Origin of the sequence: Bacillus cereus group sp. MYBK14-1 (assembly GCF_051916885.1) — a bacterium.
GTDB classification, from domain to species: Bacteria; Bacillota; Bacilli; order Bacillales; family Bacillaceae_G; genus Bacillus_A; species Bacillus_A cereus.
In genome coordinates this window covers 400,462-458,132 of the sequence record NZ_JBQAHM010000003.1, presented here as the reverse complement: position 1 = coordinate 458,132, position 57,671 = coordinate 400,462, and the positions used below count along the sequence as shown (strand labels likewise).

The following is a 57,671-nucleotide window of genomic DNA, read 5'->3' as shown; positions in this document are numbered from 1 at the left end:
GGATGAAGAATTAAAGGCGATTCCAATCGGTACGTGGGAGACGTTAAAAGAGGGTACACAAGCAGCTATTTTAACGTTTGGTACGACAATACCAATGGCAATGGAAGCAGCTGAGCGTCTTGAAAAAGCTGGGGTTTCAGTGAAAGTAGTGAATGCTCGCTTTATTAAACCAATGGATGAAGCATATTTACATGATCTTCTAGGAAAGAATATACCGATTTTAACGATTGAAGAAGCTTGTTTAATCGGTGGTTTTGGAACAGGAGTAGTTGAATTTGCATCTGAAAATGGTTACCATAGTGCATTAGTTGAACGAATGGGTATTCCAGACCGCTTCATAGAGCACGGAAGTGTAACAAAATTATTAGAAGAAATTGGTTTAACGACAGATGCTGTTGTAGACCGTATTCATACAATGATTCCATCAAAACAAAAAAGGGCGTAACAAATGAGCGTAAAAAAAGAAAGAGTAGATGTACTATTAGTAGAGCGAGGACTTATAGAAACGCGTGAGAAAGCAAAGCGCGCCATTATGGCCGGACTCGTATATGCGAATGAGATGAGACTTGATAAGCCAGGAGAGAAAATCTCGCAAGATACTGAGATTACGGTGAAGGGACAAGTTATGCCGTATGTAAGTCGTGGTGGTTATAAACTTGAAAAGGCATTAGAGACATTTCATCTTGATTTACAAGATAAAGTTATGATAGATATTGGTTCATCAACTGGTGGCTTTACAGATTGCGCGCTTCAAAATGGAGCGAAATTATCTTATGCATTAGATGTAGGATATAATCAACTAGCGTGGAAATTACGTCAAGATGAGCGTGTTGTTGTAATGGAACGAACAAACTTCCGTTACGTGACACCAGCAGACTTAGAACGTGGTTTACCTCAATTTGCAAGTATTGATGTTTCATTTATATCATTAAAGCTTATACTGCCAGTTTTAAAAACAATGCTTATGCCTAACGGAGATGTAGCAGCGTTAATTAAACCGCAGTTTGAAGCTGGAAGAGAGCAAGTTGGGAAAAAAGGTATCGTTCGTGATAGAAAAGTACATGAAGCTGTTGTAGAAATGATTGTCGAGTTTGCTTTAAAAGAAGGCTATGATGTGGAAGGTTTAACATTCTCACCAATTACGGGTGGGGATGGTAATATTGAATTTTTAATTCATCTGAAATGGCATGGTGAACGTGAGAATGGCGAAAATCATTCTCCGATTTCTATAGAGCAAGTTGTTACAGAAGCGCATGAAGTTCTAAAACAAAAAGGGAAAGGGGAATAACATATGTTGTTCCTCTTTTTGCTGTAATTGTATAATGATTGTAAAAACAATTGTGTACAAGAAACGAATTATAAGTTAACATAAATAAGTGAAGTATACCAATGTTTAAACTATGGTAAGAGATAGTGTGAGGTGCAAATGTATGAATAAAGGTCAGCGCCATATTAAAATCAGGGAAATTATTGCAAACAAAGAAATTGAAACACAAGATGAATTAGTTGATATTTTACGTAATGAGGGATTTAATGTAACGCAAGCAACAGTATCGCGCGATATTAAAGAACTGCACTTAGTGAAGGTGCCATTACATGATGGGCGCTATAAATATAGCTTGCCAGCAGATCAACGATTTAACCCGTTACAAAAATTAAAACGAAATCTAGTGGATTCATTTGTAAAATTAGACACGGCAGGACATATGCTTGTGCTAAAAACATTGCCTGGTAACGCTCATTCACTTGGAGCACTTATTGATCATTTAGAGTGGGATGAGATCATCGGAACCATCTGTGGTGATGATACTTGCTTAATTATTTGCCGTACACCTGACGATACAGGTGTTGTCTCTGATCGTTTCTTAAATATGTTGTAACAAAAAATCTTGTTTGCTTTCCATCGTAAAGTGGAAAGTGAACAAGATATTTTTATTGGTTAAAAATATGAATTTTCAATTGTAATATAATATTTTGTTTGCATAAAGTTAGAAAATAGATGGATTGACCCGTAAAACAAATGTTTGGTACAATGAAGCGGGTTAGAAGAGTATATACATACAAATATATAGCATGATTATTTGAATGAAGAACTGAGAAAATCCTTTAGTAAGGGATTATTTTATAACGAGGTGAATGGGGCATTGTTATCGGAATTATCGATTAGAAACTTTGCTATTATTGAAGCATTAAATATTTCTTTTCAAAAAGGTTTAACGGTTTTAAGCGGTGAAACAGGGGCCGGAAAATCGATTATTATTGATGCAATTAGTTTACTTGTAGGTGGCCGTGGGTCAGCAGAATTTGTTCGATATGGAACAGAGAAGGCTGAGATTGAAGGGCTATTTTATGTTGAAGATGAGAAGCATCCATGTATTGAAAAGGCAGAAGAGTTAGATATAGAAATAGAAGATGGCATGATTATTTTAAAGCGTGATATTGCTGCGAACGGGAAGAGTGTATGTCGTGTAAATGGGAAGCTTGTTACACTTAGCATATTAAAAGAAATTGGGAAAACACTTGTTGATATTCATGGACAGCACGAAACGCAAGATTTAATGAATGAAGAACGACATCTGTTTATGCTTGATCACTTTGATGGGGATCGAATCGTTAAACAATTAGACATATATCAAAACGTATACGCTGACTATGAAAAATTAAAAAAACAATTGAAATCGTTAAGTGAAAATGAGCAACAAATGGCACATCGCTTAGATTTAATTCAATTTCAGCATGAAGAAATTCGCAAGGCGGATTTAAAGATGGATGAAGAAAATGAATTAACTGAGGAACGATTGCAAATTTCTAATTTTGAAAAGATTTATAAAGCGTTAGGTGATGCATATCGTTCGTTAAGTGCCGACGGACAAGGGTTAGATAATGTAAGAAGTGCAATGGGGCAAATGGAAAGTATTACACATTTAGATGAAGTGTATCAGGAGAATCATGATTCAATTGCAAATAGCTATTACTTATTAGAAGAGGTTGCCTATCAACTGAGAGAAAAGCTCGATATGATGGAATATGATCCAAATCGTTTAGATGAAATCGAAACACGTTTGAATGAAATTCGTATGCTGAAGAGAAAATATGGAAATACTGTAGAAGAGATTTTAGCGTATGCTGATAAAATTGAACAGGAAATTTTTACGATTGAAAATAAAGACGTTCATATTGAAACGACGAAGAAACAGTTGAAGGAATTAGAAAGTGTTATTCTGAAAGAAGCAACGTTGTTAAGTAATATGCGTCATGAGCTTGCAGAACACCTTACAAATGCAATTCATCAGGAATTAAAAGAATTATATATGGAAAAAACGAAATTTGAAGTGAGAATTATGAAGAGAGAAGGAAATGTAGAAGAGCCCCTTGTGGAAGGTGCGCCGGTAAGACTTACGGCGGATGGTTACGATCATGTGGAATTTTATATTTCAACGAACCCAGGAGAGCCGCTAAAACCACTTTCAAAGGTTGCATCTGGCGGAGAGTTATCTCGTATCATTTTAGCTTTAAAAAGCATTTTTTCTAAGCATCAAGGGGTTGCATCTGTTATTTTTGATGAAGTGGATACGGGTGTAAGTGGCCGGGTCGCACAGGCTATTGCGGAAAAAATTTATCGAGTATCAGTAAACTCGCAAGTACTTTGTATTACGCACTTACCTCAAGTAGCTTCAATGGCAGATTCACATTTATTTATTCGAAAACAAGTAGCGAATGATCGGACAATTACATCGGTTACTGTTTTAACTATGGAGGATAAAGTAACAGAAATAGCTCGAATGATTTCTGGTGTGGAAATCACAGATTTAACGACAGAGCATGCGAAAGAATTACTTACGCAAGCGCATCATTTTAAACAGACAGCAGAGGCTATCCAGTAATGGATAGCTTTTTTTCTCAAATGACGATTTCTTAATTCTTCCGGTTATAAATAAAGCACTGCAAGGAGAGATTAAAAAGTGAAGCCAATAGGCTGAATGTGGGGTAGGAGCGAGGAGAGTGAACAAGTTGAAATTAGAAAAATTTCGAAAAATAATAGGTCTTTGTCTCCTTGTTTCTTTAGTTTTTATTGGATGTTTTAAACCGCTTCGAACGTTTATTTCATCACCGAAACAACTTGTTGTTTTTGAAGGACAACAATCAGAAATATCATCATTACCAGTTTTCAAAGCTTCATCCACAAATCGTCATGTATTTACAGTGAGTTCGAATGAACAAAAACAAGGACTTATGGTAAATTCTCATCAAAATGGTGAAGCTGATATGGTATTTCAGCTTGCTGGTTTTCCAGTAAAAAAAGTAAATGTGAAAGTGTTAAAAGATTTTAAAGTGATTCCAGGTGGACAATCAATTGGTGTGAAATTAAATACAAAAGGTGTACTTGTTGTAGGCCATCATTTAATTCAAACTGAAAAAGGTAAAATATCTCCTGGTGAAACAGCAGGTGTACAAATTGGAGATATGATTACTGAAATTAATGGTAAAACAATTGAAAGAATGAGTGATGTAGCACCGTTTATTCATAATAGTGGAGAAACAGGTGAACCGCTTAATCTTGTATTGTTAAGAGATGGAAAATATATTCGTACGAAGCTAACTCCACAAAAAGACAACGGTGAATCGTCTTATCGAATTGGCTTGTATATCCGTGATTCGGCAGCTGGAATTGGAACGATGACATTTGTTCATCCAGATTCTATGAAATATGGGGCACTTGGTCATGTTATTTCTGATAATGATACGAAAAAGCCGATTCAAGTCGAAGATGGACAAATTATGCGCTCGACAGTTACATCAATTGAAAGAGGTAGTCATGGGAATCCAGGGGAGAAATTAGCAAGATTCTCACCAGACCGTGAAGTGATTGGCAATATTACAATTAATAGTCCATATGGTATTTTTGGAAAATTAAATACGAATATGAAAAACGGTATAATGGATAAAGCAATGCCTATCGCATTATCTCATCAAGTAAAAGAAGGACCGGCAAAAATATTAACAGTTATTGATCAAGATAAAGTAGAAGCGTTTGATATTGAAGTCGTTAGTACAGTGCAGCAAAAATTCCCAGCCACAAAGGGTATGGTAATAAAAGTAACAGATAAACGTCTATTAGCGAAAACGGGCGGTATCGTACAAGGAATGAGCGGAAGTCCAATTGTACAAAATGGAAAAGTAATTGGTGCTGTTACACATGTATTTGTAAATGATCCAACATCAGGATATGGTGTTCATATTGAATGGATGTTACATCAAGCTGGAATTAATATTTATGATCAAGAGAAAAAAGCGAGCTAATATATATTATTAGCTCGCTTTTTCTGTTGAAAAATTCGTTGAAATTTTGTAAAAGCTCCGCAAGAGGTGTTTTTTGTTGTAAAATAAAAGGAAAGGGTTGAACGTTTCGTTGTATTTCTATGATGGAATGTGTTGCGAAAGGGAATAAATGAACGATAAACATATTTTTTTGTGATTTTATCGGAAAGTAAGAAACTTTAAAAGGGAATTTTCACACAATTGTCGAACAATTCATGTAGCCTAGAAGGATACACATGTCGGAGAATCGATTCGGTAAGGGAGGAAAAGCTGTGGAGAAAATTAAAGTATGTCTTGTGGATGATAATAAAGAACTAGTATCAATGTTAGAGAGCTATGTAGCCGCTCAAGATGATATGGAAGTAATCGGTACTGCTTATAATGGTCAAGAGTGTTTAAACTTATTAACAGATAAGCAACCTGATGTACTCGTTTTAGACATTATTATGCCACACTTAGATGGTTTAGCTGTATTGGAGAAAATGCGACATATTGAAAGGTTAAAACAGCCTAGCGTAATTATGTTGACAGCATTTGGCCAAGAAGATGTGACGAAAAAAGCAGTTGACTTAGGTGCCTCATATTTCATATTAAAACCATTTGATATGGAGAATTTAACGAGTCATATTCGTCAAGTGAGTGGTAAAGCAAACGCTATGATTAAACGTCCACTACCATCATTCCGATCAGCAACAACAGTAGATGGAAAACCGAAAAACTTAGATGCGAGTATTACGAGTATCATTCATGAAATTGGTGTACCCGCTCATATTAAAGGATATATGTATTTACGAGAAGCAATCTCCATGGTATACAACGATATCGAATTATTAGGATCGATTACGAAAGTATTGTATCCAGATATCGCAAAGAAATATAATACAACAGCAAGCCGTGTGGAGCGCGCAATTCGCCACGCGATTGAAGTAGCTTGGAGCCGTGGGAATATTGATTCTATTTCGTCCTTATTCGGTTATACAGTATCCATGTCAAAAGCAAAACCTACGAACTCTGAGTTTATCGCAATGGTTGCGGATAAGCTGAGACTTGAACATAAAGCTAGCTGAGAGTAGAAGTAGCAATGGGTTTTCGTTTTAGTAAAACCGATGTATGCTGGAACGCTATGCTCGATGTTAATTTTAAAGCCAATAAACTTTTTAATGAAAGACCAATGAATGTTATAATTCGTTGGTCTTTTTATTTTGTTGAGAAAAAGAGATTATTTGATATCATGGGAAATAAAACCTATTTTTAGTAATATTACATGTAAGTGAGTTTTTTATAAGGCAATAAAATAGATATAGATAGGGAGAAGGGGAATGGAAAATAAAATTTCAACTTGGCTAGGAATAGTAGCAGCTATGGGAGTTCTTGCTATTGCAGTTACATTTGGAATGTTAGAACTTGCAGATAATCCAGTAGATAAAGAAGTGAGCGCTCAAATAGATAAAAAAGAAGACCAAACAATAGTAGGTAGAGAGGTGGATGGGGTCTTTGTTGATGTGTATGTTACTGAAAATTCTACTGAAAGCGAAGTCATTACAGCGATGCATCGCATGACTCATCAAAAAGTGGTGGCAGAACGAAAATCGGGCTCTATCCCAATGATTCAAAGTAATGCTAAAAAATTAAAAGAAATTATAAATAAGAGTAGCTTTACGAAGAAAAATGAACTTTTAGCAATTGCTGATAGATGGGCGAAAAAAGATTTTAGTAAAATTTTAGAAGATCACAATTATTTCTCGGATGCTCAAGAAGATAGCGTTTGTAAAGTAACTAGAGCAATGGATGCGTTAGAAGAGCAACATTATATTTTAACTACATTCGGGGAGGAAAAAGCGAAAGAACTATACGAATCAGGGGATGCTCCGCACGTTCAATAAAAAATAATATAAAGGACTTCTCTAGTTTTTTTATTATCGTGTTTTAAGGACGTAATGGGACTTATAAATAAATGGTCTGCTTTCTTTATGACGTGTAACAAAAAAAGAAAAGATGTGATTCATTATTAAATGATGAAGGAACGGCTAAATCACATCGTAGTACATCTGTTAAAGGATTTTAGTAGGAAAGGCATCCGTGATATAATAGAAAATAATAAAAAGTCCTGCAAAACAGGACTGTATTATTCTTCGTCTTTATTTTGTTTTTCTAATTCAACTAGCTTTTGAATTAAAATGTGCTGCGGCATATGCATGAGTTGTTCAAGTGGAACACCTAGTGCTTTTGATAAGCGGACTGCAGTATCTGGAGAGATTTGTAATGGTCTCATAGAAGTACCTCCTTTTTCGTATAGTATAGCATAAGATTGGGGGAGTGAGGATGACTCTTATATTTGCACATCGTGGTGCGGCTGGAACGTACCCAGAAAATACAATGATTTCATTTGAAGCGGCTGAGTCTTTTAGAGCGGATGGAATTGAACTTGATGTTCAATTAACGAAAGATGGAAAAGTTGTCGTCATTCATGATGAAACGGTGGACCGGACAACAAATGGAAAAGGTGCGGTTCGGAATTATGTATATGAGGATTTATGCAAGTTAGATGCAAGTTATAAATTTGGTGATAAAGTAGGTTTTTGTAAAATACCACTTTTAGAAGAGGTATTAGAATGGCTTGCACAAACGAGTTTGCTACTTAATATTGAACTTAAAAATAATAAAATTCCATACAGAGGTTTAGAGGAAGAAGTTATAACGCTTGTACGGAAATTTAGTCTAGAGGATCGTGTTATATTTTCTTCGTTTAATCACTACAGTATGAAACGGTGCCATATGATGGCTCCTGATATTCAAACAGCAATTTTATATCGCGAAGGTTTGCATAGTCCGTGGGCATACGCGAAAAAAATGGGGGCTACAGCAGTACATCCGAATTATCGTTACCTTCAAGATGCTATTGCCGAACTAACGATGGAAAGTGGTGTAGAGGTTCGCCCTTATACAATTAATGAAGAAACGCTTATGCGTAAATATTTTGATATGAATATATCGGCGATTATTACTGATTACCCTGAAACGGCCAGAACGTTAATGCCAATAAAAAAATGAGACCGCGTGTAACGGTCTCATTTTTTTATTTATAAATAGTGGGGCATTCCTATCTTCTAAAGCGAGCTTGTACTTTATTTCGTTTACGGTCTCGGTGCAAGACGAAGCCACCGAAGATATAAAACCCGAGCCCGAAGCAGAGAGCGCCGATTAAAAATTGTAACCACAGTATAGAGATTGGTGGAAATAGAATCCCGAATACAGTATCTCTCATTAACTTTATACCAAACACAGCTAATGAAATAGGGATGAGTGCTAATAGTAGAGCAACGTAACGCTGCATACATAACGCTCCTTTTCAGATTATTTCGTATATTTTAATGATGTTATAAGGAAAGGGGGTTTGTCAAGAGGGTGCTGAACGAGTAAGATAAAGGTGTGAAAAAATTTGCAGAGTTACTTCGAGAGGAAGTGGGATATATGAAACAAAAAGTATTAATTGTTGGTGCAGGTGAAGGCGGGAGCGCACTGCTGAATCTGTTACAAAGTTCGAATATATTTCAAATTATAGGGATTATTGATATAAATCCGTTGGCAAAAGGACTACAAATTGCTAACGAATACGGGATTGCAATTGGAGAAAGTGTAACTCCATTTCTTTCTATGCATATCGATGTAATATTTGATATGACAGGTGAAGATGATGTGCATAAGGTTTTATTGGAAAAAAAGAAAAAAGACACTCTTCTTATACCAGGTGATATCGCAAAAATTGTTACAGGATTAGCGCATGAGAAGGAAGGGCTGATTGGGCGATTAGAGGAACAAACGCAACAAGGAGAATTAATTTTAAATTCTACACATGACGGCATGATCGTAATTGATCGAGAGGGACAAGTTCGTCTTTTTAATAAAAGTGCAGAGCGTATTATCGGATATAAAAAAGAAGAGGCGATAGGAAAATATATTTTAGAAGTCATTCCAACTAGTAAATTACTTCGCATTATACGTACGAAACAAATAGAAGTAAATTATGAACTAACATTAGAGAATGGAAAGAAAATTATTACAACGCGTATACCGATATTAAAAGAGGGCGGAGAGGTACAAGGGGCATTTGCAATTTTTAAAGATATAACAGAAGTTGTAGATTTAGCGGAAGAAGTTACAGATTTAAAGGAGATTCAAACACTATTAGAGGCAATTATTAACTCATCTGAAGAAGCAATTTCGGTTGTGGATGAAAAAGGAAGAGGTTTAGTCATTAACCCGGCATATACGAAATTAACGGGTTTAACAGAAGAAGATATTATTGGGAAGCCTGCTACAACTGATATTGTAGAAGGCGAAAGTATGCATATGAAAGTACTACGAACGCGTCGTGCGGTGCGCGGAATACATATGAAAATTGGGCAAAAAAAGCGCGATGTAATTGTAAACGTGGCACCAGTCATTGTGGATGGAATATTGAAAGGAAGCGTCGGCGTTATCCGTGACGTGTCGGAAATTCAAAAGTTAACAAATGAATTGAATAGAGCAAGGCAAATTATTCGCACATTAGAAGCGAAATATTCATTTGATGATATTGTCGGGAATTCAGATGAAACAACGGCAGCTATCGAACAGGCGAAGCTAGGAGCAAATACACCAGCAACAGTACTGTTACGCGGTGAATCTGGGACTGGTAAAGAATTGTTTGCACATGCAATCCATAATGGAAGTAATCGAAAATACAATAAGTTCGTCCGTGTAAACTGTGCGGCCATTTCGGAGACGTTGTTAGAAAGTGAATTATTTGGTTATGAGGAAGGGGCGTTTTCTGGAGCGAAAAGAGGCGGGAAACGTGGGTTCTTTGAGGAAGCAAATAACGGTAGTATTTTTTTAGATGAAATAGGGGAGTTATCTGCAAATACACAAGCGAAACTCCTTCGTGTACTGCAGGAAAAAGAAATTGTAAAAGTTGGTGGAACGAAAGCGATACCTATTAATGTTCGAGTAATTGCAGCGACGCATGTGAATTTAGAAAAGGCTATTCTAGAAGGGAAGTTTAGGGAGGATTTATATTATCGATTAAATAAAATCCCAATTCAAATTCCATCTCTTCGTCAACGTAAAGGAGATATACCGACAATTGCGGACAGATTGATTCAAAAAATTAATCAAGATTACGGTCGTAATGTAGAAGGGCTCACTGATTCAGCCATTTTATATTTACAATCATACGAATGGCCAGGGAATGTGAGGGAACTTGAAAATATTCTGGGAAGAGCTATTATCTTTATGAATTATAACGAGACCTATATTGATGTACACCATTTACCGCCATTACATAACGAAGAGCAGGTGGAGTCAAAGCAATCTCATTTATTACCTGAATTAGAAGAAAAGCCACTTGAACATTTAGTGACAGAGTTTGAAGGGAATATTATTCATGAATATTTGGAGAGATTTGATGGGAATAAAACGCAAACTGCAAAAGCGTTAGGAATTTCCGTTCGAAATTTATATTACAAGCTAGAAAAGTATGACCATGCAAAAAAAAGCATGCAATAAATTGCGTACCGTGCAATTTATTGCATGGTATACAAAAAGCGACAAAATAAGACAGAATCTTTTGTTATTTTTCAAAGTATTGATTTTACTGCATTTTGAATGCGTTTTCATTATTGGTAAGACCACTTTCAAAAGTTGGCACGGTATTTGCTTTATAAATAGACGAGGGACGACGGAAAGGGTTGATTACAAAATATGAAGTTAGAATACTTAATTGATCAAGCAGCAGGGCAGCCTAAAAAAACTGTAGCTGTAGCAGTAGCTGAAGATCATGAAGTAATTGAAGCTGTAGCGAAAGCAATTAAATTACAGTTAGCTCAATTTCGTCTATATGGAAATCAAGAAAAAATAATGGGGATGCTACAAGAACATGGTTTACAAACTTCAGAACATGTTGAAGTGATTGCAGCAATGTCTAGTGCAGAGGCTGCAGAACTTTCTGTTAAAGCTGTGAGAAATGGTGAAGCAGACGTGCTTATGAAGGGGAACATCCCAACAGCGAATATTTTGAAGGCTGTGTTAAACAAAGAGTGGGGCCTACGTAAAGGTAGCGTACTTTCACATGTAGCAGCATTTGAAGTTCCAAATTACGATCGTCTTATTTTCGTTACAGATGCAGCGATGAATATCGCACCTGATGTAACACAAAAAGCTGCTATTATACAAAATACTGTAGAAGTTGCCCGGGCAATAGGAATCGACTTGCCAAAAGTGGCACCAATTGCAGCAGTAGAAGTTGTGAATCCAGCGATGCAGGCGACAATTGATGCAGCGATGTTAACACAAATGAATCGCCGCGGACAAATTAAAGATTGTATCGTTGATGGACCACTTGCTTTAGATAATGCAGTATCACAAATTGCAGCAGAGCATAAAGGCATAGTAAGTGATGTAGCAGGTAAGGCAGATATTTTACTCGTCCCAACGATTGAAGCTGGAAATGTGCTATATAAATCACTCGTATACTTTGCGGATGCAAAAGTAGGAGCAATGATTGCTGGCGCAAAAGCACCGATCGTTTTAACATCTCGTGCTGATTCAGCAGAAACAAAAGTATATTCATTAGCATTGGCAGTTGCGACTGCTTCAAAATAAACCAAAAAGGGTAAAACATTAGGGGGAAACGACAATGACATTAGAAATCTTCGAATACTTAGAAAAATATGATTATGAGCAAGTAGTATTTTGTCAAGATAAAGAATCTGGTTTAAAAGCAATTATTGCAATTCATGATACAACACTTGGACCGGCTCTTGGTGGAACAAGAATGTGGACATATGATTCTGAAGAAGCGGCGATTGAAGATGCATTGCGTCTTGCAAAAGGGATGACATACAAAAACGCAGCAGCTGGTTTAAACTTAGGTGGTGCGAAAACAGTAATTATCGGTGATCCTCGTAAAGATAAGAGCGAAGCAATGTTCCGTGCACTAGGACGTTATATCCAAGGACTAAACGGACGTTACATTACAGCTGAAGATGTTGGTACAACAGTAGATGATATGGATATTATCCATGAAGAAACTGACTTTGTAACAGGTATCTCACCATCATTCGGTTCTTCTGGTAACCCATCTCCGGTAACTGCATACGGTGTTTACCGTGGTATGAAAGCAGCTGCAAAAGAAGCTTTCGGTACTGACAATTTAGAAGGAAAAGTAATTGCTGTTCAAGGCGTTGGTAACGTAGCATATCACCTATGCAAACATTTACACGCTGAAGGAGCAAAATTAATCGTTACAGATATTAATAAAGAAGCTGTACAACGTGCTGTAGAAGAATTCGGTGCATCAGCAGTTGAACCAAATGAAATTTACGGTGTTGAATGCGATATTTACGCACCATGTGCACTAGGCGCAACAGTTAATGATGAAACTATTCCACAACTTAAAGCAAAAGTAATCGCAGGTTCTGCAAATAACCAATTAAAAGAAGATCGTCATGGTGACATCATTCATGAAATGGGTATTGTATACGCACCAGATTATGTAATTAATGCAGGTGGCGTAATTAACGTAGCAGACGAATTATATGGATACAATAGAGAACGTGCACTAAAACGTGTTGAGTCTATTTATGACACGATTGCAAAAGTAATCGAAATTTCAAAACGCGATGGCATAGCAACTTATGTAGCGGCAGATCGTCTAGCTGAAGAGCGCATTGCAAGCTTGAAGAATTCTCGTAGCACTTACTTACGCAACGGTCACGATATTATTAGCCGTCGCTAATCATTCATATATAACTTTTACAAAAGGTGTGGTTACCTCTTATGAGGTTTCCACTTCCTTTTGAATTTATTAGTGGAGGTAGCAACATTGTCTGTAAATCGAATTCTTGTTATTAACCCAGGTAGTACATCCACAAAAATTGGTGTTTTTGATAATGAAAGACCCGTTCTAGAAGAAACGATTCGTCATGACGTAGAACAGATTGGAAAATATAAGAGAATTATCGACCAATATGAGTTTCGAAAAGAAACGATTTTAGAAGTTCTACATTCTCATGGTATTAACATTTCAAAATTAAACGCTGTTTGTGGGCGTGGTGGATTACTTCGTCCAATCGAAGGCGGTACGTATACAGTAAACGATGCGATGTTAGAAGATTTGAAAAATGGCTTTAGCGGTCATCACGCTTCAAACCTTGGAGGCATTTTAGCATATGAAATTGCTTCTGGATTAAACATTCCTGCATTCATTGTAGATCCTGTCGTTGTAGATGAGATGGAGCCGGTTGCTCGTATAAGTGGCATTGCTGGTATGGAACGCAAAAGTATCTTCCATGCATTAAATCAAAAAGCAGTTGCTCGTAAAGTAGCTGAACAGTTAAATCACAAATACGAGGATTTAAATTTATTAGTTACACATATGGGTGGCGGTATTACAGTTGGTGCTCATAAAAAAGGAAGAGTAATCGATGTGAATAACGGTTTAAACGGAGAAGGACCATTTAGTCCAGAGCGCGCTGGTACAGTACCAGTAGGGCAACTAGTAGAAATGTGTTTCTCTGGTGAGTATTACCGTGATGAAATGATTAAAAAACTTGTCGGACAAGGTGGACTTGTAAGTTTAATCGGTACAAATGATGCGATTAAAGTAGAGCAAATGGTTGAAAAAGGTGATCCTGAAGCAACTCTTATTTATAAAGCAATGGCATATCAAGTTGCAAAAGAGATTGGCGGAGCTAGCGCTGTACTTCACGGGAAAATCGATGCAATCGTATTAACTGGTGGACTGGCATACAGTAAAATTCTTGTCGATGAAATAAAAGAGCGAGTGGACTGGATTGCAGATGTTATTGTACATCCAGGCGAAGATGAGTTAGAAGCGTTAGCAGAAGGAGCACTTCGTGTATTACGTGAAGAAGAAGCTCCAAAAGAATACGTTGTACGTGAAAAAGAAACGGTAGCTAGGGGTTGAGATAATGGCAAAAGAATATGATTTAGTCATCGTTGGCGGCGGTACTGGTGGATATGTTGCTGCAATTCGTGCATCACAACTAGGGTTAAAAACTGCACTAGTCGAAAAAGAAAATCTTGGTGGTACTTGTTTACACAAAGGATGTATTCCTAGTAAAGCTCTTTTACGTAGTGCGGAAGTATATGCAACTGCTAAAAAAAGCGAAGAGTTCGGAGTTATTGCAAGCAATGTAGAACTAAACTTTGCGAAAGTACAAGAGCGTAAAGAGAAGATAGTAACGCAGCTTCATAAAGGCGTTCAACATTTAATGAAACAAGGTAAAATTGATGTGTTTGAAGGTATTGGCCGTATTCTTGGCCCATCTATTTTCTCTCCGATGCCAGGGACAATTTCAGTTGAACTTGCAAGTGGAGAAGAGAATGAAATGTTAATTCCAAAAAATGTACTTATTGCAACAGGTTCTCGTCCAAATTCATTACCAGGTTTAGAATTAGACGGAGAGTACGTAATGTCTTCAGATCATGCTCTAAAAATGGAAACGCTTCCTAGTTCGATTATTATCGTTGGTGGCGGTGTAATCGGTATTGAGTGGGCATCTATGCTTGCTGATTTCGGTGTAGAAGTTACAGTATTAGAGTATGCGAAAACGATATTACCACTAGAAGATCAAGACGTTTCAAAAGAAATGCAACGTCTATTCAAGAAAAAAGGTATTAAAGTGGTAACTGGTGCAAAAGTATTACCAGAAACATTGGTAAAAGATAATGGAGTAACAATCCAAGCTGAACACAACGGTGAAAATAAAGAATTTAAAGCAGAAAAAATGCTTGTATCTGTAGGAAGACAAGCGAATACGCAAAATATTGGCTTAGAGAACACAGATATCGTTGTGGAAAAAGGATACATTCAAACAAATGAGTTTTATCAAACGAAAGAATCGCATATTTACGCAATTGGAGATGTAATCGGTGGCCTGCAACTTGCTCACGTTGCTTCTCATGAAGGAATTGCTGCAGTAGAACATATTGCAGGGAAAGAAGTTACACCAATTGATTACTCTATGGTATCAAAATGCGTATATAGCAGTCCAGAAGTTGCTTCTGTCGGTTTAACAGAACAAGAAGCAAAAGAAAAAGGCTATAAGTTAAAAGTAGGTAAGTTCTCATTCCGCGCAATCGGAAAAGCACTTGTATACGGAGAATCAGATGGTTTCGTAAAACTTGTAGTTGATGAAGAGACAAATGACATTCTTGGTGTTCATATGATTGGACCACATGTAACAGATATGATTTCTGAAGCTGGTCTTGCAAGAGTACTTGATGCAACACCTTGGGAAGTAGCACATACAATTCATCCGCATCCATCATTATCTGAGGCGATTGGTGAAGCAGCACTTGCTGTAGATGGAAGAGCGTTACACGCATAAAAATGTGGATTTAGGAGGTTATGAAAAATGGCAGAAGTAAAAGAAAAGCGCCATGAAGAGCTTGGCTTAAGTGATGAGCAAGTATTAGAAATGTTCCGTACGATGTTACTTGCACGTAAAATCGACGAACGTATGTGGTTATTAAACCGTGCTGGTAAAATTCCATTCGTAATTTCTTGTCAAGGACAAGAGGCTGCACAAGTTGGAGCGGCGTTCGCTCTTGATAGAGAGAAAGATTATGCATTACCATACTACCGTGATATGGGTGTTGTACTAGCATTTGGTATGACAGCTAAAGAGCTTATGTTGTCTGCTTTCGCGAAAGCTGGAGATCCAAACTCTGGTGGTCGTCAAATGCCTGGTCACTTCGGTCAAAAGAAAAATCGTATTGTTACAGGTTCATCTCCAGTAACAACGCAAGTACCACATGCAGTTGGTATTGCATTAGCTGGAAAAATGGAGAAGAAAGATTTAGTAACGTTCGTTACATTTGGAGAAGGTTCTTCAAACCAAGGTGACTTCCATGAAGGGGCAAACTTTGCTGGTGTACACAAACTACCTGTTATTTTTATGTGTGAAAATAACAAATATGCAATCTCTATTCCAGTTGAAAAACAATTAGCATGTAAAAACGTATCAGATCGTGCGATTGGTTACGGTATGCCTGGATATACAATAGACGGAAACGATCCGCTTGCAGTATATAAAGCTGTAAAAGAAGCAGCAGATCGCGGTCGTCGTGGTGAAGGCCCAACTTTAATTGAAACAGTATCATATCGTTTAACAGCACATTCTAGTGACGATGATGATCGTGTTTATCGTGATAAAGAAGAAGTAGAAGAAGCAAAGAAAAAAGATTCAATTATAACATTCGCGGCTTATTTAAAAGAAGCTGGTGTATTAACTGAGGAATCGGAAAAACAAATGTTAGACGAAATTATGCATATCGTAAATGAAGCAACAGAATATGCAGAAAATGCTCTGTATGCAGCACCTGAAGATGCATTGAAGCACGTATACGCAGAATAGGGGGGAACGTTTCATGGCTGTAATGTCTTATATTGATGCTATTACATTAGCAATGCGCGAAGAAATGGAACGCGATGAGAAAGTATTCGTTTTAGGAGAAGATGTTGGTAAAAAAGGTGGCGTGTTTAAAGCGACACACGGTTTGTATGATCAATTTGGTGAAGATCGTGCGCTTGATGCACCGCTTGCAGAATCTGCAATTGCTGGGGTAGCAATTGGTGCGGCAATGTATGGTATGCGTCCAATCGCTGAAATGCAGTTTGCTGATTTCATCATGCCAGCAGTAAACCAAATTGTTTCTGAGGCAGCAAAAATTCGTTATCGTTCTAATAATGATTGGACTTGTCCAGTTACAATTCGTGCACCATTTGGCGGGGGTGTTCACGGTGCATTGTATCATTCACAATCTGTAGAAGCGATGTTTGCAAACCAACCAGGTTTAAAAATCGTTATCCCTTCTACACCATATGATGCAAAAGGCTTATTAAAAGCAGCCATTCGTGATGAAGATCCAGTATTATTCTTCGAACATAAACGTGCATATCGTTTAATTAAAGGTGAAGTGCCGGAGGATGACTACGTATTACCAATCGGAAAAGCAGATGTAAAACGTGAAGGTGATGATATTACAGTTATCACGTACGGATTATGTGTTCATTTTGCTCTTCAAGCGGCTGAAAAGTTAGCACAAGATGGCATCTCTGCACACATTCTTGATTTACGTACTGTATATCCATTAGATAAAGAAGCAATCATTGAAGCAGCTTCTAAAACAGGTAAAGTTCTTCTTGTAACAGAAGACAATAAAGAAGGAAGCATTATGAGTGAAGTGGCAGCAATTATTGCTGAAAACTGTCTATTTGATTTAGATGCGCCAATCGCACGTCTTGCAGGTCCAGACGTTCCAGCAATGCCATATGCACCAACAATGGAAAAATTCTTTATGGTAAATCCAGATAAAGTTGAAAAAGCAATGCGTGAACTTGCGGAATTTTAATCGGGGGGACTATACATGGCTGTAGAAAATATTACAATGCCTCAGCTCGGGGAGAGCGTTACAGAGGGCACAATTAGTAAATGGCTCGTTAATGTTGGCGATCACGTAAACAAGTATGATCCGCTTGCAGAAGTAATGACTGATAAAGTAAATGCTGAAGTACCATCTTCTTTCACGGGGATTGTAAAAGAGTTAATCGCTGGTGAAGGTGATACGTTAGCTGTAGGTGAAGTAGTTTGTGTGATTCAAGTAGAAGGCGCAGATGAAGTAGCAGCAACAGCTGTTGAAGAAAAAACGAAAGAAGAACCAAAGGCAGAAGTAGCTACGTCTGAAAAAGCACCGAAAGTAAAACAACCAACTGATGGAAAACCACGTTTTTCACCAGCTGTGTTAAAACTTGCGGGTGAGCATAACGTTGATTTAGATCTAGTAGAAGGTACGGGAGCAAACGGCCGTATCACTCGTAAAGATATTTTAAAGCTAGTGGAATCTGGAAATATTCCGCAAGCAGGTGCAGCGAAGAAAGAGGAAGCTGTAGCGGCAGTAGTAGAAGCTCGCCCAGAAGCACCAAAAGCAGCACCAGTAGCGCAAAAAGTAGAAGCTGCGAAACCAGTTTCTGTACCTACAATGCCTGGAGATATCGAAATTCCAGTAACAGGTGTGCGTAAAGCAATCGCAGCAAACATGTTACGTAGTAAACATGAAGCACCGCATGCTTGGATGATGATTGAAGTAGATGTGACAAACCTTGTGTCATACCGTAACTCAATTAAAGGTGACTTTAAGAAGCGTGAAGGCTTTAACTTAACGTTCTTTGCTTTCTTCGTAAAAGCAGTAGCACAAGCGTTAAAAGAGTATCCTCAAATTAATTCAATGTGGGCTGGCGATAAAATTGTTCAGAAGAAAGATATTAACCTTTCTATCGCTGTTGCAACAGAGGAAGAACTATTTGTACCAGTAATTAAGCAAGCGGACGAGAAAACAATTAAAGGTATCGCTCGTGAAATTACAGAACTTGCAGGAAAAGTACGTACGAAATCGTTAAAAGCAGACGAAATGCAAGGTGGAACATTTACAATTAATAACACAGGATCATTCGGTTCTGTTCAATCTATGGGTATTATTAATTACCCACAAGCGGCTATTTTACAAGTTGAATCAATTGTAAAGCGCCCAGTAATTATGGATAATGGTATGTTCGGTGCTCGTGACATGGTTAACTTATGTTTATCACTTGATCACCGAGTACTTGATGGTTTAATTTGTGGTAAGTTCTTAGGGCGTGTTAAAGAAATTTTAGAAAACATGTCAGAAAATAATACATCTGTATATTAATAAAAAGCTCGCTTATGCGAGCTTTTTATTATCTTATTTCTTCATCTACATCCTACTATATGTATAAATATCTTTCCCAGTAATCTTACAATAAACGATTATGTATTAGGAATTTACGAAAATACATTGCTGATATATGGTATATGGATATAAAATAAGAAAAGAATAATTTTTTTGGCAAATCTTACTGATGAAACTGTAGTATAATATATTGTATTGTATGAAAAAGAGAGTTATTCTATATAAGTGTTTTATAGATAATGTGTAATCAGTCGTCAAAACATGAAGAATGTTGACTCCTGGTTTTTTATTTTTGCCGTAACAATGTTTCAGGAGGATGTCATGAAAAGAAGTACCGAGTTTCTAAAAAGTTTAGATGTAAAATTAATTTTAATTTTGTGTGCACTATGTGTGACGAGTATAGCTGCTATATATAGCAGTCAGCAAACGGGACAGTATGGAGCTGCAAACTTTGCTATGAAACAAGGTGTTAACTACATAATTGGGGTTGTATTGTTACTTCTTGTTGCAAGCATTGATTTAGATCAGTTACAAAAATTATCTTGGCCGCTTTATATTGCTGGGTTTGCTTCACTTATTCTTTTGAAAGTATTACCACCATCAGGTTTTACACCTGAAAAATTAGGTGCAAAAAGATGGTTTGTTTTCCCAGTATTTGGACAAATTCAGCCGTCTGAGTTTTTCAAAATTGCATTGCTACTTGTAGTAGCGAGTATAGCAGTAAAACATAATGCACAGTATATGGCAAGGACATTCCAAACAGATTTAAAGCTAGTAGGTAAAATTATGCTAGTGTCACTTCCACCTATGGCGGTTGTATATAGTCAACCTGATACAGGTATGGTGTTCTTATATGCTGCTGCTATTGCATGTATTTTATTTATGTCAGGTATTCAAAAGAAATTGATAGCATTATGTACAGTTATTCCGTTGACCATATTATCTGCTTTAATATTTATTTTCTTTAAGTATCAAGATTTTTTCTATAATAATTTAGTTACTTTACTAAAACCTCACCAACAGTCGCGTATTGTAGGTTGGTTAAATCCATTTGAAAATGCAGATCAAGGTTATCAAACGCAACAATCGATTTTAGCTGTAGGTAGTGGAGGAATGGAAGGTAAAGGGTTTGGGGGAGGAAGCGTCTATATCCCAGAGAAGCATACTGACTTTATTTTCGCTACAATTGCCGAAGAAGGTGGATTTATCGTAGCAGCCTTAGTTGTCTTCTTGTTCCTATTACTACTATATCGAACAATTATTATTGGTTATTCCGCTGATAATTTATTTGGTACATTATTATGCGCTGGATCGATCGGTATATTAACAGTTCAAATATTCCAAAACATCGGTATGATCGTTGGATTAATGCCTGTAAAAGGTATTGCATTACCTTTCTTATCGTATGGGGGAAGTTCCTTATTCTCGAATATGATTATGATGGGGCTCATACTATCGGTACGGAAAACGTATAAAAAATATATGTTTTCAGTTAAGTAAAAAAAGCTGGTTCGTTTTTAAACGAACCAGCTTTTTTACATATATGCTCATAAACGTTGCAAACTAAAACAGGTTAGCAGTTTGAGACGGGTAAGGAGTGCAAAGTGATGCATATGCATATTTTTGAAGGAGCACGGCATCTTTCTAGTAGTGAATGGGTTATTCGGGCTATTATAGCATACATATTTTTAATATTAGTTGCGAAAGCGATGGGACAAAGGTCTATCGCACAACTTCGTTTTTTAGATGTTGTATTAGTGTTATTGCTTGGTGGGAATATTTCTAACGCATTGTCTGATGAAAAAGTAGGGTTACTGGGCTCGATGATTACAACGTTCATACTCGTTGTACTTCATATTATAAGCTCAGTTTTAATGCTGAAATGGGATAGATGGAGACGTTTTTTAGAGCCAGCACCTATCATTCTTATACATAATGGTTCCATTGATTTTAGCAATTTGAAAAAGGCGAGAATTACCGTGGAATATTTGTTTTCGGAACTTCGTATGCGAAATGTGAGCGATATTCAAACGATTAAATTAGCATTATGGGAAGCAAACGGTGTCGTTTCTATATTTCGGTATCCAGAATATGAAGCAGTTTCGCGGCTTGATCTTAAAGTGGCGGGAAAAAAATCTCCAGTTTCTTTTGTATTAGTAAAGGATGGGAGGATACAGAAAGATGTTCTTGCATTATTAGGAAAAACAGAAGCTTGGGCGAGAGAATTTCTAGAGGAGAGTACAGAAGTGGAATCTATTATGTTAGCTACAGTAGATGAATCACATAAAATAAATATTTTGTTAAAAAAATGAAAAATATACGCATTTTGTCGTTTCGAACATATGATACAATAGTGTGGACAACGAAAAAGGAGGCGATACGGTGGGATATGTAGAAGAATTACGAAAAATAGTTGGTCATCGCCCTTTAATTTTAGTTGGTGCTGTTGTACTCATTATAAATGAAAATGGATATGTTTTATTGCAGCAGCGGACAGAGCCGTACGGAAAATGGGGGCTACCTGGCGGGCTAATGGAGCTTAGTGAATCACCAGAAGAAACAGCTTATCGTGAAGTATATGAAGAGACAGGAATAAAAGTGAAGAACTTGCGACTAATCAATGTATTTTCTGGAGCGAACTACTTTACAAAATTAGCAAACGGTGATGAATTTCAATCTGTAACAACCGCCTATTATACAGATGAATACGAAGGGGATTTTGTTATGAATAAAGAAGAAGCAGTTCAGCTTAAATTCTTTTCAGTAACAGAACTACCTGACTATATTGTAGGATCGCATAAAAAAATGATTGCTGAATATATGAAGATTATGGAAAAAAAGATATAATCATAGTGAAAGAAATACAAAAACACAGTTCTGGTTGGTAGTCCAGACGCATGATTTCATGTCAGTAACCTTCCCCTCCGGGATGTCCTGTATTTCTAATCTTTTAAAGGAGGGGCTGTCAATGGATTTGACAGTATATCACGATGGCCAATTTTTTGTTGGAATCATTACATGTAAAGAACAAGGGAAATTGTATGGGGCGAGGTATATTTTTGGGGCGGAACCGTCAGATGAAGAAGTGCTTATGTTTGTGAATGGTTCACTTTTAGAGCATTTTCAGCACTTTGCAAAATGTGGTGTAGAAGTTAAAGAAAAACAGCGTCCTAAAAACATAAAGCGTATCATACGACAAGCAGCAAAAGAAATAAATATTAAACGTTTTACTAAGGCGCAAGAGGCGATTAGTTTATCTTATGAATTGCATAAACAAGAAAAGAAAGTGCAGTCTAAAGAGAAGCGAGAAGCTGAAAAAGAAAGAAGACGTTTAATGAAAGTACAAAAAACAAAGCAAAAACATCGTGGTCATTAAAGAAAAGGTGTTAGAGCAAGAGCTCTAACACCTTTTCTATACTTAAATACAAGTAAACTTACTTGTATTTCATAAACATTAACTGGTAAGATACAAATAGGTAGTTTTAGAGGAGGGAAAAGAGTGATTAATTTTAACTTTTTTATGAATGATGTTGTCCGCCAAGCGCGTGAAGAGATTGTCTCTGCTGGATATACAGAATTGACGACGCCAGAAGCGGTAGAAGAAGCGTTTAAAAGAAATGGAACAACACTTGTAATGGTAAACTCTGTATGTGGTTGTGCAGGTGGTATTGCTCGTCCTGCTGCTGCGCATTCCGTACATTATGATAAACGTCCTAACCACCTTGTAACGGTGTTTGCAGGTCAAGATAAAGAAGCGACAGCAAGAGCGCGTGAATATTTCGAAGGGTACCCACCTTCTTCTCCATCATTTGCTTTATTAAAAGATGGAAAAATTGTAACGATGGTAGAGCGTCATGAAATTGAAGGTCATGAACCGATGCAAGTTATTGCGAAACTACAATCATATTTTGAAGAGAATTGTGAAGAACTATAAAAAATAAGAGAAAAGGCGGCACGTCCACAATCAAGTGGATGTGCCGCCTTTTTTATTTATTATTAAAATTTATGGAATATGCATAGTTGTGTTATTTTATGCATCGTTTTATACATAAAAAATAGCATTTATATTGTTTTGTTATTTATTTTTATTTTATATATTGCATAAAAATAAAAGTGCTGATAAAATACAAACATCGAATAAATATTCTATTAAACTTTTAAATATACATCATTAGGGGGAAGAAAGATGAAGAAGTTAGTATCAATATCGTTTGCACTTATTTTAATTGTAAGTATATTCAGCGCTTGTAGTAATGGGGAATCGAAAGAAACAAAAGGAAATAAAAAAGTACTCGTAATGGGAACTTCAGCAGATTATAAACCTTATGAATATGTAGATGCGTCAAAGAGCGATGAAATTATCGGCTTTGATGTTGATGTTGCTAAATATATCGGAAAAGAACTTGGGTATGAAGTGAAAGTGAAAGATATGGATTTTGGTGGTTTATTAGCATCTCTTAGTTCAGGAAAAGTTGATTTCGTAATGGCAGGCATGACGCCAACTGCAGAGCGTAAAAATAATGTTGATTTTACAGATATTTATTTTGTTGCGAAAAATATGATCGTTTCTAAAAAGGATTCTAACATTAAATCTGTAGAGGATTTAAAAGGGAAAAAAGTAGGAGTACAAACAGGGTCTATTCAAGAAGAGAAAGCAGCAGAATTTAAAAAACAAGTAGATTTCCAGGTTGAGGGACGTGACCGTATACCAGAAATCGTACAAGAAATTAAAGCTGGTCGTTTTGACGCTGCAATTATAGAAGACACAGTTGCTAAAAATTATTTAGAGAAAATGAAAGATTTACAAGGAGTTGAAATTAAAGAAGCGCCAGAAGAAGTTGGAGCAGCAATTGCCCTTCCGAAAAACAGTGATAAAACAGCTGAATTTAATAAAGTAATTAAAAAAATGCAAGAAAATGGAGAAATGGATAAATTAGTGAAGAAATGGTTTGGCAGCGGAAAATAAGCTGCCTTTCACTTTTCTGTGAGGGGAATGAAAAGAATGAACTTAGATTTTTCGGCGATTACGCCTTCGATACCATATATACTAAAAGGTTTAGAAGTTACTTTGAAAATTGTAGCAGTATCAGCTTTAGCAGGATTTATTTTAGGAACGCTATTAGCACTTTGTAAAATTGCTAGAATACGAGCATTAAATATAGCAGCAGATTTTTATACATCAATTTTTCGTGGTACACCCCTTGTATTGCAATTAATGATTATTTATTTCGGTGTCCCGCAAATAATTGGTTATGAAATACCAGCATTCTTAGCTGCTGTACTTGCATTTAGCTTGAATTCAGGTGCATACATGTCAGAAGTAATTCGTGCTGGTATTCAAGCGGTGGATAAAGGACAAACAGAAGCAGCAATGGCTTTAGGGGTACCATACGGAAAAATGATGAGAAATATTATTTTCCCTCAAGCATTAAAAAATATATTACCAGCGCTTGTGAACGAATTTGCGACACTTACGAAAGAATCGGCTGTAGTAACAGTAATAGGCGCGACTGATTTAATGCGTCGTGCTTACATCGTAGGCGGTGAGACATTTAAATATCTTGAACCATTACTTTTTGTTGGACTGATTTATTATATGTTAGTCATTATTCTTACATTAGTCGGGAAGGCAATTGAAGGGAGAATGAAGAAAAGTGATTAAAATTGAAAACCTTCATAAATCATTTGGTAAAAACGAAGTATTAAAAGGAATTACAACAACGATTGAAAAAGGGGAAGTAGTTGCAATTATAGGACCTTCTGGATCAGGAAAATCAACATTTTTACGTTGTATGAATATGTTAGAAGCACCAACGGATGGTCACATTTGGATTGGAACGGAAGAAGTAACGAATCCGAAAACGAATGTTATGCATGTTCGTGAAAATGTCGGTATGGTATTTCAACATTTTCACTTATTTCCTCATATGACTGTATTAGAAAATATTACGTATGCTCCTACCAATGTAAAAGGGGTAACGAAGCAAGAAGCTGAAAAGAAAGCTGAGAAACTTTTAGAAAAGGTTGGACTAGTAGATAAAAAAGATACGTATCCAAATCGTCTTTCGGGAGGACAAAAGCAACGTGTAGCAATTGCAAGAGCGTTAGCAATGGAACCCGAAGTTATGTTATTTGATGAACCGACATCGGCGCTAGATCCAGAGATGGTGAAAGAAGTGTTAGAAGTTATGAAATCGTTAGTTACGACAGGAATGACGATGGCTATCGTTACACATGAAATGGGCTTTGCAAAAGAAGTGGCAGATCGTGTTCTTTTCTTAGACGGAGGAAAGCTTGTAGAAGATAGTGCGCCAGCAGAATTTTTTGCAGCACCGAAAAGTGAACGTGCGCAACAATTTTTACAAAAAATATTGTAATATGAAAAGGTTATGTGAATAATAAGTAGAAAAGGATGACATTGTGTCATCCTTTTTTTATACTAGCTGTAAATACGTTTATACATATAGGAGTAATGATATGTTTAAAATTGGATACCGTACAGTAAAAACAGCAATAGGGACAGGCGCGGCAGTTTTTATTGCTCAGTTATTAGGGTTGGAATTTTATAGTTCAGCAGGTATTTTAGTTATTTTATGTGTACAAAATACGAAGCGCAAATCGCTTCAAGTGTCGTTACATCGTTTTCTAGCTTGTGTATTATCAATGGTATTCGCGTTTTGTATTTTTGAAACGATCGGCTATACACCACTTGCAATTAGCATATTGTTACTTACATTTATTCCGACTGCAGTAATGCTTAAAATTCAAGAAGGCATTGTCACGAGTTCAGTTATTGTTATGCATCTATATTCATTGAAGCAAATTACATGGCTTATAGTTGGAAATGAAATTGCTATATTAACGATAGGGATTAGCGTGGCGTTATTAGTAAATATGTATATGCCGAGTAGTGAAAATAAGCTAAAAGAGTATCAGGATAAAATAGAGAGCAATTTTAAAACGATTTTGTTTGAAATGGTTGTGTATTTACGAAATCGAGAAAGTAGTTGGAGTGGGGCAGAACTCATTGAAACCGAGAATATGTTAAATGAAGCAAGAGATTTATCGTTTAAAAAACTTGAGAATGCATTTATGCGAGAAGATGATTATTACTATCGTTATTTTAATATGCGTATGCAACAATTCGAAATTTTAGAGCGAATGATACCACTAGCAGCTTCTTTATCATGGACATATGAACAAGCTGATATGATTGCAGATGTTGTTGAAAACATTGGTAATGCTATTAGCCCTGAGAGTACTGGCGTTATTTCCTTAAGGCAGCTTCAAGAAATGAGGGGATTATTTAGAGACATGCCATTACCAGCTACACGCGAAGAATTTGAGATACGTGCGAAACTTGTTCAACTTGTGTATGAAATGGAACAATATTTACTCATTAAAAGTCGCTTTAAGGGAAAGGATAATATAAAAGAACTTATATAGAAGGTAGGAATTATCTATGCCGTATCTTCTCTCTATCATATTATGTCTTTCTTTATCGCCGATTTGGCCTCTTGGGGATAATCCACGTGCCGGAGATCCTTTTATTATTGTAAATAAAGCAACGAATAAATTAGCTTACATTGACGATGGAAAGATTCAAAAGGTTTTTCCAGTAGCGACAGGGAAAACGAATGAATTAACTCCAGAAGGAACTTTTGATGTTGTAATGAAAGCGAAGGATCCGTATTATATTGCGAAGGATATTCCAGGTGGGTCGCCAAAAAATCCACTTGGGTCAAGGTGGATTGGATTTAATGCAAGAGGAACTGATGGAAGTAAATATGGAATACATGGAACAAACCAACCGAGTTCAATTGGAAAGTATATTTCACAAGGGTGTATAAGAATGAAGAAAAACGATGTGGAATATTTGTTTGATCGCATTCCAATTGGAACGAAAGTATGGATTGTGAAATCGAAAAAATCATTTCAGCAATTGGCAAAAGAAAAAGGAGCCGTTGCATATGAAAAAGCCAACGAAAAGGTTGGCTTTTTCTATTATAATAAGTTGTCTTGACATGTGTACATAACCGTGCGTTAATGAGAATATAGAAAGATAAAATTAGATAAAGGGGTTGCTCATATGTACTTGAATCCAAAACTTTCGTATATGCAGTTTTTTATGGGATTTCTATTTGTTATTACATTCATATTGGCAACTTTTAATATATGTTCTTATCTTGTAGCAATTGTATGTATGGCATTACTTAATCTAACTTTTGTTATTGGAGCATTTCAGCAGAAACAATATACAAGTTTTGTAATAGCACTTGTAATGTCATTTTCCTTTAGTATTGTAGCGATTGTGTTTTATATAAAATAAACCATCTCGATATCGAGATGGTTTATTTTGTCATGTGTAAAAAGTAAAAAAAGGACGAACACATCGCCCTTTTTACCAAAACATACTCGCGCCAGCAAGTAATGTTGTTACAAGCATAGAAATCAGCATCACATAAACCATAACTTTTTGAGCTTTTTTATGCATCGTTATACCTCCTTGCAAATCAGTACAATTTCATTGTAACGAGAAATGAAATTATGGACAAGGGGAGAGTGAGGACAAAATTCGGGAGGGGATTGCAAAATATAACAGGAAATTTGAGTGTGTATAGAGAATATAGTAAAAGGGTATATTGTTAATTTTTAGTTGGGCAAGCTGAAGAATGGAGATACGATGATGAAAATATACGAAACAGATCGTTTATACTTAAGGGAAATTGATGAGTCGTATGCTGAAACAGTTCTTCAATATTACGACAGAAATCGTGAATTTTTAAAAGCTTGGGAAGAGTATAGACCGGATGATTTTTTTACGCTAGATTATCAAAAGAAAAAGTTGCAAAAGGATAGAAAAGAGTTCGAAGAAGGGAAAATCATCAGACTATGGATTTTTAAAAAGGGTGATGATACGAAAATAATTGGGTGTATTTCATTTAATTTAATCGTTCGTGGCATTTATCAATCTTGTGTACTCAGTTATAAATTAGATAAAGCAGAGTTAAACAAAGGGTATACGACAGAAGCGCTTAGAAAAGCAATTCAAGTTGCTTTTGGGGAATTTCAGTTACATCGTATAGAAGCTCCGATTATGCCTCGTAATTTAGCATCTATACAAGTAGTAACAAAGATAGGTTTTCAATATGAAGGCGTGTCTAGGAAGATGTTAATGGTAAATGGCGTGTGGGAAGATCATATGCGCTGGGTATTGTTAAATGAGTAATAGAAAGCAGATGGTTATCTAGACATGTAAACCATCTGTTTTTTGTCTTGTATTTCGAAACTTTTGCGAAATTCTGTTATAATTAATAGTGTTACATACATAATGGTAGTGCAGGAGGCGCAGTCTTATGATTAATCAAGAACGTTTAGTAAATGAATTTATGGAATTAGTACAAGTAGATTCTGAAACGAAATTTGAAGCAGAAATCTGCAAAGTATTAACGAAGAAATTTACAGATTTAGGTGTAGAAGTATTTGAAGATGACACAATGGCTGTAACTGGTCATGGTGCAGGTAACTTAATTTGTACTTTACCAGCAACAAAAGATGGTGTTGATACAATTTACTTTACTTCTCATATGGATACAGTAGTTCCTGGTAATGGAATTAAGCCTTCTATTAAAGATGGATATATCGTATCAGATGGTACAACAATTTTAGGTGCGGATGATAAAGCTGGATTAGCATCAATGTTCGAAGCGATCCGTGTTTTAAAAGAGAAAAATATCCCTCATGGTAAAATAGAATTTATTATTACAGTCGGAGAAGAATCAGGTCTTGTTGGTGCAAAAGCATTAGACCGTGAGCGTATTACAGCGAAATATGGCTACGCATTAGATAGCGATGGAAAAGTTGGTGAAATCGTTGTTGCAGCTCCAACACAAGCGAAAGTGAACGCAATTATTCGCGGGAAAACAGCTCACGCTGGTGTAGCGCCGGAGAAAGGTGTATCTGCAATTACTATCGCAGCGAAAGCAATTGCGAAGATGCCACTTGGTCGCATTGACTCTGAAACGACTGCAAATATTGGACGTTTTGAAGGTGGTACACAAACGAATATCGTTTGCGATCATGTACAAATCTTTGCAGAAGCTCGTTCTTTAATTAATGAGAAAATGGAAGCACAAGTTGCGAAAATGAAAGAAGCATTTGAAACAACTGCAAAAGAAATGGGCGGTCATGCAGACGTTGAAGTAAACGTTATGTACCCAGGATTTAAATTTGCTGATGGCGATCACGTTGTAGAAGTTGCAAAACGTGCAGCTGAAAAAATTGGTCGTACACCTTCTCTTCATCAAAGTGGTGGCGGAAGTGATGCAAACGTAATTGCAGGACATGGTATCCCAACAGTTAACTTAGCGGTTGGTTATGAAGAAATTCATACAACAAACGAGAAGATTCCTGTTGAAGAATTAGCAAAAACAGCAGAATTAGTTGTTGCAATTATTGAAGAAGTAGCGAAGTAATGGAATAGAAAAAGCGTGTAAATCAATTATGATTTACACGCTTTTTATTTTGATTCGATTGCTTTGACAAGACGTATAAGCGAATATAAGAAAAACTATGGAAGTATATACGTTGTTGCTACATGTACTAGACGAGGGAATAACCTTAACGTATTCATATTGAAAATCGGAAGTAGTAAATAATTAATTGCAATGATTAATATAACTACAAGGAATGTATAGTTGAGTTTATCCCGCTATTTGCCGGACAGTAAGACCCCTACCTCAAAATTCAGCGAAAGTAAAGAAGTTAGGTGGGGGCCCTGCTGCCCGTAAAAGTCCGATTAGTGAGAGTTGATTAAAGTTTCGATTTATATCGATTATAAAAAAGAACAAGTAATTATTATAACTATTGTGCAAAATTTGATATAATAAAAGAACGAACGTTCTGATTAGGGAGTGAGTACTATGCGAGAAATGTATCCGAAAAATGGTCGTGTTATTTTACATGTAGATATGAATTGCTTTTTCGCATCTGTTGAAATTGCTCATGATCCATCATTACAAGGAAAGCCATTAGCGGTTGCTGGAAATGAAAAAGAGAGAAAAGGAATTATTATAACATGTAGTTATGAGGCGAGGGAATACGGAATACGTACGACGATGCCCCTTTGGGAAGCGAAAAGGTTATGCCCGCAATTAGTTGTAAGGCGTCCTAATTTCACATTATATCGCGAAGCTTCATTTCAAATGTTTCAAGTCCTTTCTCGTTTTACAGAAAAGATACAACCAGTCTCAATAGATGAAGGATATTTAGATATTACAGATTGCTACGCACTTGGTTCGCCTCTTGAAATAGCAAAGATGATTCAACAAGCACTATTAACAGAGTTGCAGCTTCCGTGTAGTATCGGAATCGCTCCAAATCTTTTCCTAGCAAAAACAGCTTCTGATATGAAAAAACCTCTCGGTATTACCGTACTTCGAAAACGTGATATTCCAGAAATGATTTGGCCACTTTCAGTTGAAGCAATGCATGGGATTGGAGAAAAAACAGCTGAAAAATTAAATGAAATTCATATACATACAATTGAACAGTTAGCGAAGGGAGACGAGCATATCATTCGCGCTAAAATTGGCAAGCACGGTATTGATTTACAAAAGCGTGCAAAAGGTACGGATGATAGGGAAGTGGATCCGAGTCAAATGGGCCAACATAAAAGTGTCGGTAACTCGATGACTTTTTCAAAGGATATGGATGAAGAGAAAGAATTACTTGATATGTTAGAACGGTTATCAAAATCAGTGAGTAAAAGATTACAAAAGCGAACCCTTGTTAGCTATAATATTCAAATTATGATTAAATACCATGATAGGCGAACAGTAACACGGAGTAAGCAATTGAAAAATGCAATTTGGGAAGAACGCGATATTTTTCAAGCAGCATCCCGTTTATGGAAGCAACATTGGGATGGTGATTCCGTTCGTTTACTAGGTGTTACAGCTACTGAAATAGAGTGGAAGACAGAATCGGTGAAACAATTAGATTTATTTTCATTTGAAGAGGATGCGAAAAAAGAACCACTACTTGCTGTCATTGATCAAATTAACGATAAGTATGGAACACCGATTTTACAACGAGGTAGTCAACTACTACGTAAGCAAGAGAAGTCGTTTCAACAAAAGTTAGAAAATAAGTTTATGTAGAAGGTGTCATGAAGTAGTAAAATCATGACACCTTTCCTAGTTAACTCGCTTCTAAATTTAAAGAAGTCTTCCATCCAGCTCCAGTAACGCCAGATTCTAATAGCATTCTACTTACTATTTTTTCAATTAAGATAGCCGCATTTGTCTTGCAATGTAATGTAGCCTGTATACACACCTTTTGATTAGAATCTACGTCTTCACTATACAACTCTTTTAAACCGATTCCTTCTGTACTTACCATATGCATAAGTAAAAAACGAATATGTGCTTCATTTTCTTCTGAACAAGTAAGGGAAAGTAAGTAGTTCGTTTGTTCTGGTGATTCTTCTTTTGATTTTTTATTCATAAAAAGAGCAATTGGGCGAAGAAGTATATTTGCTAGTAACACGCCTGCTGCACCTAATATAGCTGCAACGAGGAAACCGGCGCCTGTAAGAGTACCGACAGCAGCTGCACACCATAAAGTAGCTGCTGTATTTAGCCCTCTAATACTAAAACCATCGCGGATAATAACGCCACCCCCTAAAAATCCAATACCACTAACGACTTGAGCAGCAATGCGGGATGGGCTAGCATCATGATCAAGCATGACGGATAATAAAACAAATATACAGGCACCAAGTGATACGAGAGCATTTGTCCGTAACCCAGCCATTCGGTGTCTCCATTGTCTTTCCATTCCAATGCAAGCTCCTACAATAATTGCTATAACTAACCTGAATACAATGTCGTACCATACCATCATGGTCACCTCCATATATAATATGTGTTATGTTTTTTAGAATGAGCGGGGGATACCCACTCATTCTTATTTTTACAACCAGCTATGAAACTTTTTAATATAAAGCTTTTTCAGGAATTGTGTTAAAAAAGCGTAGCCTAATAGTATTCCTACTAACCAAGGGAAATAGTTAAGTGGCAATGCTTGTAAACCAACGGCTGCACCAATTGGTGAGAATGGAATATAAATCCCGATTGCCATAATAAGAGCGGTTAATAAAACGACTGGTGTTGATGCAGTGCTTTGAATAAATGGAATCTTTTGTGTTCTTATCATGTGAACAATTAAAGTTTGTGTTAACAACCCAACGACAAACCAACCGGACTGGAATAATGATTGCTCGCTCGGTGTATTTGCACCAAATACATTCCACATGACTACGTATGTGATAATATCAAATATAGAACTAATTGGGCCGATACAAATAATGAAGTTTCGTAAGTTTGCAGTATCCCATTTTCGTGGTTTTTCTAGAAACTCTTTATCCATTTTGTCCCATGGAATAGAAAGTTGTGAAATATCATAAAGTAAGTTTTGAATTAAAAGATGAATGGCAAGCATCGGTAAAAAAGGAATGAAAGCACTTGCTACTAACACGCTAAACACATTACCGAAGTTAGAGCTAGCTGTCATCTTAATATATTTTAAAATATTTCCGAATGTAGTACGTCCTTCTAAAATCCCTGCTTCTAATATAGTTAAACTTTTTTCGAGTAGAATAATATCGGAAGCTTCTTTCGCAATATCAGTAGCAGTATCAACAGATATTCCGACATCAGCTTCACGTAATGCTACAGCATCGTTAATGCCGTCTCCCATGTAACCTACAGTGTGTCCATTTCCTTGTAATGCGTGTATAATACGAGATTTTTGCATGGGATTAAGCTTCGCAAATACAGTCGTTTCTTCGGCAAGTCTTGCTAATGCTTTATCTGGTAAAGAATCAATCTCGTAACCGAGGATTGGTTCGCAGATATCTAATCCAACTTCTTTACAAACCTTTCTTGTAACAATTTCGTTATCGCCAGTTAAAATTTTCACTTGTACACCATGTTTTTGTAATGCTTGAATTGCAGCTGCTGCAGATGGTTTCGGTGGATCTAAAAAGCCGATATATCCAGCGAGAATCATATCAGTTTCGTCTTTTACTGCGTACTCTGTATCATTTATTCTTCTATCTTTTTTATAAGCCACAGCAATAACCCGCATACCTTCACTATTTAGTGTCTCACTTATTTTTTTGACATTTGAACGTATTTCCTGGGTGAGTGGAACGATTTTTTCATCCACTTCAGTGTAGTTACAAATTGATAAAATTTCTTCTACGGCACCTTTACAAACCATTGTATGTTCACCTGAAATATCCTTTACGATGACTGACATACGCCGGCGGGCGAAATCGAATGGAATTTCATCTAGCTTTTGAAAAGCTGATGGATTAAATGTATTGTTTTCCTCTGTATGCTTAATAACAGCTTTATCTATTAAATTTTTCAATCCAGTTTGATAGAAACTATTTAAATAGGCAAATTGCAAGACGCGATTGCATTCATTTCCCTTGGGATCTAAGTGACGAACAAGGACAACGTTATCTTCTGTTAAAGTTCCGGTTTTATCTGTACAAAGAATGTTCATAGCACCTAAGTTTTGAATAGAATTTAGCTGTTTTACAATTACTTTTTGTTTAGACATTTTAACGGCACCTTTAGCTAAATTAGCAGTTACAATCATTGGTAACATTTCAGGTGTAAGGCCAACAGCGACGGCAATAGCGAAGAAGAAAGCTTCTTGCCAATCACCTTTTGTGAATCCATTAATGAGAAGGACAATAGGTGCCATAATAAGCATGAATGTAATTAAGAGCCAGCTTACTTTGTTTACACCTTTATCAAAGTTTGTTTCTACACGCTTTCCAATTACCTTATTGGCTAAAGAGCCGAAATACGTATCGGTACTTGTTGAGATGACAACAGCTTTTGCGCTACCACTTACAATATTTGTTCCCATGAAACAAAGGTTTTCCATATCGAGTGGATTGTAATTTTTTTTCATGTTTGTCGGTAAGATATGCTTATTTTCTGTATGGTAGCAGTGTTCGTATTTTTCTACAGGAAGTGCTTCCCCTGTTAAAGAAGATTGATTAACAAATAAATCTTTAGCGGATACAATACGCACATCAGCTGGAATGATATCACCGGCTGAAAGGGAAATGATATCGCCAGGTACAAGTTCCTCAATTGGAATTTCTGTTGTGTAATTTCGATTTAAATTCGTTACATTTTTTGTTTCATGTACAAATCCATTTATTCTAAATACGCTTGCAGTTGTTCGAACCATAGCTTTTAAATTATCGGCAGCTTTTTGAGAACGAAATTCTTGGGAAAACCGAATTGTTGCACTAAGTAGTACCATTGCAGATACGACAATTGTTCCTTGCATATCATCCGTGAAAAAGGAGAGTGCTCCAAGAGCTAATAAAACGAAAATAAATGGATTTTTAAATGCCGACAGAAATTGAATGTACCACGGTGCCATTTTATTATGAGCTATTTCGTTCGGACCATATAAAGAAAGTCTACGAGACGCTTCTTGTTTAGATAATCCATCTTGTGTTGTTTCTAAAAGTTTTAACGCAGAGCTTACATCTTGTGTTGCAACCTCCACTAATAATTCGTTATTTGTTTTCATGCTATCTTGCTCATAAGCATGCTTTGTTTCTTGTCTTTGTAAATTAAACATCGGTAGTTCCTCCTCTGTCATGAAGGAGGAAACAATCTGTTACCTAACTATTTGAAATGGTGAGGAACAGTTTCTTTCCTACCTACATGATGAAATATGAATGTAAAACGTATGGGTATCTGGGCCGAATCATCAATTGCCAACTGTTCCTCACCTCCGTACAATTTAGTAGTTTCTGAATATGCTATGTTTGTTTCATAGTAAGGTGCATATAGACGTAAAAAGACCTTTACTCAAAACGAGTAAAGGTCTGAATTCGCAGTTAAAAGAGTCCACAACAAAGACTGTTAGTAGACATAAATAAAAACAGTTTTTGTGTATGACAAAATACATGCACCTCTCCCTCGTTGAGTTTTAGCACTGTATAGCATAGGTACTGAAACCAGCTACATTAAAAAAGGCCTTCATTCCGACCTTTCCTGTTGACCCATTGGCGTCTCTCGACATTTTTGGGCAGCAGCGTTTCTCTATACAGGAGCCTCACCTAACAGAGACCATATTCAATTACATGTTGAATGTTAGCACTGTAAAATTGTAGTGTCAATATCTTTTTTATCTGTGTTTTTAAAATATTAAACGGATTTATAATAGATATGTGGGATGAAATGTATGATATTGATTATAAATAATATGAAAAATAAATATTTTTATAAAAGGGGAATTTGTAATGGGACCACAAAATTTTATTATAAATATTGAGAATCAAAAGTGGTTGTTTAATGAGCAGGAAGATTTATGTTCTCACGGGGAAATTTATTTAAATGTGGATGGAACGATTATTACACAAACAGGTATGGATGAGGAATGGGGAATAAGTGAATCAGCTTTAGCTCTGTTACGAACTTTAGATAAAGAATATATTTGTGATATTGAAAATGAAGAGGGGCTTATTTTGCACGGATGTGGCACTATGCTCATGTTAGGATGCCCAATTTCAATTCATTGGACTATAAACCATATAGGTGAAAATGTGGTTTTAAAGGATTTTGTCAAAGTTATTTCTACTGATCAAAAGGCTATATACTATGAAGGGCTTCATATAGAAGTAAATGAAAATGAATATAGAAAACAAATTGTTTCTTTTGCACTACAAGCAAAAGAATTATTTAATAAATCAAGTGAAAAGATAATTTCAAATGAGTTTGAGCGAAGTATGTATACCGACTTTTGGACGGAATATAATCATTTGCTAAATAAGTATAAATAAAAAAGCACTGTAACCAGTGCTTTTTTATTATAGATTACGAGATTGTAGGGTTTTCAAAAATAACAATCTCTGAACTGTTTGTAGTTGAAACGCGTTGGGCGTAATATGTTAAAGCTGAAGAAATATATGCTGGTAACGTATCATTTGTATGTGATGTTGTATATTCATGGATTAATTCCTTTAAAGTTGTCCATTCTAATTGTGCTGGGTGATCAGACACGAAAGAACTTACCCAGCGATCAAATGAAGATGAAAAATCAGTTTGTAAACGAAATACTTCTTTCATAATAAAACGCTCCCTTAAAATGTAGTATAATCATTTTAACACAAAACACGAACGATTGCTAAATTTTTTAAGTATAATGTTCGTGTTATATAGTTGTCTAGATGATTGGTTATGTAAATTCAATTTGCCATTTGAAATAACATTCCGTAAGATGAGAGATAGAGTATATTTAGAGCTGGAGGAAAGAAAGTGGAATTTGTATTTTTAGGAACTGGTGCAGGTGTTCCTTCAAAAGGAAGGAACGTTTCAGCAATTGCTTTACAATTGTTAGAAGAACGAGGACAAACTTGGTTATTTGATTGTGGCGAGGCCACGCAACATCAAATATTACATACATCTGTACGTCCGCGCCGCATTGAAAAAATATTTATTACGCATTTACATGGCGATCATATTTTTGGATTGCCTGGTTTATTAGGTAGCCGTTCATTTCAAGGAGGAACTACGCCTTTAACGGTGTATGGACCGAAAGGAATTAAACAATTTATTGAAGTGGCATTATCGGTAAGTACGACACATGTGAAATATCCACTTGAAGTTGTGGAGATAACAGAAGAAGGTACCGTATTTGAAGATAATGAATTTTATGTAGAAACGAAAAGATTGTCACACGGTATAGAATGCTTTGGATATCGTATTGTAGAGAAAGATATACAAGGTGCTCTTTTAGTTGATAAGTTGCTTGAGATGGGTGTGAAACCAGGTCCAATCTTTAAACGTTTAAAAGATGGTGAAGTAGTTGAATTAGAGGATGGCACGATATTAAATGGAAATGAGTTTATCGGCCCACCTCAAAAAGGAAGAATTATTACTATCTTAGGTGATACGCGATATTGCGAAGCGAGTAGGGAGCTTGCGCAAGATGCAGATGTACTTGTCCATGAAGCGACTTTCGCAGCAGAAGATGAGCAACAAGCGTATGATTATTTTCATTCTACATCTAAGCAAGCTGCGAGCATTGCACTTCAGGCAAATGCGAAGCGACTAATATTAACTCACATTAGTTCTCGTTATCAAGGAGATACATATAAGGAATTATTGAAAGAGGCTAGAGAGTTGTTTTCTAATACAGAAATAGCGACAGATTTGAAATCATTCCCAGTAGAAAAATAATAATTTTGTAAAAAATGGTAACGGCGGGTTACCATTTTTTTATGTCTAAAAAAATTTAAAAATAAAACTGTTATTATTTTATACTTATACTTGGATGGTACAGAAAATTAGAATGGTTTGAATATATACGATAAAAATACGAAATAATGATTATTTAGAAAAACTGTTATATAAGTCAGATGACATACAAGTGATACAAATAGCAGAAATGGACTGTTATTCAGAACTTTTAAAATTCAACAAAAGTAAGCGTTTTATAAAAAACAAGCTATAATGAGGGCAGATTATAATTTATGATAAGTCGCATGTATTTTAGTCATTATCGTAACAAGTGAAGTTGACTAAATCATGAGAGAGTAACACGAGAATTATAATAGGAAAGATATTACTATTATTTGTCATAAGTCTTTTTCACTTTTTAGCTAAACGATATGATTAGCAAGTGTAGCTATTGCGAGTTCCTTAGTAGAAGCTTTTTATTAATAAGGTGGTGGAGATTTAATTGGTACACCACTCTTTAAAAGAGTTCAGAACATCAGCAGGTAGTCTAGGCGGAATAGCGGGTGCAAATTTAGTTGCATTAGCAATGGTTATATCACTTGTTTATGCTATGCTTGCAATGGCTTCTGTGTTAAACTTTGGATTGCTACCAGACTTTATTCTGGATCATCTTGTATCATTTTTAAATGAAAATAATGCTAAGATTCTTATGTAGTATGATAACTGGTATTATTTCAGGTTATATTGGATTACTTTTATTCAAAAACTATCCAATTCGTACAGCAGAACAAATTCGTGGTACAACTGGAAAAGCGACAGATGTAGCAACTTAATAGAATAGTAGAATAAATTTTTTCATAGAGGTTTAGGGGGAGTTATGATGAAGTATCGCTCAGTATTTGATATTATCGGTCCAGTTATGATTGGACCATCAAGTTCACATACAGCAGGCGCGGCAAGAATGGGGCAAGTTGCTCGCCAGCTGTTTCGTCATGAACCAGAAAGAGTAAGCATTTCGTTATATGGATCATTTGCAAAGACGTATCGAGGGCATGGTACGGATGTAGCACTAATCGGTGGAATATTAGGATTTGAAACAGATGACTTACGTATTCCAGAGGCGCTAGAAATAGCAAAAGAGCGCGAAATTGAAGTGGAATTCATTGAAGAAGATGCCAATGCACCTCATCCAAATACAGCGAGAATTCGTTTGTATAAAGGTGAAGATGAAATTGAAGTTGTTGCTTGCTCAATTGGTGGCGGTAAAATTGAAGTTGTAGAATTAAACGGATTCGATCTTCAATTATCAGGCACGAGCCCAGCACTACTTATTGTAAATAACGATCGCTTCGGTGCTATTGCAGCGGTAGCTTCAATCCTTGCGAAACATGAGATTAACATTAGTACAATGAGTGTTTCTCGTAAAGAAAAAGGAAGAAGAGCGCTTATGGTCATTGAAACAGATGAATTATTAGCAGATGAAGTAATTGAAGAAATAAAAGCGCAACAAAATATTTGTCAAGTAACTATTATGGAATAATTGCAGGGGGGACACACCATGTTTCGGAACGCAGCGGAACTAGTGGCGCAAGCTAAAGAACAAAATGTAAAAATCGCAGAAATTATGATTCAATGTGAAATGGAAACAAGAAGTATTTCACGTGAAGAAGTAATTGCTGGTATGGAAAAGAACTTAGTCGTGATGGAGCAAGCAGTAGAACGTGGTATTCGCGGCGTGAAATCACCAACTGGTTTAACTGGTGGAGATGCTGTAAAAGTTCAAGCGTATATGAAGAGCGGAAAAGGCTTATCTGGAGATACGATTTTGGATGCAGTAAGCAAAGCTGTTGCAACAAATGAAGTAAACGCAGCGATGGGAATTATTTGTGCAACACCAACAGCAGGTTCTGCTGGAACAGTGCCAGGTGTACTATTTGCACTAAGAGAAAAATTGCAGCCTACACGTGAAGAAATGATTGAATTCTTATTTACAGCAGGAGCTTTCGGTATGGTTGTTGCGAATAACGCTTGTATTTCTGGTGCAGCGGGAGGATGCCAAGCTGAAGTTGGTTCAGCAAGTGGAATGGCGGCTGCAGCCGCAGTTGAGATGGCTGGTGGAACACAAGATCAAGCAGCTACAGCGATGGCAATTTCATTAAAGAACATGCTTGGTTTAGTGTGTGATCCTGTTGCAGGACTTGTAGAAGTACCTTGTGTAAAACGTAATGCAGCAGGAGCTGCGAATGCGATGATTTCAGCAGATTTAGCATTAGCTGGTGTAACGAGTACAATTCCATGTGATGAAGTAATTGAGGCAATGTTTAGAATCGGGCAAACGATGCCAGTAGCACTTCGTGAAACAGCAGAAGGTGGACTTGCAGCAACGCCGACTGGTCGTCGCCTGCAAGAAGAGATTTTTGGGAAGAACAATAACTAAGTGTAATTATAGAAAAAGGAGCTCAAATAAACTTGAGCTCCTTTTTCTATTTTTCTTTTGTTAGTTGTTCTAATGTTTTTCCAAGATTATGTGATCGTTTCGTTGCCTGTGTAATACAAGAAATAAGTGCTTGTTGAAATTTATGTTCTTGTAATACTTCAATACCTGCTTCGGTAGTTCCACCAGGAGAAGTAATTTCCTTTCTCAAAATAGAAGGGTGTTTGTCACTTGCTTTTAGCATTTCAGCAGCACCAATCATCGTTTGAAGAATAAGTGATTTTGCAACATCTTCTTTTAAACCAATTTTTTTTGCAGCTTCTTCCATAGCTTCCACTACGTAATAAATATAAGCAGGTCCACTTCCGGATAATGCAGTGACAGCATGCATATCTTCTTCCTCTACAACAGAGACGAGACCAATTGTTTCAAATAAAGATGTTGCAGTGCGAATATGCTCCGCTGTTGCATGTTTTGAAGGGGAGATAGCGGTAGCTGATTTTAAAATGGCTGCGGATGTATTTGGCATTGCACGAATAATTGGAACGTCTTTTTGAAGTAGTTTTCTAATTGAGTCAGTAGAAACACCTGCTAGTAATGAAATAATAAGCACGTTATTATTTATGTATTCTTTAAAAGGGGTAAGCGCCTCTGCAACATCCTTTGGTTTCATTGCTAGAAAAAGAATATTTGCATCAGTAAGTAATTCTTTTTTATTATGAGTACCTTTGACACCGTATTTTTTATGTAGCTCTTGTAATCTTGTCTCGTTAGAACGATTACTTACAGTAATTTGTTCACCTTTAACGACATTTGCATGTAACAAGCCACCAATAATAGCTTCGGCAATAGAGCCTGCACCGAGAAAGGAAATGTTTTGAATAGACATGATGTTCCTCCTTTAATTTTGGTTAGAAATTCTTATAAATGTACATACATTCGTTTTTTTATAGGAAACACCTCTTTTTATCTGAAAATAATGACAAATATATATAGAAGTTGTAAACTGAAGAAGTATTCATTTTTGAACCGGAAAGAGACAGGGGGGCTAAGCATGACGGCGATTCACCGAATGGAGATTCCTGTACCATTTGCAGTGGAAACTGTGAATGTGTTTTTAGTTGAGGGGGAGACATTAACATTAATTGATACAGGGACGAATACAGAAGAGGCAAGGAATGCGTTAGAAAGTCAATTAGGTGCATTAGGACATACGATAGAAGATATTGAAACAGTAGTCATTACACATCATCATGCAGATCATTGTGGACTTTTAAATATATTTTCTGAGAAGACGAATATTATTGGACATCCTTGGAATGAGCCTTGGATTACACAAAATCCAGAATTTTTAAAGCGGTATCATGAATTTTTTAGAGAGACGGCCTTACAGTTTGGTGTGCCAGCAGCATTTTTGAAAGACGAGTCGTTATTGACGACGAGGACACTTAAATATTCTTGTAATAGATCGTTAACGCATACTGTGAGAGAAGGAGATCGTATTGATTCTTTGCCTGGATTTACAGTACTTGAAACACCAGGTCATGCTTCTACTCATATTTCTTTATATAGAGAATCTGATGGAATATTAATTGGTGGAGATGCTCTCATTAGTCATATTTCTTCGAATCCAATACTAGAACCGCCATATGAAGGGCAAACAGAGCGGGCACGCCCATTACTACAATATAATCAAACATTACAGCGTTTAAGCGAAATGAATATTTCACGCATTTTATCAGGGCATGGGGAAGATGTTCTAAATGTGAAACAACTTATTGAAACGAGATTACAAAAGCAAGAAACACGTGCTTTTAAAGTGCTTGAATTATTAAAGGAAAAACCAATGACAGCATTTGAAGTATGTGTAAAACTATTTCCGGTATTATATAAAGAACAATTACCACTTACTATTTCAGAAACGGTTGGACAATTGGACTATTTAGCATATAATCAACAAGTGATGATTGATGAGTCATCGCAACAATTGATTTATTATGCAAAGTAGGTGACAGCAATGACAGGACGTTTACAAAATAAAGTAATCGTCATTACAGGTGCTTCTAGTGGGATTGGTGAGCAAGTTGCAATGCAAGTTGCAGCACAGGGAGCGACGCCAGTATTAATGGCTCGAACAGAAGAGAAACTACAAGTGTTAGTAGACAAAATTAAAGAAACTTATAATACGCCTTGCTATTATTATGTATTAGATGTAAGTGAAGAGATGGAAGTACAGTCTGTTTTTTCAAAGGTATTACAAGAAGTGGGACGTATTGATATATTAGTAAACAATGCGGGATTTGGTATTTTTAAAACGTTTGAAGATGCGTCAATGGGTGAAGTAAAAGATATGTTCCAAGTAAATGTATTTGGATTAGTAGCATGTACGAAAGCGGTACTACCTTATATGGTAAACAAGAACGAAGGACATATTATTAATATTGCTTCACTTGCCGGAAAAATTGCAACTCCGAAATCAAGTGCGTATGCAGCAACGAAACATGCTGTATTAGGATTTACGAATAGTTTACGCATGGAATTAGCGAATACAGATATTTATGTTACAGCAATTAATCCAGGTCCGATAGATACAAACTTTTTTGAAATAGCGGATCAATCTGGTACATATGTAAAGAATATGGGACGTTACATGTTAAAACCAACATACGTAGCAGAACAAATCGTAAAGTCGATGCACACGAAAAAACGTGAAGTAAACTTACCGAAGTGGATGGGAATTGGTCCAAAACTTTATGCTTTATTCCCAGGTTTATTTGAACGTGTAGCAGGTAAATCATTAAGTAAAAAATAGGAGATTTCCACATGGAAATCTCCTATTTTTTATTGTTTTCCAGTCACATAATCATAAACAATATCCTCAATCTCCTCGTATAAATCAATTTCAATATTTGAATGAGTCACCGTTTGAATATGTTTCACTAGCATTTCCTGATCTTCTTTTGATATTGGACTGCATTGATATTGCTGAAAACTTTTTATAATCATTTTCTCAATTAATTTTTCGTTCATATTTTTTCCCGCCTGTATGTACGTATGTATTGTTTTATTGTACTTGAAGTGAAATAAAAAAACTACTATGCACTATTTTTGTATAAAAATTCGGTTGAGTATATTATTTTTCTAATAAAATTAAGTTTTTTTAGATTTAAAAATTTATAAATATTTAATTGACTCTATAAATATACAATATTATAATCATACTTAATTTAAAGAATCGATTTGAGGAGGAACTTATGAAAGTCGCAATTATTGGAGCCACTGGATATGGGGGCATTGAATTAATTCGTTTATTAGAACAACATCCATATTTTTCGATAGCATCTCTTCATTCTTTTTCGCAAGTTGGTGAGTGTATAACAAATGTATATCCGCATCTTCGAAATGTTCTCGTTCATACGTTACAAGAAATTGATGTGAAGACAATAGGGAAAGAAGCAGAAATCGTATTTCTAGCAACACCAGCAGGAGTATCGGCGGAGTTAACTCCCAAGTTATTAGCAGAAGGTTTAAAAGTAATTGACCTATCTGGAGACTTTCGTATGATAGATCCTTCGTCATATGAACTGTGGTATAAAAGGCCAGCAGCGAAAGAAGAAATTCTTAGAAAAGCAGTGTATGGGTTAAGTGAATGGAAAAGGACTGGGATTCAAAAGGCAAATTTAATTGCAAACCCAGGATGTTTTGCTACAGCCACATTGCTAGCGATAGCGCCGTTAGTACGTAGCGGCATGATTGAAGAAGATTCGATTATTATTGATGCGAAATCAGGGGTATCAGGAGCAGGAAAAACACCAACAACAATGACTCACTTTCCTGAGCTATATGATAACTTGCACATTTATAAAGTGAATGAGCATCAGCACGTTCCAGAGATTGAGCAAATGCTTACAGAATGGAATAATGGATCACAGCCAATTACATTTAGCACACATTTAATACCGATATCACGAGGAATTATGATTACACTTTATGCAAAAGTAAAACAAAAGATGGAAATAAAGCAACTTCAAAAATTGTATGAAGAAACGTATGAACAATCGCCTTTCATCCGAATTTGTACGCAAGGGAAATTTCCAAGTCCAAAAGAAGTGAGAGGCTCAAATTATTGTGATATTGGCATAGCTTACGATGAAAGAACTGAAAGAGTTACGGTCGTTTCTGTTATAGACAATATGATGAAAGGCGCGGCTGGGCAAGCGATTCAAAATGCAAACATAATAGCGGGACTAGAAGAGACAACAGGTTTACAACATATGCCGCTTTATCTATAAGGGGGACATGATGATTAAAGTAGCGTCTATTACAAAATTAGAAAATGGTTCAATTGTAACGCCGAAAGGCTTTTCGGCAATTGGTACTGTAAATGGTCTGAAAAAGGAGAAAAAGGATTTAGGGGCAATCGTTTGTGACGTACCAGCATCATGTGCCGCTGTGTATACAACGAATCAAATACAAGCAGCCCCTTTGCAAGTAACGAAGGATAGTATAACGGCAGAAGGGAAGTTACAAGCAATTATCGTTAATAGTGGAAATGCAAATGCTTGTACTGGAATGCAAGGATTACAAGACGCATACGAGATGCGCGCGTTAGGGGCGGAACATTTTGGAGTGAAAGAAAATTACGTTGCAGTAGCTTCAACAGGTGTAATTGGTGTTCCACTGCCGATGGATATAATCCGAAAGGGGATTGCAACTCTTATACCGACGAAGGAAGAAAGTGAAGCATATTCTTTTTCTGAAGCAATTTTAACGACAGATCTTATCACGAAAGAAACTTGCTATGAAATGATTATTGATGGGAAGAAAGTGGCGATTGCGGGTGTTGCAAAGGGTTCAGGGATGATTCATCCGAATATGGCAACGATGCTTAGTTTTATTACGACAGATGCTCATATAGAGCATGACGTATTGCAAACAGCGTTATCACAAATTACGAATCATACATTTAATCAAATTACGGTGGATGGAGATACTTCTACGAATGATATGGTCATCGTTATGGCAAGTGGATTATCAGAAACAAGGCCGATAAATATGGAACATACAGATTGGGAAACTTTCGTAGGTGCTTTACAGAAGGTATGTGAAGATTTAGCGAAAAAAATTGCGCAAGATGGTGAAGGCGCTACGAAGTTAATAGAAGTCAATGTGCTAGGAGCTCAAACGAATGAAGAGGCAAAAAAAATTGCAAAGCAAATAGTCGGTTCGAGTCTTGTGAAAACAGCAATATATGGTGAAGACCCAAACTGGGGACGAATTATTAGCAGTATTGGACAAAGTGAAGTAGCTATTAATCCGAATACAATTGACATTACTCTTCAATCTATATCGGTATTAAAAAATAGTGAGCCTCAAACATTTTCTGAAGAAGAAATGAAAGAGAGATTACAAGAAGATGAAATAGTGATTAATGTGTACTTACACTTAGGTGAAGAGACAGGATCAGCTTGGGGCTGTGACTTAAGCTATGAATATGTGAAAATAAATGCTTGTTATCGTACATAAGGAGAGAGAAGATGAGCGATTATATTGTAGTGAAATGCGGCGGTAGTATGTTGAATCAATTAAATGCTGTGTTTTTTGATTGTATAAAGAAATTGCAACAGAAGTATAAAGTAGTGATTGTTCATGGTGGTGGGCCAGAAATTGATGCCAAATTAAAAGATTGTAACATCAACGTAGAAAAAAGAGATGGATTACGCGTAACACCAAAAGAAGTTATGGATGTTGTTCAAATGGTGCTATGCGGAAGTACGAATAAAAAACTCGTAATGAATTTACAAAAGCATAATTTACTTGCTGTAGGTTGTTCAGGGTGTGACGGTAATTTACTTCAAGTTCAACCTGTCAGCGAGGAGATAGGATATGTGGGAGAAGTAAATTATGTAGAAACAGCCTTATTAAAAGGATTAATAAATATGGGGTATATTCCTGTTATTGCTCCAATCGGGGTAAATGGTAATGAAATTTATAACATAAATGCGGACAATGCTGCAGCTGGGATTGCGGCCGCGTTAGGGGCAAAAGAGCTGATTTTTATTACGGATGTAGATGGAATATTACATGAAGGGAATTTGGTAAAGGAAACGGATGAATCTGAAATTGCAACTTTTATAGAAACAGGTGTTATTACAGGTGGGATGATTCCGAAAGTACAGGCGGCACTAGCATCATTAAAAATGGGAGTGCAAAAGATAAGTATTGTGAATGGTACAAAAGATTTTACTGAGGTTACGGGAGAGTGTATTGGAACGACGGTAACGAAAGGCGTGAGTATTGCATGACGAGTCATCTTTTTCAAACGTATGGCAGAAGAACTATTGAGTTTGTAAAGGGAACTGGAACGAAAGTTATTGATAATAACGGTAAGGAATATTTAGATTTCACATCAGGAATTGGCGTATGTAATTTAGGACATTGTCACCCTACTGTTCTCAAAGGTGTACAAGAGCAACTTGATGATATATGGCATATATCTAACCTGTTTACAAACAGCTTACAAGAAGAAGTTGCGTCATTATTAACAGAAAATAGAGCATTAGATTATGTGTTTTTCTGTAATAGTGGGGCAGAGGCAAATGAAGCGGCTTTAAAGTTAGCACGTAAGCATACTGGAAAATCTCTCGTCGTAACATGCCAGCAGTCTTTTCACGGTAGAACATTTGGAACGATGAGTGCAACAGGCCAAGATAAGGTAAAAGAAGGATTTGGTCCATTACTTCCATCTTTTTTACATATCCCTTTTAACGATATTAAAGCATTAGAGGAAGTAATGAATGAAGAAGTTGCGGCGGTAATGGTAGAAGTAGTTCAAGGAGAGGGAGGAGTAATACCTGCTGATCTATCTTTTTTGAAAGAGATTGAAACATTATGTAATAAGTTCGGTTCCTTATTTATTATAGACGAAGTACAAACGGGGATAGGAAGAACTGGAACACTATTCGCTTATGAACAAGTGGGAATAGAGCCTGATATCGTTACCGTTGCAAAGGCACTTGGGAATGGGATTCCTGTCGGAGCGATGATTGGCGGGAAAGAGCTCGGAACGTCGTTTACTGCAGGATCACACGGTTCAACTTTTGGCGGGAATTACATCGCGATGGCTGCAGCGAAAGAAGTATTGCAAGTGAGTAAAAAACCATCGTTTTTAAAAGAAGTACAAGAAAAAGGCGAGTACGTATTAGAGAAGTTGCAAGAGGAATTACAGCATGTCGAATGTATTCAAAATATACGTGGTAAAGGGCTTATGATTGGGATTGAGTGTAAGCATGAAGTTGCAAGTTTTATAGAACAACTAGAAAACGAAGGACTTCTCGTATTACAAGCAGGCCCTAATGTTATAAGACTATTACCGCCACTCATTGTCACGAATGAAGAGTTAGAACAGGCAGTATATATAATAAAAAAAGTAGTTTGTACAAAAAACGTATCAATCATATAAGGGGGAAGTTTCATGTCAACTGTACAAGTACCGAAATTAAATACGAAAGATCTTTTAACACTAGAAGAATTAACGAAAGAAGAAATTATTTCTTTAATTGAGTTCGCTATATATTTAAAAAAGAATAAGCAAGAGCCTTTATTACAAGGCAAAATATTAGGGCTTATTTTTGATAAGCATTCAACTCGTACTCGTGTATCTTTTGAAGCGGGAATGGTACAACTCGGGGGACATGGTATGTTTTTAAGTGGAAAAGAGATGCAAATGGGAAGAGGAGAAACTGTTTCAGATACTGCGAAAGTATTATCGCAGTATATTGACGGGATTATGATACGTACATTCTCGCACGCGGATGTAGAAGAGCTTGCAAAAGAATCGAGCATTCCTGTTATTAACGGTTTAACGGATGATCATCATCCTTGTCAAGCATTGGCAGACCTCATGACAATATATGAAGAAACAAATACATTTAAAGGAATAAAATTGGCTTACGTAGGTGACGGAAATAATGTATGTCATTCATTGTTGCTAGCGAGTGCAAAAGTCGGAATGCATATGACTGTTGCAACGCCTATAGGATATGAACCGAATGAAGAGATTGTAAAAAAAGCGTTAGCGATTGCCAAGGAAACAGGAGCTGAGATTGAAGTTTTGCATAATCCTGAATTAGCGGTGAATGAAGCAGATTTCATTTATACTGACGTTTGGATGAGCATGGGGCAAGAGGGCGAAGAAGAGAAATATTCTTTATTTCAACCTTACCAAATCAATAACGAACTTGTTAAGCATGCGAAGCAAACATATCGTTTCTTACACTGTTTACCTGCCCATCGTGAAGAAGAAGTAACAGGAAAAATTATAGATGGACCGCAGTCTATCGTCTTTGAGCAAGCTGGTAATCGATTGCATGCTCAAAAAGCGTTATTAGTGAGTTTATTTAAAAATGTAGAAGAGCCTTCCTAAAAGGGAGGTTTTTTTATATTAAAATGTCATATGTATATTTAGTTAACCATTTCGATATCATTTATAATAAAAGAGAAAACTAAATTTGTTTTTCAGAGTGTGTAAGGACATACTACATATAAAAATATAGTTAAAGAGATGATGAGGGTGAAAACAACTAAGAAAACATATTCGTTTTTTCAGCGGATGTGGAGAATATTAAAGTTTCAATATTATAAGTTGCTTCGATCGCCAGAAGGCGCAAAGAAAGTATCGTTAGGGTTTGCTATAGGATTCGGCTTAGAAATGTTAGTCATTTATACGGCATCGCTCGTATATGTAATATTTTATCCAATCGTCAGGTTAGCAAAGGGATCTTTTCCTGCGGCAGTTATTGGCAATATTATTGGGAAAATATCGTTTCTCCCAGTATTTTTATTTCCGCTTGCGTATGCGCTAGGAAAAATGATTTATCCATTTCATGTACAGAAAATTCATCATGAACCATTTACGATATCGGACTTGTTTTCAAGTCACATTTTTACGATATTAAAGAGCTTATTACAAAGTGAAGTGTATGTATTAATTGGAATGACGATTTTAGGAGTTGTGTTTGGTCTCATTTCGTATTTCGTTGTGCATTATTTATACGAAAAGAACCGTAAGTTACGCTTGAAGAAAAGGAAGAAACGAGTGAGAGAACCACTTGTACAATTATAAACAATGTCACATCCATTTTCTCCTTTGAATATGTTTAAGAAAAAGGAGGAGAGGATAATGTATTATTATTACGTACCTCAAGTATATCCATATGTAAATTATTATCCGGTTTATGATACGAGTAGACAATACGAATTATATCGGCAACAACAATTACAGCAATTATCACAAATACCACAATTACCACAACAACAGCCTACACAGGAAAAAAAACCATATTTAACAACATGGCCATATTCCAATGTGTACTATGGTAACTATTACGAATCATAAAGCTGCTTCTATTTAGAAGCAGCTTTATACGTTTGTTTTCAAAATTAAATTTTGAATGGTTTGAAGAGAATGAATGAGCTTTTCGCGCTCTTCCTCAGATAATGTTTGGAAATTTTCTTTTAGTTTGTCTAAAATGAATTGCTGATACTGATTTACTAATAATTTCCCTTCAGCTGTTAGGGAAATTAAAATGACCCGTCGATCTTTTTCGCTATAATGACGCTCTATTAGTTCTTCTTGAATAAGTTTGTTTAATAGAGGTGTCATGTTAGGCCGTGAAATCGCTAGCCGCTTGCCGATTTCGGAAACTGCTAATGTGCCGTTTTCATGCAAAAGCAGTAATACTTGTGTATGTGATGGCGGCATATGTCTTTGAGAAGAAAATTCTCCAGGAAGCATAAATTTGCGATAAAAAAGAGGCACTAGCGAAAGAAGATGATCAACAATACGTTCCCACTCGCGTGATTCCATATAAAGGCCCCCTTCCACTCTCATTGTAACAAAAAAGACATGTTATAAAAATAGAATTGTTTCATGGGAATTTTAATATTTGTAGGCCAACACTTTTTTTGTAAATGAATCGGCAATAATCGTATAGCCTTTATCATTTGGGTGTACTTGGTCAAAGAGCAATTCTTTTTTATCATTCGATATTAATTTACGAATTGGCAAAACGATAGATGGTTGATTCACTTTTGCAATGGAATAAACGGATTCATTCCAGCCGTCTAAAAACATATCTGCATAACTTGCGATGGAGTCATCGAGTTGTAATGGGTTATAGAGTTCAGAAAGAATGAGTAAAGCATCCGGATTTTGATCTCGGACTGTCTTTACAATATTTTTTACATCCGCTTCAAAATGAGCTTTTTCTTTATTTAACATTTTAATACCGTCTATAACACCGACATCACGATTTAAGCGAAATAAATTATTTCCTCCAATATTAATGGTAATGATATTTGCTGCTCTAATTTTTTGCTTTACATCTTCTGATTGAACTTTTTTAGCGAGACGATCTGTTGTAAGACCGTTTATCCCAAGGTTTTCTACAGTAATTGGTTTATGAATTTGTGCTTCTATTTGTTTAGAGGCTAATTCAGCAAATCCACCTTGTGTTGATCCATATCCTTTGGCGAGCGAATCACCTAGTACGAGATGATAAAAGGAATCGTTTGTTTGCTTATCAATCCAACTTGGAGTAGATGTTTTTTCTGTTTTTTCTTCGGGTTCATTTTGTTTTGTCTCGTCGTTCTTTTCAAAATAAGAATAAGAAATGATCAGAAGGAGGAGACAAACAATTGTTAAGATGACTTTTTTCATAAATTCATCCTCCTTGTAATTGGTAATTGTATCATATTCAGCAGTATTAGCAATGTAAGGGCATATTATATGTTTATGAAAAGTTTATAATAACTTTACAGAAAATTTGTTGAAGTTTGTCAAAAAATATTGACGATAGGAAAGAACTTTATATATGATAATGTCAGATAAGGTGAAATTTTAATTAGTGGGAGCTTTATTTCCTATTAATTGTTAGTCTTCATCAATCGAGCGTTTAAGGGGACTACTCGTTAGCGCAGGGTGAAATGAAAATTGTGTCTCTAATAGAAGAAAAAAGGTATGTGGTTAGAGACAGATAGGGATTCATTTCATTATTTCTGGTAATTGTATAAGGGGGATTTTTTGTGAAAAAGTCAAAAAAAATGCTAGCTGGAGCAACTCTTGCGATTGGTGTTATAGCACCGCAAGTAATGCCAGCAACAGCTCATGCAGATGAGAACGCTGGGGAGAGTACAGTTAAATTACGAATTCTAGAAACATCAGATATTCACGTTAACTTAATGAATTACGATTATTATCAAACGAAAACAGATAATAAAGTAGGTCTCGTACAAACGGCAACACTCGTTAATAAAGCACGTGAAGAAGTGAAGAACTCTGTCCTATTTGATGATGGAGATGCATTACAAGGGACACCGCTTGGAGATTATGTAGCAAATAAAATAAAAGATCAGAAGAATCCTGTGGATCCTAGTTATACACATCCATTATATCGTGTAATGAATTTAATGAAGTATGACGTCATCTCTCTTGGGAATCATGAATTTAACTATGGTTTAGATTATTTAAAGGAAGTGACTAGTAAAACAAAAATTCCGGTTATTAACTCGAATGTCTACAGAGATGACCATGATGGTAATGATGAGAATGACGAGCATTACTTTGATAGACCATATCATATTTTAGAGAAAGAAGTAGTGGATGAAGCAGGCCAAAAACAAATAGTGAAAATTGGTGTAATGGGATTTGTTCCACCACAAATTATGAATTGGGATAAAGCGAATTTAGAAGGACAAGTTAAAGCGAAAGATATAGTTGAAACAGCGAAGAAAATGGTACCAAAAATGAAAGCAGAAGGTGCAGATGTTATCGTTGCACTAGCTCATTCCGGTGTTGATAAAAGTGGATACAACGTTGGTATGGAAAACGCGTCGTATTATTTAACAGAGGTTCCTGGCGTAAATGCAGTATTAATGGGACATTCACATACTGAAGTGAAGGATGTATTTAATGGTGTTCCAGTCGTAATGCCTGGTGTTTTTGGTAGTAACTTAGGTATTATTGATATGCAATTGAAAAAGGTAAACGGAAAATGGGAAGTACAAAAAGATCAATCTAAGCCACAACTTCGCCCGATTGCTAATAGTAAAGGTACCCCATTAGTAGAATCTGATCAAAAATTAGTTAATGAAATTAAAGATGAGCATCAAGCGACAATCGACTATGTAAATACACCTGTAGGTAAAACGAAAGCACCAATTAATAGTTATTTTTCATTAGTACAAGATGATCCTTCCGTACAAATTGTGACAAATGCGCAAAAATGGTATGTAGAACAAGAACTTAAAAAACCAGAGTACGAAGAGATTAAAGATATTCCGGTTTTATCTGCAGGCGCACCATTTAAAGCAGGTGGCCGAAACGGTGCTACATATTATACGGATATTCCAGCTGGAACGTTAGCAATTAAAAACGTTGCAGATTTATACGTGTATCCAAATACGTTATATGCTGTAAAAGTAAATGGGGCACAAGTGAAAGAATGGCTTGAAATGTCTGCAGGTCAGTTTAATCAAATTGATCCAAAGAAAACAGAAGAACAGCCGTTAGTAAATATAGGCTATCCTACATATAACTTTGATATTTTAGATGGCTTAAAATACGAAATTGATGTAACACAACCAGCGAAATACGATAAAGATGGAAAAGTTGTAAATGCAAATACGAATCGTATTGTAAATATGACATATGAAGGTAAGCCAGTAGCTGATGATCAAAAGTTCATTGTCGCTACAAATAACTATCGTGGAAGTAGTCAAACGTTCCCAGGTGTAAGTGAAGGGGAAGTTGTATACCAATCACAAGATGAAACACGTCAAATCATTGTGAAGTATATGCAAAAAATAAAAAATATTGATCCAGCAGCTGATCAAAATTGGACGTTTAAACCGATTGTTGCAGATAAATTAAATACAACATTTGATTCTTCACCAAATGCACAAAAGTATATAAAGAAAGATGGGAACATATCATATGTTGGACCATCTGAAAATGAATTTGCTAAATATGCAATTGATATAACGAAGAAAAATGATGATAAAGAAACTGGTGGAGAAAATCCGACGACACCACCGAAAGGTGATGGAGAGAACCCGACGACACCGCCAACAGGTGGTGGAGAAAACCCAACGACACCGTCAACAGGTAATGGAGAAAACCCAACACCACCAACAGAAGAAGGTAATAATGGTAATGAACCAAAACAAGATGGAAACAATACTGGATCTGGACAAACTACAACAGCTGATCAAAATAAAAAAGAAACAACAACAACTGTAAGTGAAAATAAAGAAGCTGAAAAAGATGAACGTGATTTACCGAAAACAGGTGCAAGTATTGCTTCTACAATTGGAGCGGGTCTTGCGTTTGTTGGAGCGGGATTACTTATGTTATTTAGAAGAAAGAAAGCGAATAGATAGTCGAGAAATATAAAAAGGATTACCGATTTGGTAATCCTTTTTATTATATTATGAAACTGGTACTGCTTTTTCTTTTTTCCATGAAAGACCGAATCCAGTAAAGCCGACGATAATGGTTACGACTGGACATGCTAAACAGAAGATTGCGTATGGCAGGTAATCGAATGTTGGAACGCTAAGAACGTTTGTTAAGAATACGCCACTTACACCCCATGGTACGAGTGGATTAATTACTGTACCAGCATCTTCTAATACTCGTGATAAATTACGACGTTCTAAACCGACTTCATCGTATTTATTAGCGAATGCTTGTCCTGTTAAAACGATAGATAAGTATTGCTCACCAAGTAAGAAGTTTACACCAATTGCAGTTGAAGCAGTAGAAATAATTAAGCGTGTACTAGTTTTTACGAAGCTAGAGATAATATTCATCAGCTGCGCTATAATACCCATTCCTTGTAATAATCCTCCCATACAAAGAGCTAGGAAAATAAGAGCAATTGACATCATCATACTTTGCAGGCCACCGCGAGATAATAAGCTGTCAATGTCTTTGATACCAGTTTTAGAAACGTAACCGTCTTGCATAATTTTTATTAAATCAGCTAAAGAAGTGCTAGGTTTAAAAATAAAGAGAATAATAATCCCTACCACAATTCCTGCAAGTAATGTTGGAACTGCGGGTACCTTTTTAAATGCGAATAGGAACAGTAATAAAATAGGAATCAGTGTAACGATAGAAATCGTTGCATTTTTTTCTAGTGTGTTAATAAATGCTGAGAAATCAACGTTTCCACCAGATCCGCTTCCTAAAATGAAAAATGCGATAAAAGCAATAATGAAAGCTGGCACTGTTGTCCAAAGCATGTTACGAATATGTTCAAATAAATCTACACCTGTTACAGCAGGCGCTAAGTTTGTTGTATCAGATAAAGGAGACATTTTATCTCCGAAGAATGCACCAGAAATAATTGCACCAGCAATAAGAGCTGGATCGTATCCAAGGGCAGTACCCATTCCCATAAAGGCAAGTCCTACAGTTGCAGCAGTTGTAAATGCACTACCGATACTCGTTCCAACAATTGCACAAACAACAAAAACAGTTGGAACGAAAATTTTTGGAGATACAAGTTGGAAGCCGTATACCATTAAAGTGGGAATAGTTCCAGCTGCGATCCAAACGCTAATTAATACGCCTACAAGTAAGAAAATAAATATAGATGGAATGCCAGCTGAAATACTACTAATCATCCCTTTCTCCATAGTAGACCAAGAGATTTTCTTCAAGAATCCAAATGCTAATAAAAGAACGATACCAAATAAAATTGGGATGTGTGGTGAAACTTCTAATTGAATAACACTAAAACCAATACAGAAAAAGATAAAAATTGTTAAAAGAACAGACTCAATTTTTGAAACCATTGTTTTCCCCTCCTAAGTAATGTGAAATAGCTCTTTTTTATATAAAATTCGCCAATATTGTATATTTCCTTCTAAAATTTAGAATTTTGTGACAAATTAACGGTAATTGTTAGTCCTTCTATATGATACGGAAATGATTGGATAAAAAAACGTCCCTGCATATAATTATGCAGGGACGAAGAAATCGCGGTACCACCCTAGCTTGTGAAATGAATGTATCACAAAATAAAGGGTCATATGATATGCGCTTATAAAATAAAAACGCCCCTGCAATATATGCAGGGACGAAAAATTCGCGGTACCACCCTAAATTGTGAAACAGTTTCGTTTCACCACTCTTTAGACATAACGGTCTATAACCGTCTTTCACTACTCCTTACGTTTCGTAAAAGAAGCTCCAGGGGGTAATTCATAATTCGCTCTGTACTGGTTCGCACCGACCACCAGCTCTCTGAAATCAGAAATCGAAATACTACTAAATCCTATCAACGCCGATTCATATGATGTTAGTTAAATTTTTATCATATATTCATCATACATGTCAATAAAAATATGTGATATTTTTTTAGGGAAATAAAGGAGATAGGTTTTAACACTAAAAAATGTGCGTTATAATGAATTTGAAAGGGGAGGAAAGAGTGAAGAAAAAAATAATTCTTTTTACCACCTTACTAGTCATTGGCGGAAGTGCTGGCATTTACACAGCTTTTGCAGCTGAATCAGAGCAAGCGAAGCAAAAGCAAGTACAGCAGTCAGAAGTGAAGAAAGCGAAAGAAGCGGAAGAGAAGAAGTCGATGGAGAAAGCAGCTACGAAACTAGGGGTTTCTAGTGATGGAAAAACAAAAGAAGAAATTACGAAAGAAGTAAATAAGGCTAGATTTGAGCAGCGTCATGATTTATTAATTGAGCATGCGAAGCAGCTTGGAATTAATACAGAGGGAAAAAAAGATGAAGAAATTATTTTAGAAATTGGAAAGATACAGCATGGAAAGTAGAACAACTTATCGTATGATAAGTTGTTCTTTTTTAAGAACTATTTGATTTTAAAATAATTGACAGTCATTCAGATTTAATGTTAACTTTATTTGTAAACAAGTTAACATTAGGGGTGACAATTGTGACAATAAATAGTAAAACGATTGAAAAATCATCTTATACATATGAAGAATTAGCAGAGAAAAATAAAGCTTACGTATGGCACCCATTTACACAAATGAAAGATTATTTAGAAGAAGATCCTGTCATTATTGAACGTGGAGAGGGAAGAAAGCTATACGATGTAAATGGTAATGAATATTGGGATGGTGTTTCATCTATATGGTTAAATGTTCACGGACATCAAGTACCGGAATTAGATGAAGCAATTCGTGAGCAATTAAATAAAATTGCTCATTCTACTATGCTAGGACTTGCTAACGTTCCATCTATTTTATTAGCAGAAAAAATTATTGAGGTTGTACCAGATGGATTGAAGAAGGTATTCTATTCTGATTCAGGTTCTACCGCTGTTGAAATTGCAATTAAGATGGCTTTCCAATATTGGCAGCATAAAGGGAAACCAAAGAAACAAAGATTCGTTACATTAAAAGAAGCATATCACGGTGATACAATTGGAGCTGTTTCAGTAGGAGCAATAGACTTGTTTCACCAAGTGTATAGTTCGCTCTTATTTGATGCGATTAAAATGCCGTATCCATATACATATCGTTCTCCTTACGGAAATAATAAGGAGGAAATTGTAAAAAGCCATTTAGAAGAAATGGAAGAATTGTTGAAAGAAAAGCATGAAGAAGTAGCTGCCATCATTGTAGAGCCATTAATGCAAGGTGCTGGCGGGATGATTACAATGCCAAAAGGATATTTAAAAGGACTGCGCGATTTATGTACTAAGTACAATGTATTATTTATTACAGATGAGGTAGCAACTGGATTTGGGCGTACAGGGAAAATGTTTGCTTGTGAACATGAAAATGTGACGCCAGACATTTTAACTGCTGGGAAAGGTTTAACAGGTGGATATTTACCAATTGCAGTTACGGTAACGACAGATGAAATATATAATGCCTTCTTAGGAGAATATGAAGAACAAAAAACATTTTTCCATGGACATAGCTACACAGGCAATCCGTTAGGGTGTGCCGTAGCAATCGCGAATCTAGAACTATATGAAAAAACAAATTTAATAGAAGAAGTGGCACGTAAAACGGATTATGTGGCAGCGCAATTAGAAAAGCTCTTTGCTTATAAACATGTAGGTGATATTCGTCAGTGCGGATTAATGGTTGGTATTGAGCTTGTGAAGAATAAGGAAACGAAAGAAGCGTTTGACTGGACAGAGAGAGTCGGTGTTCAAGTATGTAAACGCTCAAGAGAGCTGGGTATGATTTTACGACCGCTAGGTAACACGATTGTATTTATGCCGCCACTTGCTTCTACTTTTGAAGAAATTGATGATATGTTACGCATTTTATATAAGGCAATCTCGGATGTTACGGAGGGAGAATAATGAGTGGTTTTTTCATAACAGCAACTGATACTGAAGTTGGAAAAACAGTAGTTGCAGGTGCTATAGCAGGTGTATTTAGAGAATTAGGATATAACGTAGGGGTATATAAACCGTTGCAAAGTGGGCATGTTGCATCAAACCCTGAGGGAGATGCGGCAAGGTTAAAATCATTATCAGGTGTACCGACACAAGAAAATGAAATTTGCCCTTATTCTATTGAAGAACCACTTGCTCCGAGACTTGCCATGAAAAGAGCTGGAAGAGTAGTAAAGTTAAAAGAAATTACTGATTACTATAATGAACTATTAAAAGAGTTTAATAGCTTATTTGTAGAAGGAGCAGGTGGGCTTGCTGTCCCATATACAGAAGATGCTTTAGTAATTGATTTTGCAAAAGAATTACAGTTGCCTCTTATTGTAGTAGCTCGTCCTACATTAGGAACAGTAAATCATACAGTGTTAACGATTGCTTACGCAAAGGCGCATGGCTT

The 57,671-nt window shown here is 36.2% G+C and carries 59 protein-coding genes, 1 riboswitch and 1 other annotated feature (2 of these 61 only partly in view); of the genes, 48 read left to right on the top strand and 11 right to left on the bottom strand.

Annotated features, from left to right (window positions below; translation table 11 throughout):
• The 7 genes from dxs to ACTFR3_RS11945 all read left to right on the top strand — a co-directional run.
• Positions 1-445, top strand: the 3' portion of a protein-coding gene (gene dxs, locus ACTFR3_RS11975; RefSeq protein WP_000366452.1) for a 1-deoxy-D-xylulose-5-phosphate synthase. 1,448 nt of this gene lie to the left of the window's left edge; 445 of the gene's 1,893 nt are visible here — the last part of the coding sequence; the start codon falls outside the window, past its left edge; its stop codon occupies positions 443-445.
• A gap of 3 nt (positions 446-448) precedes the next feature.
• Positions 449-1,288, top strand: coding sequence for a TlyA family rRNA (cytidine-2'-O)-methyltransferase (locus ACTFR3_RS11970; RefSeq protein WP_000111875.1), 840 nt, complete (start codon positions 449-451; stop codon positions 1,286-1,288).
• 142 nt (positions 1,289-1,430) lie between these two features.
• Positions 1,431-1,880, top strand: coding sequence for an arginine repressor ArgR (gene argR / locus ACTFR3_RS11965; RefSeq protein ID WP_001032580.1), 450 nt, complete (start codon positions 1,431-1,433; stop codon positions 1,878-1,880).
• Between the two features lie 264 nt (positions 1,881-2,144).
• On the top strand, positions 2,145-3,884 hold the full coding sequence (gene recN / locus ACTFR3_RS11960) for a DNA repair protein RecN (protein WP_000947768.1): 1,740 nt from the start codon (positions 2,145-2,147) through the stop codon (positions 3,882-3,884).
• Between the two features lie 118 nt (positions 3,885-4,002).
• Entirely contained in the window at positions 4,003-5,301 is a 1,299-nt protein-coding gene (gene spoIVB, locus ACTFR3_RS11955) for a SpoIVB peptidase (protein WP_002000940.1), read from the top strand.
• A 290-nt stretch (positions 5,302-5,591) separates the two neighbouring features.
• Positions 5,592-6,386 carry a sporulation transcription factor Spo0A gene (gene spo0A / locus ACTFR3_RS11950; protein ID WP_011110369.1) on the top strand — a complete coding sequence of 265 codons (795 nt, stop codon included), beginning with the start codon at positions 5,592-5,594 and terminating at the stop codon, positions 6,384-6,386.
• A 252-nt stretch (positions 6,387-6,638) separates the two neighbouring features.
• Entirely contained in the window at positions 6,639-7,202 is a 564-nt protein-coding gene (locus ACTFR3_RS11945; protein WP_440044436.1) for a PRK06770 family protein, read from the top strand.
• A gap of 242 nt (positions 7,203-7,444) precedes the next feature.
• On the opposite strand, the gene ACTFR3_RS11940 is transcribed toward ACTFR3_RS11945, so the two are convergent.
• Positions 7,445-7,591, bottom strand: coding sequence for a YycC family protein (locus tag ACTFR3_RS11940; RefSeq protein ID WP_001247671.1), 147 nt, complete (start codon positions 7,589-7,591; stop codon positions 7,445-7,447).
• 50 nt (positions 7,592-7,641) lie between these two features.
• On the opposite strand from ACTFR3_RS11940, the gene ACTFR3_RS11935 reads away from it, so the two are divergent.
• Positions 7,642-8,370, top strand: a complete 729-nt coding sequence (locus tag ACTFR3_RS11935; RefSeq protein WP_000172575.1) for a glycerophosphodiester phosphodiesterase — start codon at positions 7,642-7,644, stop codon at positions 8,368-8,370.
• 49 nt (positions 8,371-8,419) lie between these two features.
• Here the strand turns inward: ACTFR3_RS11935 and ACTFR3_RS11930 are convergent, their stop codons facing one another.
• Positions 8,420-8,653, bottom strand: coding sequence for a DUF2627 domain-containing protein (locus ACTFR3_RS11930; protein ID WP_001190211.1), 234 nt, complete (start codon positions 8,651-8,653; stop codon positions 8,420-8,422).
• Positions 8,654-8,790: 137 nt separating this feature from the next.
• Here ACTFR3_RS11930 and ACTFR3_RS11925 point away from each other — a divergent pair, with 137 nt between their 5' ends.
• The 19 genes from ACTFR3_RS11925 to ACTFR3_RS11835 all read left to right on the top strand — a co-directional run bounded on the left by ACTFR3_RS11925 (position 8,791) and on the right by ACTFR3_RS11835 (position 27,421).
• Positions 8,791-10,863: a sigma 54-interacting transcriptional regulator gene (locus tag ACTFR3_RS11925; RefSeq protein WP_440044435.1), complete on the top strand. Its 2,073-nt coding sequence runs from the start codon at positions 8,791-8,793 to the stop codon at positions 10,861-10,863.
• A 195-nt stretch (positions 10,864-11,058) separates the two neighbouring features.
• Positions 11,059-11,958, top strand: a complete 900-nt coding sequence (gene yqiS / locus ACTFR3_RS11920; protein WP_000764677.1) for a phosphate butyryltransferase — start codon at positions 11,059-11,061, stop codon at positions 11,956-11,958.
• Positions 11,959-11,992: 34 nt separating this feature from the next.
• The gene (locus ACTFR3_RS11915; RefSeq protein ID WP_000171355.1) at positions 11,993-13,093 is read left to right on the top strand and encodes a leucine dehydrogenase; all 1,101 of its coding nucleotides are present in this window, start codon (positions 11,993-11,995) and stop codon (positions 13,091-13,093) included.
• Positions 13,094-13,180: 87 nt separating this feature from the next.
• Complete coding sequence (buk, locus tag ACTFR3_RS11910) at positions 13,181-14,284, top strand: butyrate kinase (protein ID WP_000115781.1); 1,104 nt, start codon at positions 13,181-13,183, stop codon at positions 14,282-14,284.
• 4 nt (positions 14,285-14,288) lie between these two features.
• Positions 14,289-15,710 carry a dihydrolipoyl dehydrogenase gene (gene lpdA / locus ACTFR3_RS11905; RefSeq protein ID WP_001051289.1) on the top strand — a complete coding sequence of 474 codons (1,422 nt, stop codon included), beginning with the start codon at positions 14,289-14,291 and terminating at the stop codon, positions 15,708-15,710.
• Between the two features lie 27 nt (positions 15,711-15,737).
• Positions 15,738-16,739 carry a 3-methyl-2-oxobutanoate dehydrogenase subunit alpha gene (bfmBAA, locus tag ACTFR3_RS11900; protein WP_440044434.1) on the top strand — a complete coding sequence of 334 codons (1,002 nt, stop codon included), beginning with the start codon at positions 15,738-15,740 and terminating at the stop codon, positions 16,737-16,739.
• 13 nt (positions 16,740-16,752) lie between these two features.
• The gene (gene bfmBAB, locus ACTFR3_RS11895; RefSeq protein ID WP_000290071.1) at positions 16,753-17,736 is read left to right on the top strand and encodes a 3-methyl-2-oxobutanoate dehydrogenase subunit beta; all 984 of its coding nucleotides are present in this window, start codon (positions 16,753-16,755) and stop codon (positions 17,734-17,736) included.
• 15 nt (positions 17,737-17,751) lie between these two features.
• Positions 17,752-19,071 (top strand): dihydrolipoamide acetyltransferase family protein, encoded by a 1,320-nt coding sequence (locus tag ACTFR3_RS11890; protein ID WP_000257660.1) that lies wholly within the window; start codon positions 17,752-17,754, stop codon positions 19,069-19,071.
• Positions 19,072-19,413: 342 nt separating this feature from the next.
• Positions 19,414-20,592 carry an FtsW/RodA/SpoVE family cell cycle protein gene (locus ACTFR3_RS11885; RefSeq protein ID WP_000831181.1) on the top strand — a complete coding sequence of 393 codons (1,179 nt, stop codon included), beginning with the start codon at positions 19,414-19,416 and terminating at the stop codon, positions 20,590-20,592.
• Positions 20,593-20,699: 107 nt separating this feature from the next.
• On the top strand, positions 20,700-21,404 hold the full coding sequence (locus ACTFR3_RS11880) for a DUF421 domain-containing protein (RefSeq protein WP_000550974.1): 705 nt from the start codon (positions 20,700-20,702) through the stop codon (positions 21,402-21,404).
• 70 nt (positions 21,405-21,474) lie between these two features.
• Positions 21,475-21,939, top strand: a complete 465-nt coding sequence (locus ACTFR3_RS11875) for an NUDIX hydrolase (RefSeq protein WP_000542536.1) — start codon at positions 21,475-21,477, stop codon at positions 21,937-21,939.
• Between the two features lie 121 nt (positions 21,940-22,060).
• On the top strand, positions 22,061-22,468 hold the full coding sequence (locus ACTFR3_RS11870; protein ID WP_000366601.1) for a YjdF family protein: 408 nt from the start codon (positions 22,061-22,063) through the stop codon (positions 22,466-22,468).
• Between the two features lie 144 nt (positions 22,469-22,612).
• Positions 22,613-23,026: a BrxA/BrxB family bacilliredoxin gene (locus ACTFR3_RS11865; RefSeq protein ID WP_001979317.1), complete on the top strand. Its 414-nt coding sequence runs from the start codon at positions 22,613-22,615 to the stop codon at positions 23,024-23,026.
• 252 nt (positions 23,027-23,278) lie between these two features.
• A complete protein-coding gene (locus ACTFR3_RS11860; RefSeq protein WP_000737672.1) occupies positions 23,279-24,058 on the top strand; it encodes a transporter substrate-binding domain-containing protein in 780 nt (259 codons plus the stop codon).
• Between the two features lie 36 nt (positions 24,059-24,094).
• Positions 24,095-24,754, top strand: a complete 660-nt coding sequence (locus ACTFR3_RS11855; protein WP_001046916.1) for an amino acid ABC transporter permease — start codon at positions 24,095-24,097, stop codon at positions 24,752-24,754.
• Complete coding sequence (locus tag ACTFR3_RS11850; protein WP_000590205.1) at positions 24,747-25,469, top strand: amino acid ABC transporter ATP-binding protein; 723 nt, start codon at positions 24,747-24,749, stop codon at positions 25,467-25,469. The genes ACTFR3_RS11855 and ACTFR3_RS11850 overlap by 8 nt, the downstream gene beginning before the upstream one ends.
• 100 nt (positions 25,470-25,569) lie before the next feature.
• Positions 25,570-26,538, top strand: coding sequence for an aromatic acid exporter family protein (locus ACTFR3_RS11845; RefSeq protein ID WP_000472673.1), 969 nt, complete (start codon positions 25,570-25,572; stop codon positions 26,536-26,538).
• A gap of 16 nt (positions 26,539-26,554) precedes the next feature.
• Positions 26,555-27,115 carry a L,D-transpeptidase gene (locus tag ACTFR3_RS11840; RefSeq protein WP_001146566.1) on the top strand — a complete coding sequence of 187 codons (561 nt, stop codon included), beginning with the start codon at positions 26,555-26,557 and terminating at the stop codon, positions 27,113-27,115.
• A 66-nt stretch (positions 27,116-27,181) separates the two neighbouring features.
• Positions 27,182-27,421, top strand: a complete 240-nt coding sequence (locus ACTFR3_RS11835; protein ID WP_000281167.1) for a DUF3894 domain-containing protein — start codon at positions 27,182-27,184, stop codon at positions 27,419-27,421.
• A gap of 72 nt (positions 27,422-27,493) precedes the next feature.
• Here ACTFR3_RS11835 and prli42 read toward each other — a convergent pair whose 3' ends face one another.
• Positions 27,494-27,586, bottom strand: coding sequence for a stressosome-associated protein Prli42 (gene prli42, locus ACTFR3_RS11830; protein WP_000549040.1), 93 nt, complete (start codon positions 27,584-27,586; stop codon positions 27,494-27,496).
• A gap of 189 nt (positions 27,587-27,775) precedes the next feature.
• On the opposite strand from prli42, the gene ACTFR3_RS11825 reads away from it, so the two are divergent.
• The 3 genes from ACTFR3_RS11825 to ACTFR3_RS11815 all read left to right on the top strand — a co-directional run bounded on the left by ACTFR3_RS11825 (position 27,776) and on the right by ACTFR3_RS11815 (position 31,253).
• A complete protein-coding gene (locus ACTFR3_RS11825; RefSeq protein ID WP_001987197.1) occupies positions 27,776-28,321 on the top strand; it encodes a GNAT family N-acetyltransferase in 546 nt (181 codons plus the stop codon).
• A gap of 127 nt (positions 28,322-28,448) precedes the next feature.
• Entirely contained in the window at positions 28,449-29,567 is a 1,119-nt protein-coding gene (locus ACTFR3_RS11820) for a tripeptidase T (protein WP_000609803.1), read from the top strand.
• Between the two features lie 447 nt (positions 29,568-30,014).
• Positions 30,015-31,253 (top strand): DNA polymerase IV, encoded by a 1,239-nt coding sequence (locus ACTFR3_RS11815; RefSeq protein WP_001208858.1) that lies wholly within the window; start codon positions 30,015-30,017, stop codon positions 31,251-31,253.
• Positions 31,254-31,293: 40 nt separating this feature from the next.
• On the opposite strand, the gene ACTFR3_RS11810 is transcribed toward ACTFR3_RS11815, so the two are convergent.
• Entirely contained in the window at positions 31,294-31,995 is a 702-nt protein-coding gene (locus ACTFR3_RS11810; protein ID WP_000262342.1) for an MgtC/SapB family protein, read from the bottom strand.
• A gap of 72 nt (positions 31,996-32,067) precedes the next feature.
• On the bottom strand, positions 32,068-34,773 hold the full coding sequence (mgtA, locus tag ACTFR3_RS11805) for a magnesium-translocating P-type ATPase (RefSeq protein ID WP_440044433.1): 2,706 nt from the start codon (positions 34,771-34,773) through the stop codon (positions 32,068-32,070).
• A gap of 331 nt (positions 34,774-35,104) precedes the next feature.
• Positions 35,105-35,272, bottom strand: a riboswitch (M-box (ykoK) riboswitch).
• Between the two features lie 168 nt (positions 35,273-35,440).
• Between mgtA and ACTFR3_RS11800 the strand changes: the two genes are divergently transcribed.
• On the top strand, positions 35,441-35,980 hold the full coding sequence (locus ACTFR3_RS11800; protein ID WP_000529166.1) for a hypothetical protein: 540 nt from the start codon (positions 35,441-35,443) through the stop codon (positions 35,978-35,980).
• A gap of 34 nt (positions 35,981-36,014) precedes the next feature.
• Here the strand turns inward: ACTFR3_RS11800 and ACTFR3_RS11795 are convergent, their stop codons facing one another.
• A complete protein-coding gene (locus ACTFR3_RS11795; RefSeq protein WP_000665709.1) occupies positions 36,015-36,266 on the bottom strand; it encodes a DUF3932 family protein in 252 nt (83 codons plus the stop codon).
• Positions 36,267-36,455: 189 nt separating this feature from the next.
• Here ACTFR3_RS11795 and rnz point away from each other — a divergent pair, with 189 nt between their 5' ends.
• The 4 genes from rnz (at position 36,456) to sdaAA (ending at position 39,816) form a co-directional block, all read left to right on the top strand.
• Positions 36,456-37,379, top strand: coding sequence for a ribonuclease Z (gene rnz, locus ACTFR3_RS11790; RefSeq protein WP_000397455.1), 924 nt, complete (start codon positions 36,456-36,458; stop codon positions 37,377-37,379).
• A 502-nt stretch (positions 37,380-37,881) separates the two neighbouring features.
• A complete protein-coding gene (locus ACTFR3_RS11785) occupies positions 37,882-38,094 on the top strand; it encodes a hypothetical protein (RefSeq protein WP_000233385.1) in 213 nt (70 codons plus the stop codon).
• A 165-nt stretch (positions 38,095-38,259) separates the two neighbouring features.
• Positions 38,260-38,919 carry an L-serine ammonia-lyase, iron-sulfur-dependent subunit beta gene (gene sdaAB, locus ACTFR3_RS11780; protein WP_000877445.1) on the top strand — a complete coding sequence of 220 codons (660 nt, stop codon included), beginning with the start codon at positions 38,260-38,262 and terminating at the stop codon, positions 38,917-38,919.
• Positions 38,920-38,937: 18 nt separating this feature from the next.
• Positions 38,938-39,816 carry an L-serine ammonia-lyase, iron-sulfur-dependent, subunit alpha gene (sdaAA, locus tag ACTFR3_RS11775; protein ID WP_000489461.1) on the top strand — a complete coding sequence of 293 codons (879 nt, stop codon included), beginning with the start codon at positions 38,938-38,940 and terminating at the stop codon, positions 39,814-39,816.
• Between the two features lie 46 nt (positions 39,817-39,862).
• On the opposite strand, the gene proI is transcribed toward sdaAA, so the two are convergent.
• Positions 39,863-40,702 carry a pyrroline-5-carboxylate reductase ProI gene (gene proI / locus ACTFR3_RS11770; protein ID WP_000027249.1) on the bottom strand — a complete coding sequence of 280 codons (840 nt, stop codon included), beginning with the start codon at positions 40,700-40,702 and terminating at the stop codon, positions 39,863-39,865.
• A gap of 165 nt (positions 40,703-40,867) precedes the next feature.
• Between proI and ACTFR3_RS11765 the strand changes: the two genes are divergently transcribed.
• Together ACTFR3_RS11765 and ACTFR3_RS11760 are read left to right on the top strand one after the other, a co-directional pair.
• Positions 40,868-41,821, top strand: a complete 954-nt coding sequence (locus ACTFR3_RS11765; RefSeq protein ID WP_000125119.1) for an MBL fold metallo-hydrolase — start codon at positions 40,868-40,870, stop codon at positions 41,819-41,821.
• Positions 41,822-41,830: 9 nt separating this feature from the next.
• Positions 41,831-42,625 (top strand): SDR family NAD(P)-dependent oxidoreductase, encoded by a 795-nt coding sequence (locus ACTFR3_RS11760; RefSeq protein ID WP_000147797.1) that lies wholly within the window; start codon positions 41,831-41,833, stop codon positions 42,623-42,625.
• 29 nt (positions 42,626-42,654) lie between these two features.
• Here ACTFR3_RS11760 and ACTFR3_RS11755 read toward each other — a convergent pair whose 3' ends face one another.
• Complete coding sequence (locus tag ACTFR3_RS11755) at positions 42,655-42,843, bottom strand: YqzH family protein (RefSeq protein ID WP_001003222.1); 189 nt, start codon at positions 42,841-42,843, stop codon at positions 42,655-42,657.
• Between the two features lie 224 nt (positions 42,844-43,067).
• Here ACTFR3_RS11755 and argC point away from each other — a divergent pair, with 224 nt between their 5' ends.
• From argC to ACTFR3_RS11720, 7 genes are all read left to right on the top strand, one after another.
• On the top strand, positions 43,068-44,105 hold the full coding sequence (argC, locus tag ACTFR3_RS11750) for an N-acetyl-gamma-glutamyl-phosphate reductase (RefSeq protein ID WP_000861256.1): 1,038 nt from the start codon (positions 43,068-43,070) through the stop codon (positions 44,103-44,105).
• A 10-nt stretch (positions 44,106-44,115) separates the two neighbouring features.
• Positions 44,116-45,339, top strand: coding sequence for a bifunctional glutamate N-acetyltransferase/amino-acid acetyltransferase ArgJ (argJ, locus tag ACTFR3_RS11745; RefSeq protein WP_000598393.1), 1,224 nt, complete (start codon positions 44,116-44,118; stop codon positions 45,337-45,339).
• An 11-nt stretch (positions 45,340-45,350) separates the two neighbouring features.
• On the top strand, positions 45,351-46,118 hold the full coding sequence (gene argB / locus ACTFR3_RS11740; protein WP_001286791.1) for an acetylglutamate kinase: 768 nt from the start codon (positions 45,351-45,353) through the stop codon (positions 46,116-46,118).
• Positions 46,115-47,275: an acetylornithine transaminase gene (locus tag ACTFR3_RS11735; RefSeq protein WP_000200552.1), complete on the top strand. Its 1,161-nt coding sequence runs from the start codon at positions 46,115-46,117 to the stop codon at positions 47,273-47,275. Before argB ends, ACTFR3_RS11735 begins: the two co-directional genes overlap by 4 nt.
• A gap of 12 nt (positions 47,276-47,287) precedes the next feature.
• A complete protein-coding gene (gene argF, locus ACTFR3_RS11730) occupies positions 47,288-48,238 on the top strand; it encodes an ornithine carbamoyltransferase (protein ID WP_440044432.1) in 951 nt (316 codons plus the stop codon).
• A 138-nt stretch (positions 48,239-48,376) separates the two neighbouring features.
• Positions 48,377-48,937: a DUF2062 domain-containing protein gene (locus ACTFR3_RS11725; RefSeq protein ID WP_002005691.1), complete on the top strand. Its 561-nt coding sequence runs from the start codon at positions 48,377-48,379 to the stop codon at positions 48,935-48,937.
• A 57-nt stretch (positions 48,938-48,994) separates the two neighbouring features.
• On the top strand, positions 48,995-49,210 hold the full coding sequence (locus tag ACTFR3_RS11720; protein ID WP_000291956.1) for a hypothetical protein: 216 nt from the start codon (positions 48,995-48,997) through the stop codon (positions 49,208-49,210).
• Positions 49,211-49,234: 24 nt separating this feature from the next.
• Here ACTFR3_RS11720 and ACTFR3_RS11715 read toward each other — a convergent pair whose 3' ends face one another.
• Both ACTFR3_RS11715 and ACTFR3_RS11710 read right to left on the bottom strand, forming a co-directional pair.
• Positions 49,235-49,681, bottom strand: a complete 447-nt coding sequence (locus ACTFR3_RS11715) for a MarR family winged helix-turn-helix transcriptional regulator (protein WP_000445819.1) — start codon at positions 49,679-49,681, stop codon at positions 49,235-49,237.
• A 72-nt stretch (positions 49,682-49,753) separates the two neighbouring features.
• Positions 49,754-50,533 (bottom strand): GDSL-type esterase/lipase family protein, encoded by a 780-nt coding sequence (locus ACTFR3_RS11710; RefSeq protein WP_000755838.1) that lies wholly within the window; start codon positions 50,531-50,533, stop codon positions 49,754-49,756.
• Positions 50,534-50,898: 365 nt separating this feature from the next.
• On the opposite strand from ACTFR3_RS11710, the gene cpdB reads away from it, so the two are divergent.
• Positions 50,899-53,253, top strand: coding sequence for a bifunctional 2',3'-cyclic-nucleotide 2'-phosphodiesterase/3'-nucleotidase (cpdB, locus tag ACTFR3_RS11705; RefSeq protein ID WP_257115667.1), 2,355 nt, complete (start codon positions 50,899-50,901; stop codon positions 53,251-53,253).
• A gap of 48 nt (positions 53,254-53,301) precedes the next feature.
• On the opposite strand, the gene nhaC is transcribed toward cpdB, so the two are convergent.
• The gene (gene nhaC / locus ACTFR3_RS11700; protein ID WP_000253730.1) at positions 53,302-54,675 is read right to left on the bottom strand and encodes a Na+/H+ antiporter NhaC; all 1,374 of its coding nucleotides are present in this window, start codon (positions 54,673-54,675) and stop codon (positions 53,302-53,304) included.
• Positions 54,676-54,952: 277 nt separating this feature from the next.
• Positions 54,953-55,173, bottom strand: a binding site (T-box leader).
• A 140-nt stretch (positions 55,174-55,313) separates the two neighbouring features.
• Between nhaC and ACTFR3_RS11695 the strand changes: the two genes are divergently transcribed.
• From ACTFR3_RS11695 to bioD, 3 genes are all read left to right on the top strand, one after another.
• A complete protein-coding gene (locus ACTFR3_RS11695; protein ID WP_000726896.1) occupies positions 55,314-55,670 on the top strand; it encodes a hypothetical protein in 357 nt (118 codons plus the stop codon).
• Between the two features lie 77 nt (positions 55,671-55,747).
• The gene (bioA, locus tag ACTFR3_RS11690; protein WP_044307303.1) at positions 55,748-57,181 is read left to right on the top strand and encodes an adenosylmethionine--8-amino-7-oxononanoate transaminase; all 1,434 of its coding nucleotides are present in this window, start codon (positions 55,748-55,750) and stop codon (positions 57,179-57,181) included.
• A protein-coding gene (bioD, locus tag ACTFR3_RS11685) for a dethiobiotin synthase (protein ID WP_025687583.1) crosses the window boundary here: on the top strand, positions 57,181-57,671 show its 5' portion. 238 nt of this gene lie beyond the right edge of the window; 491 of the gene's 729 nt are visible here — the first part of the coding sequence; it begins with the start codon at positions 57,181-57,183; the stop codon falls past the right edge of the window. The genes bioA and bioD overlap by 1 nt, the downstream gene beginning before the upstream one ends.

What these genes read in the sequence shown, in the direction of transcription:
- ACTFR3_RS11970 (WP_000111875.1), top strand. Translation starts at nt 449, where the DNA reads ATGAGCGTAAAAAAAGAAAGAGTAGATGTACTATTAGTAGAGCGAGGA.
- argR (WP_001032580.1), top strand. Translation starts at nt 1,431, where the DNA reads ATGAATAAAGGTCAGCGCCATATTAAAATCAGGGAAATTATTGCAAAC.
- ACTFR3_RS11945 (WP_440044436.1), top strand. Translation starts at nt 6,639, where the DNA reads ATGGAAAATAAAATTTCAACTTGGCTAGGAATAGTAGCAGCTATGGGA.
- ACTFR3_RS11940 (WP_001247671.1), bottom strand. Translation starts at nt 7,591, where the DNA reads ATGAGACCATTACAAATCTCTCCAGATACTGCAGTCCGCTTATCAAAA.
- ACTFR3_RS11935 (WP_000172575.1), top strand. Translation starts at nt 7,642, where the DNA reads ATGACTCTTATATTTGCACATCGTGGTGCGGCTGGAACGTACCCAGAA.
- ACTFR3_RS11930 (WP_001190211.1), bottom strand. Translation starts at nt 8,653, where the DNA reads ATGCAGCGTTACGTTGCTCTACTATTAGCACTCATCCCTATTTCATTA.
- ACTFR3_RS11925 (WP_440044435.1), top strand. Translation starts at nt 8,791, where the DNA reads ATGAAACAAAAAGTATTAATTGTTGGTGCAGGTGAAGGCGGGAGCGCA.
- yqiS (WP_000764677.1), top strand. Translation starts at nt 11,059, where the DNA reads ATGAAGTTAGAATACTTAATTGATCAAGCAGCAGGGCAGCCTAAAAAA.
- ACTFR3_RS11915 (WP_000171355.1), top strand. Translation starts at nt 11,993, where the DNA reads ATGACATTAGAAATCTTCGAATACTTAGAAAAATATGATTATGAGCAA.
- lpdA (WP_001051289.1), top strand. Translation starts at nt 14,289, where the DNA reads ATGGCAAAAGAATATGATTTAGTCATCGTTGGCGGCGGTACTGGTGGA.
- bfmBAA (WP_440044434.1), top strand. Translation starts at nt 15,738, where the DNA reads ATGGCAGAAGTAAAAGAAAAGCGCCATGAAGAGCTTGGCTTAAGTGAT.
- bfmBAB (WP_000290071.1), top strand. Translation starts at nt 16,753, where the DNA reads ATGGCTGTAATGTCTTATATTGATGCTATTACATTAGCAATGCGCGAA.
- ACTFR3_RS11890 (WP_000257660.1), top strand. Translation starts at nt 17,752, where the DNA reads ATGGCTGTAGAAAATATTACAATGCCTCAGCTCGGGGAGAGCGTTACA.
- ACTFR3_RS11885 (WP_000831181.1), top strand. Translation starts at nt 19,414, where the DNA reads ATGAAAAGAAGTACCGAGTTTCTAAAAAGTTTAGATGTAAAATTAATT.
- ACTFR3_RS11880 (WP_000550974.1), top strand. Translation starts at nt 20,700, where the DNA reads ATGCATATGCATATTTTTGAAGGAGCACGGCATCTTTCTAGTAGTGAA.
- ACTFR3_RS11870 (WP_000366601.1), top strand. Translation starts at nt 22,061, where the DNA reads ATGGATTTGACAGTATATCACGATGGCCAATTTTTTGTTGGAATCATT.
- ACTFR3_RS11865 (WP_001979317.1), top strand. Translation starts at nt 22,613, where the DNA reads ATGAATGATGTTGTCCGCCAAGCGCGTGAAGAGATTGTCTCTGCTGGA.
- ACTFR3_RS11860 (WP_000737672.1), top strand. Translation starts at nt 23,279, where the DNA reads ATGAAGAAGTTAGTATCAATATCGTTTGCACTTATTTTAATTGTAAGT.
- ACTFR3_RS11855 (WP_001046916.1), top strand. Translation starts at nt 24,095, where the DNA reads ATGAACTTAGATTTTTCGGCGATTACGCCTTCGATACCATATATACTA.
- ACTFR3_RS11845 (WP_000472673.1), top strand. Translation starts at nt 25,570, where the DNA reads ATGTTTAAAATTGGATACCGTACAGTAAAAACAGCAATAGGGACAGGC.
- ACTFR3_RS11840 (WP_001146566.1), top strand. Translation starts at nt 26,555, where the DNA reads ATGCCGTATCTTCTCTCTATCATATTATGTCTTTCTTTATCGCCGATT.
- ACTFR3_RS11835 (WP_000281167.1), top strand. Translation starts at nt 27,182, where the DNA reads ATGTACTTGAATCCAAAACTTTCGTATATGCAGTTTTTTATGGGATTT.
- prli42 (WP_000549040.1), bottom strand. Translation starts at nt 27,586, where the DNA reads ATGCATAAAAAAGCTCAAAAAGTTATGGTTTATGTGATGCTGATTTCT.
- ACTFR3_RS11825 (WP_001987197.1), top strand. Translation starts at nt 27,776, where the DNA reads ATGATGAAAATATACGAAACAGATCGTTTATACTTAAGGGAAATTGAT.
- ACTFR3_RS11820 (WP_000609803.1), top strand. Translation starts at nt 28,449, where the DNA reads ATGATTAATCAAGAACGTTTAGTAAATGAATTTATGGAATTAGTACAA.
- ACTFR3_RS11815 (WP_001208858.1), top strand. Translation starts at nt 30,015, where the DNA reads ATGCGAGAAATGTATCCGAAAAATGGTCGTGTTATTTTACATGTAGAT.
- ACTFR3_RS11810 (WP_000262342.1), bottom strand. Translation starts at nt 31,995, where the DNA reads ATGGTATGGTACGACATTGTATTCAGGTTAGTTATAGCAATTATTGTA.
- mgtA (WP_440044433.1), bottom strand. Translation starts at nt 34,773, where the DNA reads ATGTTTAATTTACAAAGACAAGAAACAAAGCATGCTTATGAGCAAGAT.
- ACTFR3_RS11800 (WP_000529166.1), top strand. Translation starts at nt 35,441, where the DNA reads ATGGGACCACAAAATTTTATTATAAATATTGAGAATCAAAAGTGGTTG.
- ACTFR3_RS11795 (WP_000665709.1), bottom strand. Translation starts at nt 36,266, where the DNA reads ATGAAAGAAGTATTTCGTTTACAAACTGATTTTTCATCTTCATTTGAT.
- sdaAB (WP_000877445.1), top strand. Translation starts at nt 38,260, where the DNA reads ATGAAGTATCGCTCAGTATTTGATATTATCGGTCCAGTTATGATTGGA.
- sdaAA (WP_000489461.1), top strand. Translation starts at nt 38,938, where the DNA reads ATGTTTCGGAACGCAGCGGAACTAGTGGCGCAAGCTAAAGAACAAAAT.
- proI (WP_000027249.1), bottom strand. Translation starts at nt 40,702, where the DNA reads ATGTCTATTCAAAACATTTCCTTTCTCGGTGCAGGCTCTATTGCCGAA.
- ACTFR3_RS11765 (WP_000125119.1), top strand. Translation starts at nt 40,868, where the DNA reads ATGACGGCGATTCACCGAATGGAGATTCCTGTACCATTTGCAGTGGAA.
- ACTFR3_RS11760 (WP_000147797.1), top strand. Translation starts at nt 41,831, where the DNA reads ATGACAGGACGTTTACAAAATAAAGTAATCGTCATTACAGGTGCTTCT.
- ACTFR3_RS11755 (WP_001003222.1), bottom strand. Translation starts at nt 42,843, where the DNA reads ATGAACGAAAAATTAATTGAGAAAATGATTATAAAAAGTTTTCAGCAA.
- argC (WP_000861256.1), top strand. Translation starts at nt 43,068, where the DNA reads ATGAAAGTCGCAATTATTGGAGCCACTGGATATGGGGGCATTGAATTA.
- argJ (WP_000598393.1), top strand. Translation starts at nt 44,116, where the DNA reads ATGATTAAAGTAGCGTCTATTACAAAATTAGAAAATGGTTCAATTGTA.
- argB (WP_001286791.1), top strand. Translation starts at nt 45,351, where the DNA reads ATGAGCGATTATATTGTAGTGAAATGCGGCGGTAGTATGTTGAATCAA.
- ACTFR3_RS11735 (WP_000200552.1), top strand. Translation starts at nt 46,115, where the DNA reads ATGACGAGTCATCTTTTTCAAACGTATGGCAGAAGAACTATTGAGTTT.
- argF (WP_440044432.1), top strand. Translation starts at nt 47,288, where the DNA reads ATGTCAACTGTACAAGTACCGAAATTAAATACGAAAGATCTTTTAACA.
- ACTFR3_RS11725 (WP_002005691.1), top strand. Translation starts at nt 48,377, where the DNA reads ATGATGAGGGTGAAAACAACTAAGAAAACATATTCGTTTTTTCAGCGG.
- ACTFR3_RS11720 (WP_000291956.1), top strand. Translation starts at nt 48,995, where the DNA reads ATGTATTATTATTACGTACCTCAAGTATATCCATATGTAAATTATTAT.
- ACTFR3_RS11715 (WP_000445819.1), bottom strand. Translation starts at nt 49,681, where the DNA reads ATGGAATCACGCGAGTGGGAACGTATTGTTGATCATCTTCTTTCGCTA.
- ACTFR3_RS11710 (WP_000755838.1), bottom strand. Translation starts at nt 50,533, where the DNA reads ATGAAAAAAGTCATCTTAACAATTGTTTGTCTCCTCCTTCTGATCATT.
- nhaC (WP_000253730.1), bottom strand. Translation starts at nt 54,675, where the DNA reads ATGGTTTCAAAAATTGAGTCTGTTCTTTTAACAATTTTTATCTTTTTC.
- bioA (WP_044307303.1), top strand. Translation starts at nt 55,748, where the DNA reads ATGTTAACTTTATTTGTAAACAAGTTAACATTAGGGGTGACAATTGTG.